We start from the raw sequence: 56,264 nt of genomic DNA, 5'->3' as shown, positions 1-56,264 counted from the left end.
TGCGCTTTCCGGTGGCGCGAACGTTTTTGATGCCAAAGGGAACGTCAACATTGAAACCCCTGAAATGGCAAAAGCCCTGGCGTTTTATAAAGCCCTGGCCGCGACCACCATGCCGGGTTCAAACGACGTCATGGAGATCAAAGATGCCTTCATGAATGGTTCTGCGCCGATGGCGGTTTACTCCACCTACATCCTGCCCGCGGTATTCCAGGATGGAAACCCTGCCAACCTGGGCTTCGTTGTCCCAACAGAAACATCTTCTGCTGTTTACGGCATGGTCACGTCCCTGACGATTACCACCGGTCAAACGGAAGATGAAACTCAGGCGGCTGAAAAATTTGTGACCTGGATGGAGCAGGCTCAAAACGCAACCGACTGGGTCATGATGTCGCCTGGCGCGGCACTGCCGGTTAACAAGCTGGTGGTGGGCACCGATACCTGGAAAAACAACGATGTGATTAAAGCGTTTGGGCAACTGCCTTACGAACTGATTGCGCAGTTCCCGAATGTGCAGGTCTTTGGTGCCGTGGGCGACAAAAACTTCACACGTATGGGCGATGTAACCGGGTCCGGCATTATCAGTTCCATGGTGCATAACGTCACGGTGGGAAAACACGATCTCAGCAACACGCTTAGTGACAGCCAGAAGCGACTGACTGATCTGATTTCACAACGATAGGAGCGCTCTGCGGAAGGAAATTATGAAGACGTTGTTTTCTGGTCGTTCAGATATGCCTTTCGCCATGCTGCTGTTGGCCCCCAGCCTGATTTTGCTGGGGGGCCTGGTGGCCTGGCCAATGATTTCCAATATTGAAATCAGTTTCTTACGTCTGCCGCTTAACCCGCGTATTGATGCGGTGTTCGTTGGGCTCGATAACTACATCCGCATTCTCGGGGATGTTGCGTTCTGGCACTCCCTGTGGATGACATTCTGGTACACCGCGCTGGTGGTGATCGGCAGCACGGGGTTGGGGCTGGCTGTTGCGGTCTTCTTTAACCGTGAGTTTCGTCTGCGGAAAACGGCGCGTTCACTGGTGATTTTGTCCTACGTCACGCCGTCCATTTCGCTGGTGTTTGCCTGGAAATACATGTTCAACAACGGCTACGGCATTGTGAACTACCTGGGCGTTGACCTGCTGCATCTGTATGACCAGGCGCCCCTGTGGTTCGACAATCCTGGCAGCAGTTTTGTACTGGTGGTGCTGTTCGCCATCTGGCGCTACTTCCCGTACGCGTTCATTTCGTTCCTGGCGATTTTGCAGACCATTGATAAGTCGCTGTATGAAGCGGCGGAAATGGACGGCGCGAATGCCTGGCAGCGTTTTCGAATCGTTACGCTGCCCGCGATTATGCCGGTGCTGGCAACGGTGGTGACGCTGCGCACTATCTGGATGTTCTACATGTTTGCGGATGTCTACCTGTTGACGACCAAGGTCGATATTTTGGGCGTCTACCTCTACAAAACGGCATTCGCTTTCAATGATTTGGGTAAAGCTGCGGCGATTTCCGTCGTGCTGTTCGTGATCATCTTCGCGGTGATTCTGCTGACCAGAAAAAGGGTAAACCTCAATGGCAACAAATAAACGCGTACTGAGCCGTATTGGTTTTTATCTGGGGCTGGCGGTGTTTCTGGTCATCACGCTGTTCCCGTTCTTCGTGATGCTAATGACGTCATTTAAGAGTGCGAAAGAGGCGATATCGCTTAACCCGACCATATTGCCGCAGGCGTGGACGCTGCAGCATTACGTCGACATCTTTAACCCGCTGATTTTCCCGTTTGTGGACTATTTCAAAAACAGCATGGTGGTGTCGTTGACCTCCTCCGTGATTGCCGTGCTTCTCGGCACGCTGGGGGCTTACGCTCTATCCAAACTGCGTTTTAAGGGCCGCACGACGATCAATGCGAGTTTTTACACCGTCTACATGTTCTCCGGAATATTGCTGGTGGTGCCGCTGTTCAAAATCATCACTGCCCTTGGGATCTACGACACCGAGCTGGCGCTGATTATCACCATGGTGACCCAAACGTTACCGACAGCGGTGTTCATGCTGCGCAGCTATTTCGACACCATCCCGGACGAAATCGAAGAAGCCGCGATGATGGACGGCCTGAACCGCCTGCAAATCATCTTCCGCATCATCGTACCGCTGGCGATTTCCGGGCTCGTATCGGTGTTTGTCTACTGCTTCATGGTGGCGTGGAACGACTATCTGTTTGCGTCCATTTTCCTGTCCAGCGCCAGCAATTTCACCTTGCCGGTCGGGCTGAACACGCTCTTTAGCACGCCAGATTATATCTGGGGTCGCATGATGGCGGCATCGCTGGTGACGGCGCTTCCGGTGGTCATCATGTACGCCCTGTCTGAACGTTTTATTAAAAGTGGTTTGACCGCCGGTGGCGTGAAGGGCTGAGGCGGCCAATTTTAACAAGGAGTCAGTCATGAAAAAATTAGTTGCGACAGCGCCTCGTGTGGCGGCGCTGGTGGAGTATGAAGATCGTCCGGTTGCGGTTCATGAAGTGAAAATTCGTGCCCGCTTTGGCGCGCCGAAACACGGTACCGAAGTGGTGGATTTCCGTGCGGCAAGCCCGTTTATTGATGAAGATTTCAACGCAGAGTGGCAGATGTTCACGCCGCGTGAAGAGGGGGCCGCGCGCGGTATCGAATTCGGTAAGTTCCAGCTGGGCAACATGATTGTTGGCGACATTATCGAATGCGGTGATGACGTCACTGAATATCAGATCGGCGACAGAGTCTGCTGCTACGGCCCGCTGCAGGAAACGGTCATCGTCAACGCGGTGAACAACTACAAGCTGCGCAAAATGCCGCAGGGGGCGTCCTGGAAAAACGCCGTTTGCTACGATCCCGCGCAGTTCGCCATGAGCGGCGTCCGTGATGCCAACGTCCGCGTGGGCGACTTTGTGGTCGTGGTCGGTCTGGGAGCCATTGGGCAGATTGCGATTCAGCTGGCGAAAAAAGCCGGGGCGTCAGTGGTTATCGGCGTTGATCCAATCGAACATCGCTGCGAGATCGCGCGCCGTCACGGTGCGGATCACTGTCTGAACCCCATCGGCACTGATGTCGGTCTGGAAATCAAAAAACTGACCGGGAAGCAGGGCGCGGACGTGATCATCGAAACCAGCGGGTTTGCGGATGCGCTGCAATCTGCGCTGCGCGGACTGGCCTACGGCGGCACCATCTCCTATGTCGCCTTCGCAAAACCGTTCGCGGAAGGCTTTAACCTTGGCCGCGAAGCGCACTTCAACAACGCGAAGATTGTCTTCTCCCGCGCCTGCAGCGAGCCTAACCCGGACTACCCGCGCTGGAGCCGCAAGCGTATCGAAGAGACCTGCTGGGAATTGCTGATGAACGGTTATCTCAATTGTGACGATCTGATCGACCCGGTTGTGACCTTCACCACCAGCGCTGAAAGCTATATGAAGTATGTCGATCAGCACCCGGAGCTCAGTATCAAAATGGGTGTCACTTTTTAAGCTAAGGAGAGCAAATTATGAAAATCGCAACACAAAACCAAGCCTTTTTCCCGAGCACTATCCTGGAGAAATTCAAGTACATCAAAGCAATGGGTTTTGATGGCTATGAAATTGACGGCAAGCTGCTGGTGGAAAACCTCGCCGATGTGAAAGCGGCTATTAAGGCCACCGGCCTGCCGGTGACGACGGCCTGCGGCGGATACGATGGCTGGATTGGTGACTTTATCGAAGAGCGTCGTCTGAACGGGTTAAAGCAAATCGAACGCATTCTGGAAGCGCTGGCCGAAGTGGGCGGCAAGGGCATTATCGTGCCTGCTGCCTGGGGAATGTTTACCTTCCGTCTGCCGCCAATGACCTCTCCACGCAGCCTCGAAGGCGACCGCAACGCGGTGAGCGCTTCGCTGCGCTGGCTGGATGACGTCGCGGCACGCACCGGGACGACCGTTTATCTGGAGCCGCTGAACCGCTATCAGGATCACATGATCAACACCCTGGCTGACGCGCGTCGCTATATCGAAGAGAACGGCCTGAAGCACGTGCAGATCATCGGCGATTTCTATCATATGAACATCGAAGAAGACTCTCTGACGGACGCGCTGCATCAGCATCGTGATCTGCTGGGACATGTGCACATCGCAGATAACCACCGCTATCAGCCGGGCAGCGGCAGCCTTGATTTTGCCAGCCTGTTCGATCAGCTCCGTGCGGATAATTACCAGGGGTACGTAGTGTATGAGTGCCGCGTACGCGCCGAGGATCCGGCTCAGGCATACCAGGACTCGCTCACTTATCTGCGTGAATGCTAAGGATGACGAGCGTGATGAGTGCTTCTACACCTTCGCCTCTGCGCGTCGCCATTATTGGTGCCGGGCAGGTCGCGGACAAAGTGCATGCCTCGTATTACGCCACGCGCAGTGATGTTCAGATGGTGGCTGTCATGGACAGCCACCCTGAACAGGCTCGGGCGTTTGCGGAACGTCATGGTATTTCCTCGGCATGGCAGGATGTGCGAGAGATGCTCGAGGCGGTTAAGCCGGATGTGGTGAGCGTCTGTTCGCCTAACCGGTTCCACTTCGAGCACGTCATGGCCGCGCTGGAAGCGGGCTGCCACGTAATGTGTGAAAAACCGCCGGCCATGACGCCGCAGGAGGCCGATAGGATGCGCATGGCCGCGCGCAGGGCGGGAAAAGTGCTGGCGTATGATTTTCACCATCGTTTTGCTCTCGATACGCAACTGCTGCGTGAGGCTGTGATGAAGGGGGCGCTGGGGGAAATTTATTACACCACGGCGCAGGCGCTACGACGCTGCGGGGTTCCCGGCTGGGGCGTCTTTACCAACAAAACGCTTCAGGGCGGTGGGCCGCTGATTGATATCGGCATCCATATGCTCGATGCCGCGATGTACGTGCTGGGGTTCCCGGCGGTAAAAAAGGTGACGGCACATAGCTTCCAGAGGCTGGGCAACCGTAAAAGCAGCGGCCAGTTTGGCGAGTGGGATCCCGCGCACTTTACCGTTGAGGATGCCCTGTTTGGCACGATTGAGTTCTGCAACGGTGGCCTCCTGCGTCTGGACACCTCTTTTGCGCTTAACATCCGCGAACAGTCCATCATGAACGTCGCATTCTGCGGTGATAAGGCGGGGGCAACGCTGTTCCCGGCGCACATCTACAACGATGAAGCCGGTACTTTAGTCACCCTCACGCAGCGTGAAGAAGCTGACGACCAGCGGCATATGCGCAGTATGGATGCCTTTGTACGGCATGTGCAGGGTGAGCCCGTCACGATAGCTGATGCGGAGCAGGGGCTGGTTATCCAGCAGCTTGTCGCCGCGCTGTATGAATCAGCAGAAACAGGGGAAAGCGTGACGCTATGCTAAACGTGTCTGTATTAACCGACCCGGGCTTTTGTCCGCACAGTCTGAATAAGTACGCCTCCATCATGGCCTGCGGTAACGGCTACATGGGGATCCGCGCTGCGCACGAAGAAGATTACACCCAGCAAACCCGAGGCATGTATCTTGCGGGTCTCTATCACCAGGCGGGGCGTAACGAGAGCACTGAGCTGATCAATCTGCCGGATATCACCGGTATTGATGTTGAGCTGGATGGCGTCAATTTCACGCTCCTGTCAGGCGAAATTCTTGAGTGGCAGCGCGAGCTGGCGTTTGCCAACGGCGAACTTCGTCGCCGCGTCGTGTGGCGCTCGCCTGACGGGAAACGCTATCGTCTGGAAAGTCGTCGTTTTGTGTCGCTGGATCAGCTGCCGCTTGTGGCCATGCAGCTTGCGATCACCCCGCTTGATGATGCCTCGCAGGTGGTGATGAAAACCGGCATTGATGCAACGCAAACGAACAGCGGCAGACAGCATCTGGATGAAATGTCGGTCAGAGTGTTTGACCAGCAATACATGCAGGGCGTGTATGAAACGCAGGACCGTGCGTCAGAAGTTGTTGTTTCTGCGTTTTGCCAGCTCTCCGCGAAGAGCGACAGCTGTTTCACTGCCAAAAATCGTCGTCTCAGCGTTCATCATTCGCTGAAGATTGCGAAGGGTGACACCGTCACGCTAGAGAAAATCGTCTGGGTGGCACATCGCAGCGATAAAGCACTGTCGCAGGCGTCTTTCGCTCGCAACGCGCTGGCCGATCTTAAGGTCTGTGCGGCAAGAGGCTACGACGCGTTGCTTGAGAGTTCATCGTATGCCTGGGAAGAGGTCTGGCGTGACGCTCGGGTGGAAGTGGACTCTACGGAGTATCAGGATCAGATGGCGCTGGATTACGCCGTCTGGCATTTGACGACCATGACGCCTGCCCATGATGAGCGAAGCAGTATCGCCGCCAAAGGGCTAACGGGCGAGGGGTACAAAGGCCACGTCTTCTGGGATACCGAAATTTTCCTGCTGCCTTTCCATCTTTTCACTCGTCCGCAAGTGGCCCGCAGTCTGCTGCGCTATCGCTGGCTGAACCTGGCCGGGGCCCGGGAAAAAGCCCGCCGCAACGGTTGGCCGGGCGCGCTGTTCCCTTGGGAGAGTGCCGCGAGCGGCAAAGAGGAGACGCCGGAGTTCGCGGCGATCAACATCCGTACGGGCACGCGGCAGAAAGTGGCCTCCGCCCTGGCCGAACATCACATCGTGGCGGACATTGCCTGGGCCGTTGTGGCCTACTGGCAGGCCACGCGCGATGATGCCTTTATGCGTAATGAAGGGCTGACCCTGCTGGTGGAGACGGCAACGTTCTGGATGGGCCGCGCCACGGAGGTCAACGGGCGCCTGGAAATTCATGATGTGATTGGGCCGGACGAATACACCGAGCATGTGAATAACAACGCCTACACCAACTATCTGGCCTGGCACAACGTTGCCTGCGCGCGCCGGTTTATGGCGATGTTTGGGCGTGAGGATGAAGGTTTTACGCAGAATGCCACGCGGTTCCTGACGCGCTTATGGCTGCCGGAGGCCAATTCAGACGGTGTGATCCCGCAGGATGATACCTTCATGGCGAAACCTGCCATTGACCTGAGCCGCTATAAAGTGAAAGCGGGTAAGCAGACCATTCTGCTCGATTATTCCCGCGCGGAAGTGAACGAGATGCAGATCCTTAAGCAGGCTGATGTGGTGATGCTTACCTACCTGTTGCCGGAGCGGTTTACCCCGCAGGAATGTGCCGCCAACCTGGCGTTCTACGAGCCCCGCACGATCCATGACTCTTCGCTGAGCAAGGCCATTCACGGCATTGTGACCGCCCGCTGCGGTGACACCGAGGGTGCCTACGCCTTCTGGCGTGAGGGTGTCGCCATTGACCTTGGGGACGACCCGCACAGCTGCGATGACGGGATTCACGCCGCTGCGACCGGCGCGATCTGGTCCGGCGTCATTCAGGGCTTTGCCGGCATACAGATTGTGGAAGGGGAACTGCACCTTGCGCCGAGGTTGCCAGCCCACTGGCGAAGACTTGCTTTCCCCCTGCGCTGGCGGAACGCAATGCTGCACTTTACCTATGAAAATGAGGTTTTAACCCTTGAAACTTCGGCACCGGTCACGCTGACGCTGTGGGGCAAAACGCTTCACGTATCGGGGCATAAGGTTTGCGCCTATAAGGACTTTCTTACATCTGTAGATGGGACCGCTACCACGGAGATGCGACATGATGCTTAAGGCTGTTGTATTCGATCTGGACGGTGTGATCACCGATACCGCACACCTCCATTTTTTGGCCTGGCTTGCAGTGGCGGAGGAGATCGGCATCGCCTTCGACGACGTGTTTAACGAACAGCTGAAGGGCATTAGCCGCATGGATTCCCTTCAGCGCATCCTGAAGCACGGCGGGAAAGAGGGGATATTAAGCGATGAGCAGTGCATCGCGCTGGCGACGAAAAAAAACGCGCTCTATGTCCAGTCTCTGGCGTCACTGACGGAAGATTCTCTGCTTCCCGGTATTCGCGACGTGCTGGCGGATATCCGTGCGGCGAACGTCAAAATTGGGCTCGCCTCCGTTTCCCTGAATGCCCCTGGCATATTGCGTGCCCTTGGCATTCAGCAGGCTTTTGATTTTTGCGCTGATGCTTCCCTCATTGCCTGTTCGAAGCCAGACCCGGAGATCTTCCTCGCCGCCTGTGCAGGCCTGAATGTGCGTCCTGAAGAGGCCATGGGCATCGAAGATGCACCGGCTGGCGTTGAGGCGATCAACGCGGCGGGAATGCTGTCGGTTGGGATTGGCTCAGGCCTGACCCATGCGGGATTACAACTTCATTCAACGCGGGAACTGACCTGGAAATGCCTGACCGAGTTTTGGGCATCCCGGACGTATTGATAAGGAATTAACAATGGCTCAACTGTCTCTGAAACACATTCAGAAAATCTATGATAACCAGGTCCACGTGGTTAAGGATTTCAATCTCGAAATCGAAGACAAGGAGTTCATCGTCTTCGTCGGGCCTTCGGGCTGCGGTAAATCCACGACGCTGCGTATGATTGCCGGTCTGGAGGAGATCAGCGCGGGGGAACTCGTGATTGACGGGGTTTGCATGAACGACGTGCCCGCCAAGTCACGCGACATCGCCATGGTGTTCCAGAACTATGCGCTTTATCCGCATATGACGGTCTACGACAACATGGCGTTTGGCCTGAAGATGCAAAAAATTGCGCCTGCGGTTATTGAAGAGCGCGTTAACTGGGCGGCACAGATCCTCGGCTTACGGGAGTACCTCAAGCGTAAACCCGGCGCGCTGTCCGGCGGCCAGCGTCAGCGCGTGGCGTTAGGCAGGGCGATCGTGCGCGAAGCAGGCGTTTTCCTGATGGATGAACCGCTCTCCAACCTCGATGCCAAGCTACGCGTGCAGATGCGGGCTGAAATCAGCAAGCTGCACCAGAAGCTGAACACCACGATGATTTACGTGACCCACGATCAGACGGAAGCCATGACGATGGCGACACGCATCGTGATCTTAAAAGACGGCATTATTCAGCAGGTTGGTGCACCGAAGCAGGTCTATAACGAACCGGCAAACATGTTTGTCGCGGGGTTTATTGGATCGCCTGCCATGAATTTCATTCGCGGCGCTATCGACGAGCGCTATTTCGTCACGGAAACGCTGCGTCTGGCGATCCCGGAAGACAAGCTCGCTTCACTGAATGCTGCAGGGTATCAGCGCAAAGCGGTGGTCTTTGGGATCCGCCCGGAAGATATTCTCACGCTTCAGAGCTGCGGTGAAAACATCGCGGCGAAAGTCAGCGTAGCCGAACTGACCGGCGCAGAGTTCATGCTCTACGCCACCGTTGGCGGTCATGAACTGGTTGTTCGCGCGGGAGCAGCGAATGATTATGCCGCAGGGGATAATATCGGCATCCAGTTCGATATGAATAAGTGCCATTTCTTCGACGCTGAAACCGAAGCGGCTATTAGATAAGAAAGGTGTTTGCCGGAAATACCCATTTCCGGTTTTTTTGTTTGTTACTTATAAAGGGAATATTTGATGAGTACTCTACTAAAAAGTGCTGCGCTCGTGCTGTGCGCAGGGGTTGGCTGTGCACATGCAACAGAAACGGCTAAACAGTGGGAATTTAATATTGGCGCGATGTATGAAATAGAAAACGTCGAAGGTCAGGGGGAGGATAAAGACGGCTTATATGAACCTTCCGTGTGGTTTAATGCAACATGGGATGCCTGGACTATTTCGCTGGCGATGTATCAGGAAGGTCCGGTTGATTATAGCAGCATGACCCGCGGCACCTATTTTGATCGCCCGGAATTTGAATTGCGCTATCGCTTTATCGGAACCGATAATTTTACGTTCGGTCTGATCGGCGGCTTCCGTAATTATAGCTATCACTTTAAAGATGAACACGGCGCCAGAGACGGCAGCGCAAACATGCAGCGCTACAAAATTCAGCCTGACTGGGATATTAAATTAACCGACGACTGGCGCTTTGGCGGCTGGTTTGCCATGTATCAGTTTGCTAACGATCTGCAAAAAACAGGTTATTCTGACAGCCGCGTTGAAACCGAAACGGGCTTTACCTGGACCATTAACGAAACCTTTGCCGCTAAAGTGAATTACTATTTAGAGCGCGGTTTCAATATGGACGGTTCACGTAATAACGGCGAGTTCTCCACCCAGGAAATTCGCGCCTATCTGCCTGTTTCATTGGGCCAGACGACCTTAACGCCTTACACCCGACTGGGGCTCGATCGCTGGACTAACTGGGACTGGCAGGACGATCCTGAGCGTGAAGGGCATAATTTCAACCGCCTGGGTATGCAGTACGCCTATGACTTCAACAACGGTTTATCCATGACGCTTGAATACGCCTATGAGTGGGAAAACCATGACGAGGGTGAAAACGACCGCTTCCACTATGCGGGCGTTGGGGTAAATTACGCGTTCTGACCGATAGGTTTCCAGGGGCTCCAAGCCCCTGGTTTTAGCGCAGCGAGGCCGCCAGTAAAAAATGGGTATCAACAAGCACTTTTTGCGGGGCGGGCTTGCCCGCAATACGCCTGAAGAGAAGATCGCAGCTCTCTTCCCCGAGTTTTCGGGTGGGGATATCAAAGCCGCCGGGTGCGGGCGTTAAAATGAGAGACAGCATCGGGTCGCTGTATCCGGCTATCACCACCTGTTCCGGAATCATCAGATTCAGCTCATCCGCCGCGCGATAAAGGCCGAGTAATTTCATGCTGTCGGTAGCAAATACGGCATCAGGCGGCGTGGGTGAAGAGAGCAATTCCAGAGCCGCCTTAAGCGCGCTCTCATGGGTATAACCGCCGTTCATGATCCAGTCCGGGTTCATCGCAATATGGTGCTTTTCCAGACTGGCTTTATAACCCGCCAGGCGATCGATCGAAACATGATAATCAAGCGGCGCATGCAGACAGGCAATTTTCCGGCGACCGTTTTTAATAAAGGTTTCCGTCAGCGTGGCGCTGTCATGGAAATTATCCGTGTCGACGGAATAAATATTCTGATACTCACCTTCCACTTTGCCGATCACCACTACCGGTACGCCATAGGCATCCAGCGTGGTGAAAAAGGATTCATTTGCGGGTGAACTCAGCATAATGATCCCTTTGATCATCTTCTGTTTTATTTTACTCACGCATTTCAGCAGATCGTCTTCACTGCTTTTTGAGGTTTGTAAAATAACATCGAATCCTTCTTCTTCCGCTTTTGCCGTAATAGCATGAAGGACATCGGAGAAAAAAGGATTACCGGCAGTGGTTTTGGTTGATCGGGTCGAAATAACCATAATGGCATCGAAGCCTGAAGAGGTCAGGGCGCGTGCCAGTTTGTTGGGCTGATAATTTAATTCATCAATCGCCTTTAGCACTTTGTCACGCGCTTCGGGAGAAATATTCGTTTGTTTATTCAGAACGCGGGAAACGGTTGATTTCGATACGCCCGCAACCCGTGCGATATCATAGATGGTGGGTGACATACACCTTACTCACTCCGGACTGACTGCAATGTCGTTCATCTTACTGGAGAGAAAACGACAATAGCAATAAATAAGAATTGATAATCAACGATCTGCCCCCATTTATTGTATTCTGAAGCCATGCATTCAAGGCTTCCAGGCAACGAAGGACGGCGATGAAGCGACTTAAAAACGAAATCAATTCACTGGTGAACCGTGGCGTTGACCGTCATCTGCGTCTCGCCGTGACGGGGCTGAGCCGCAGCGGCAAGACGGCGTTTATCACCGCGATGGTAAACCAGCTCCTGAACCTGCACGCCGGGGCGCGTCTGCCGTTGCTTAGCGCGGTGCGCGAAGAGCGCCTGCTGGGCGTGAAGCGCGTCCCACAGCGTGATTTTGGTATTCCACGCTTTACCTATGACGAAGGGCTGGCGCAGCTTTATGGCGATCCGCCCACGTGGCCGACGCCGACGCGAGGAGTCAGTGAAATTCGCCTTGCGCTGCGTTTTCGCTCGAATGAATCTATGATGCGCCACTTCAAAGATACCTCCACGCTGTACCTGGAAATCGTCGATTATCCCGGTGAATGGCTACTCGACTTGCCGATGCTGGCGCAGGATTACATTTGCTGGTCCCGCCAGATGACGGGGTTATTGCAGGGGCAGCGCGCCGGGTGGTCGGCCAAATGGCGACAGCTGTGCGAAGGCTTAGACCCGCTTGCCCCGGCCGATGAAAACCGTCTGGCGGCCATTGCCGAGGCCTGGACGGCGTATCTGCACCAGTGCAAACAGGAAGGGTTGCACTTCATTCAGCCGGGGCGTTTCGTTCTGCCGGGTGATTTAGCGGGCGCCCCTGTGCTTCAGTTCTTCCCGTGGCCGGATGTGGATGGGGTGGGCGAGTCGAAGCTGGCGCAGGCCGACAGGCACACTAACGCCGGGATGCTGCGCGAACGTTACAATTACTACTGTGAAAAAGTGGTCAAGGGATTCTATAAAAACCACTTCTTGCGATTTGACCGCCAGATTGTGCTGGTGGATTGTCTGCAGCCGCTCAACAGCGGGCCGCAGGCATTCAACGATATGCGTCTTGCGCTGACGCAGCTGATGCAAAGTTTCCACTATGGGCAGCGGACGCTGTTTCGCCGTATGTTCTCTCCGGTGATCGACAAACTGCTTTTTGCGGCTACGAAGGCCGATCACGTCACGGTCGACCAGCATGCCAATATGGTATCGCTGCTGCAGCAGCTGGTGCAGGACGCCTGGCAAAACGCCGCCTTCGAAGGGATCGGCATGGATTGCCTTGGGCTCGCCTCCGTGCAGGCGACGCAAAGCGGGCTGATTGACCTTAACGGCGAGAAAATACCGGCATTACGCGGAAACCGGCTCAGCGACGGTGAACCGCTTACCGTGTATCCGGGCGAAGTGCCTGCGCGGCTGCCGGGTCAGGCCTTCTGGCAGAACCAGGGATTCCAGTTTGAAGCCTTCCGCCCGCAGGTCATGAATGTTGATCAGCCGTTACCCCACATCCGTCTGGATGCGGCGCTTGAGTTTTTGATTGGAGATAAATTGCGATGACGGAACCGTTAAAACCGCGCATAGACTTTACCGGAACGCTTGAGCAGGACCCTCAGGAGGCGTTCAAAACCGCGCAGACGTTCAGCGGCACGCAGGCTGATAACTTTGCTCCGGCGCTGACGGAGGAGCCGGGCGTCGAGGAAGGTCCGGCAGAGGCGGTTGTGGAAGCCGCTCTGCGCCCCAAACGCAGCCTGTGGCGTAAGATGGTCACCGCCGGTCTGGCGCTGTTTGGCGTAAGCGTGGTTGGGCAGGGCGTGCAGTGGATGATGAATGCCTGGCAAACTCAGGACTGGGTCGCGCTGGGCGGATGTGCCGCGGGCGCGCTGATTGTGGGGGCGGGCATCGGATCGGTTGCCACCGAGTGGCGTCGGCTCTGGCGATTGCGCCAGCGTGCGCATGAGCGTGATGAAGCGCGGGATCTGCTCCACAGTCACGGCACCGGCAAAGGTCGCGCGTTTTGTGAAAAGCTGGCCAGCCAGGCAGGTATCGATCAGTCGCATCCGGCGCTTCAGCGCTGGTATGCCGCCATCCATGAAACCCAGAATGACCGGGAAGTGGTGACGCTCTATTCCCATATGGTTCAGCCGGTGCTGGATGCCCAGGCGCGTCGCGAGATCGGCCGTTCTGCGGCGGAATCCACCCTGATGATTGCCGTCAGCCCGCTGGCGCTGGTCGATATGGCCTTTATCGCCTGGCGTAACCTGCGACTGATCAACCGTATCGCGAACCTTTACGGCATAGAGCTGGGTTACTACAGTCGGCTCAGACTGTTTAAGCTGGTCCTGCTCAATATCGCGTTTGCCGGGGCGAGTGAACTGGTGCGCGAAGTGGGCATGGACTGGATGTCGCAGGATCTGGCGGCGCGTCTTTCTGCTCGTGCCGCCCAGGGTATTGGCGCGGGATTATTGACGGCGCGTTTGGGGATTAAAGCAATGGAGGTCTGCCGTCCGCTGCCGTGGATCGATGGCGACAAGCCCCGACTGGGGGATTTCAGGCGTGAACTGATCGGCCAGCTCAAAGAGACGCTCAATAAAAAACCTGCTCCGTGAGGTTTTGTTCACTAATCGTGCTGGCTGTCAATATTTGTTGACAGCCATCTTCCGGATCACCGTGTTCTGACATATCATTTTACTGTTATTGGCTTAAAACGGTGAATTTCCCATGCGTCTTGAAGTCTTCTGTGAAGACCGTCTCGGTCTGACCCGCGAATTACTCGATCTTCTTGTTTTACGTAGCATTGATTTACGTGGCATTGAGATCGATCCTGTCGGGCGAATTTACCTCAATTTTGCCGAAATTGAATTTAATACCTTCAGTAGCCTGATGGCGGAAATCCGCCGTATCGATGGCGTTACGGATGTACGCACCATTCCCTGGATGCCCTCTGAGCGTGAGCACCTGGCCCTGAGCGCGCTGCTGGAAGCCATGCCAGAGCCGTTCCTCTCCCTGGATTTGAAAAGCAAAGTTGAGCGCGTTAACCACGCGAGCTGCCAGCTTTTCGCGCAGAGCCAGGAGAAGCTCAGCAATCATAACGCCGCGCAGCTGATCCCCGGCTTTAACTTCCAGCGCTGGCTGGACAGCAATCCGCAGAACACGCTTAGCGAGCATGTGGTGATTAACGGGCAGAATTTCCTGATGGAGATCACGCCGGTCTATCTGAAAGGGGAAGGGAATACCCGCGTACTGACCGGGGCGGTGATCATGCTGCGCTCGACGTTACGCATGGGCCGTCAGCTGCAGAACATTTCCAGCCAGGATGTTGGCGCCTTTAGCCAGATTATTGCCGTCAGCCCGAAAATGCGCCATGTGGTGGATCAGGCGCGCAAGCTCGCAAGCCTGACCGCGCCGCTGCTGATTACCGGGGACACTGGCACCGGGAAAGACCTGCTGGCTCACGCGGTGCATCTGGCGAGCCCGCGTGCGGCCAAGCCTTATCTGGCACTTAACTGCGCCTCTATTCCGGAAGATGCCGTTGAAAGCGAGCTGTTTGGCCACGCGCCGGAAGGCAAAAAAGGGTTCTTCGAGCAGGCTAACGGCGGCTCCGTGCTGCTGGACGAGATCGGGGAAATGTCGCCGCGCATGCAGGCTAAGCTGCTGCGTTTCCTGAACGACGGAACGTTCCGCCGCGTCGGAGAAGATCACGAAGTGCATGTGGACGTGCGCGTCATTTGCGCCACCCAGAAAAACCTGGTTGAGCTGGTGCAAAAGGGGATCTTCCGCGAGGATCTCTATTACCGCCTCAACGTCCTGACGCTGAATATTCCCCCGCTGCGCGATTGTCCGCAGGACATCATGCCGCTCACGGAGCTGTTCGTCGCCCGCTTTGCCGACGAGCAGGGGGTGCCGCGTCCGAAGCTGTCTGCCGATCTCGGCACGGTGCTCATGCGCTACGGCTGGCCGGGCAACATTCGTCAGCTTAAAAACGCCGTCTATCGTGCGCTGACCCAGCTCGAAGGCTATGAGCTGCGTCCGCAGGATATTCTGTTGCCTGATTACGACGCGGGGACGGTGTCTGTCGGCGAAGAGGCGATGGAGGGGTCGCTGGACGATATCACCAGCCGTTTTGAGCGCTCCGTGCTGACGCAGCTGTACCGCAGCTATCCCAGCACCCGTAAACTGGCAAAACGTCTGGGCGTCTCGCACACCGCGATTGCAAATAAGCTGCGCGAGTACGGTTTGAATCATAAGAAAGGTGACGAATAACAAAAAGCCTCTGTAAAGAGGCTTTTTTATTTTACGTTTATTCCTTCGCCAGAGGCGTGGTCACGATTTCTGTTTTTATCTCTCCCTGAATCGACGCAATCCGGCTTTCGACGTCTTTCACCTGCTGCGGGCTGTGGAGCAGGGTATAGGTCAGGTCAAACTGTGCGCTGGCACCGGGCTGCAACTGCTTAACCCGCTTCTGCTCGCGTTCTATTGTGACGGGGTAGGCGTAGCTGGTGCCTGGCTCAATGCCCGTGACGTAGCCCTGCTTCAGCGTGTCGGTATTTTTCCATAAGGTCAGAACGGGCAGTTGACGGGTATCAAACTGGATTGACGCGCCTTTATCTCCGGCTTTATTGACCACCGCTGCGAGCGTTTCGTGGTTATTGTCCGCAAGCGGTTTGATGTTAAAGACCATCTCATCAAAGCCTTTTGTCGGCCCGGCATAGGTTTGCCAGTCGTTAACGCCCGCTTTGGCGTAGTCATTGAACGGGCTCACGCTCACAGCCGGTGCAAGGAAACGAGCGCCTTCTTCGAGGATCGGCGTCCCGAAGTTGCTGTGATAGATGATTTGGTAATCATGAGGGTAATCTGCATGGTTGGTCAGTACATCGTGCAGGCTGAACTGGTTGGTTCCGGGAACGTAGCGCAGTTCGGTCATGGTTTGCAGATCCGATTTTTTAAACGTGCTCTCTTTGATCAAACCCCGAACGCGGATCTCATGCGGAGCGGCATCCGCGATTTCAACCTCGACCTGTGAAACAGGGGTATTACCGGCCCTGCCGTGCAGGGTGTAGATTTGCCCATCCGCAGTGACCGGGTGCCCTGTCCACTCATAGCCACAGCGCACCATCATCTCGTTGAAACCATCCAGCCAGCCGAGACCGTTGCGGCTTTCTAGATTGATATACGCCGGATTTACGACCTCTTTGACGGGAGAGTTCCACCCCAGCCGGGTGCCAAACCCTTCTACGTGCAGAAGGTTCATCCCGCGGGTTGGGCTCAGGGTAATGGTCAGGCCATCTTTGCTGCTAATAATGATGACTTTGCTGCCTTCCTGTTTACCGCCGTGTAAGACTTTTTGCTCAATGCTGAACATTTGATCTTTAACGTTCAGCTCATTACTGGAAATCTTCCAGTTTCCTTTCTCTATGCTGCTTTCAGCGCTTGTCAGCACCCAGGTTTTAGCCGCTGCATGGCCAGAAGTCAGTACCGCAAGGAGCGTAAAAGCGAGTTTGATCTTCATATTTTATCCTTTTTGCTGAAACGATTATTTTCTTTCGTAAGCAAATCTAATGTTTAGGCAGAAAGGGAAATGTGATGAGCTTCACTGGAGATGAAAATAGGGAATTTTAACGATTATTATGCGTTATTGATCACGCTCATGTTACATATCGCCTGTGTAATTGCATGATTAATGTGACATGCAAACATTTATGCTTTAACGATTCAGCTTTGACGTAATAAAAAACCCCGCCGCGGCGAGGTTGAGAATTAGCTGTATCGAATGCTAAGTAGTTATTATGCTTTCAGCACGTCCAGCGCGGCAGTGTAATCCGGCTCGGTGGTGATTTCGTTAACCAGTTCGCTGAAGACAACGGTGTCGTTTTCATCAAGAACCAGTACAGCACGTGCTGCCAGACCTTTCAGTGGGCCTTCCGCGATGCTGACGCCGTATTTCTCAAGGAAATCTGCGCTGCGCAGGGTGGAGAGGGTAATGACGTTGCTCAGGCCTTCGGCACCGCAGAAACGGGACTGGGCAAAAGGCAGGTCAGCGGAAATACACAGCACAACGGTGTTGTCCATTTCAGTCGCCAGCTGGTTGAATTTACGCACGGATGCGGCACAAACGCCGGTATCAATGCTTGGGAAAATGTTCAGTACTTTGCGTTTACCCGCAAACTGAGCCAGTGTGACGTCAGACAGATCTTTAGCCACCAGAGTAAAAGCCTGCGCTTTGCTGCCAGCCTGCGGAATGGAACCTGCAACAGCAACCGGGTTGCCCTGGAAATGAACGAGTTGTGACATAGATATCTTCCTGTTTACATATAGTTAACGTCGTGGCTAGTGTATGCCATCAGCGGATAACACGGCAAACCAAATTTTTCGCCTTTCCGGGCCGCAAGGAGTCAGTGATGAGAAGCGTGAAGGTCTATGAAGAAGCCTGGCCATTGCATACCCCGTTTGTGATCTCCCGCGGCAGCCGAAGTGAAGCCAGCGTGGTGGTGGTTGAAATCGAAGAAGAGGGGATTAAAGGCGTCGGGGAATGTACGCCTTACCCGCGCTACGGAGAAAGTCCTGCGTCGGTGATGGCGCATATCATGACCCTGGTGCCTGACCTGCAAAAAGGGCTCACGCGCGAGGCATTACAGCAGCGTTTACCCGCCGGGGCAGCGCGTAACGCCGTCGACTGTGCGCTCTGGAGCCTTGAGGCCGCTAAGCGGCAGCAATCGCTGGCGTCCTTGCTGAGCGTGGTGCTGCCGGAGTCCGTCGTGACGGCGCAAACGGTCGTGATTGGTGAGCCGGAGCAGATGGCCGCCAGCGCAAAAGCGCTCTATGACGCCGGAGCCACACTGTTAAAAGTGAAGCTCGACGATCGCCTGATCAGCGAGCGGATGGTTGCCATTCGCTCCGCGGTGCCCTCGGCCACGCTAATTGTTGACGCCAACGAGTCGTGGCATCCCGAGGGGCTTGCCGCGCGATGCCAGCTGCTGGCCGATCTGGGCGTGGCGATGCTGGAGCAGCCTCTGCCAGCGAAGGATGATGCGGCGCTGAAGAATTTTATCCATCCGCTGCCCGTCTGCGCGGACGAAAGCTGCCATACCCGCGAGAATTTGAGCGCGCTTAAGGGCCGCTATGAGATGGTCAATATCAAGCTCGACAAGACCGGCGGGCTGACAGAAGCGCTGGCCCTGGCGGCGGAAGCGCAGGCGCAGGGCTTTTCACTGATGCTGGGATGTATGCTCTGCACATCCCGGGCGATCGGCGCGGCGCTGCCGCTGGTCAATCAGGTCCGTTTTGCTGATCTGGACGGCCCAACGTGGCTGGCGGTTGACGTTTCACCGGCGCTTAATTTTACCAGCGGCGTGCTTCATCTTTGAGGCTGCCAGCGCAGAAGCTCCATCATCGCTTTTAGGTATTTTTCGCTGGCTTCGTCGGAGGAAATCGGCGGGAATTCAGCGGTAATGCAGGGCAGGCTCAAATCGGCGCACCAGCTTCCGAAGGACCCGGGGGTCTCATAGCCCACGCTGGTGACGAGCGGCAGGGCGAAAGCCTGCGCCAGCCACGCGCCAAGGTCAGAGTGACGAGGATCTTCAATACAGGCCAGCGGGTCGTGGAAGGAGACAATCCAGGAAGGGTGGATCTTATGGATAAGTTGGCACAGCGCCTGCGTTTCCGGCTCGGAGCCGGGCTTGTCTCCCGTCAGCAGCACCACGTCCCGCTCCTCAGCGGAGCTGTTCCAGCGATAAACCGTTTCACCGGCGCGCCAGTTTGCCGCCGGGAAATTACGGTTCAGGTCGACTCCCCTCGCATTTGCCCGTAATCCAAGCTGACAGCCGTCCGGATTGACGGCAAGAATCACATGGTGACGTCGCAGTGCAGGGGTGAGCGTGCGCAGCGCGCAGGAAAGTGTGACGACGGATGAGTTCTCATCCCCGTGCGTACCGGCAATGATCAAACCGCTGTCGCGATCGGAATCGGGGGCCGGGAACCAGATCAGCGATGCGCCTAAAAATGAGCGGCCATATTGCTCAGCGCCCGGTGGAAAGGCGCCGCGTTCCGCTCGTGGTCGGGTGGTTGCCATACGAAATCCTGATAAAGAAGTCTCTACTGGCAGTGTTGTGCAAAACTCGCTGTTAATCAAATAGTTTCCGTGACGTCTGAGAATTGCCTCAAATCACTATTCCTGACGAAGGTATTTGCATTTCTCTTTGTCGAAACAAATAATTACGCATCTGCTTGTTACCTGAATTCATTAAAGGGGATCTTATGAAGCATCCTGTTTCGCGTCTCTGTGCTGCACTGTACCTGTGCGGACTCTCTACACTTTCGTACGCTGCTGATGTGCCACAGGGCACGGTACTGGCGCAAAAACAGGAGCTGGTCAGGCATATTAAAGACGAACCGGCTTCGCTCGATCCGGCAAAAGCGGTGGGATTACCCGAGATTCAGGTGATTCGCGATCTTTTCGAAGGGCTGGTGAATCAGAACGAGAAGGGGGAACTGACCCCGGGCGTGGCGACGCGCTGGCAGAGCAACGATAACCGTATCTGGACGTTCACACTGCGCGATAACGCGAAATGGTCTGACGGTACGCCCGTCACCGCGCAGGATTTTGTCTACAGCTGGCAGCGTCTGGTCGACCCGAAAACCACCTCTCCATTTGCCTGGTTTGCAGCGCTGGCGGGTATCAACAACGCCCAGGCCATTATTGACGGTAAAGCGGCACCAGATACCCTGGGCGTGACGGCGGTGGATGCCAGAACGTTACGCGTCCAGCTGGACAAACCGCTACCGTGGTTTAGCAACCTGACGGCAAATTTTGCCTTCTATCCGGTGCAAAAAGCGAACGTTGAAAGCGGTAAAGAGTGGACGCGTCCGGGCGCCCTGGTGGGCAATGGCGCATACGTCCTGAACGATCGCGTGGTGAATGAAAAACTGGTTGTCGTTCCGAATACTCATTACTGGGACAATGCGAAAACGGTCCTGCAAAAAGTGACTTTTATACCGATTAATCAGGAATCATCCGCCACCAAACGCTATCTGGCGGGGGATATTGATATTACCGAATCGTTCCCGAAAAACATGTATCAGAAGCTCCTGAAGGACATTCCTGGGCAGGTGTATATGCCGCCTCAACTTGGAACCTATTACTATGCGTTTAACACGCAAAAGGGCCCGACGGCTGATGCCCGGGTTCGTCTTGCGCTGAGCATGACTATCGATCGCCGCATTATGGCGGAAAAGGTACTGGGTACCGGCGAGAAGCCAGCCTGGCATTTCACCCCTGACGTGACGGCGGGTTTCACCCCTGAGCCTTCACCGTTCGAGCAGATGTCGCAGCAGGAGCTGAATGCTCAGGCGAAAACCTTGCTTCAGGCCGCAGGTTACGGTCCTCAGCGTCCGCTGAAGTTGACCCTGTTGTACAACACCTCGGAGAACCACCAGAAAATCGCCATTGCGGTGGCCTCCATGTGGAAGAAAAATCTCGGGGTGGATGTCAAACTGCAAAACCAGGAGTGGAAAACCTATATCGACAGCCGTAATACCGGCAATTTTGATGTGATCCGCGCGTCATGGGTAGGTGATTACAACGAGCCCTCGACCTTCCTGTCCCTGCTGACCTCAACCCACAGCGGCAATATCTCGCGTTTCAATGAACCGGCCTACGATAAAATTATCAACCAGGCCACGCTGGAAACCACCGCGAAAGCGCGTAATACGGACTACAACATGGCGGAGAAAATCCTGATGGAGAAAGCCCCCATCGCGCCAATTTATCAGTACACCAATGGCCGCCTGATTAAGCCCTGGGTGAAAGGCTACCCCATTAATAACCCGGAAGACGTGGCGTATAGCCGGACGATGTATATTGAGAAGCACTGATGTTTAACGAGAACTGGCGCATTCGTGCGCCAGGTCTGCAATACGGGGTACCGCTTCATTCGTTCTGCGCGCCTTGATGCCGGGTCTCTATTATTCTAACAGCGCACTAAACTTCGCCAGCCACTGCGGATGCGCGGGCCAGGCGGGAGCCGTCACCAGGTTGCCGTCTACATGCGCCTGATCGATGCCGATAGTGGCGTAGTGTCCACCCGCGAGGCGTACCTCAGGCGCACAGGCCGGATAGGCGCTACAGGTTCGTCCTTTCAGGATACCTGCGGCAGCAAGCAGCTGCGGGCCGTGGCATACCGCAGCAATCGGCTTACGCGCGGCGTCAAATGCCTGCACCAGCTTTAACACGTCCTCATTTAACCGCAGATACTCGGGCGCTCTCCCGCCGGGGATCAGCAGCGCGTCGTAATCCTGCTCCTTTACGGTGGAAAAATCGGCGTTGACGGTAAACCGGTGACCGGGCTTTTCGCTATAGGTCTGGGCACCGTCAAAGTCATGGATTGCCGTCATGATGTAGTCGCCCTTCGCTTTATCGGGGCAGACCGCATCCACCTGATGACCAATCATCTGCAAAGCCTGAAAAGGCACCATGGTTTCGTAATCTTCGGCGTAATCGCCAACCAGCATCAGGATCTTCTTGCTCATCATTCCTCACCTTTTTCAATAAAGATGATTAAGATATAGCCTGGCATGGCTGAATTGCCGGAAATAAAAAAGCCCGTCAGAGCACGGGCAACATAAGCAAGTGAATAAGTGATTCGTTATCAACGTTGTTGGAGGATAACGCCGCGTATTTTACGCGGCCGCGAGAGAAGCAGATACCTGACATATTCGGTAGGTGAAACAAGCGATTAAACGTGCGTTACGGCGCATCGAAGGTTGGGTAAAGACTATTTTCAAAAAACTCTACGAGATACCAGATCTCACCGCTAAAAATAAACCAGAAGCCAAATATAATAAGGAGTAAAATAATTAAGGTGAGTATTATTTCTGTTCTTCCCATTGTAGCTTTACCCACCTGAAGCTCATTGATTCGAGGTGGGCATTGTAGCGGGGCTTTCCTGGATACTCCAGTTTCATGCCGCAAGGACCTTATTGCGTCCGTCATTTTTAGCGCGATACAGCGCATCGTCCACACGCTTAAACAGCTCATCAATACTCTCCCCCTGATCGTGCCGCGCCACGCCAATACTGACGGTAAATCGCGGTAATCCCGGGATAGTAATACGGGCAACGGCTGCACGGACTGACTCGGCAATCTGCAACGCGGTATCAAGAGAGGTATGCGGCAGCAGGATGACGAACTCTTCACCTCCCCAGCGGAACACCATGTCACCCTCCCGACTACAGGCTTCCAGCGTTCGGGAAAGGGTGATAAGCACCTCATCGCCTTTCAGGTGGCCGAACAGGTCATTAATGTTTTTGAAATGGTCGGTATCCACCAGCAGCAGGCTAAATTGCTGCTGCGCAGGAAGTTTATTCAGGTTGCTTTGATCGGTAATTGCGTAGAACTGTCGGCGGTTGAGTAGCCCTGTCATGGAGTCACGTAACGCCGCATGTTCCAGCTCCTGCTCCAGCCTTTTTTGCTCGGTGATGTCGTGGATGATGCATAGCATCAGCTTGTCACCGTAGATCTCAATGGGCCCGGCATACGTTTGAACGTGGCGGGTGGATCCATCGGCAAGGCGGTGAACAAAATTGAGCGGCTTGTGTCCGCCGGGCAGTGCGGCAATCGCAGTCATAATGGGCATCACATCACGCCCCAGGGTGTTGATTTCCCAGGTATGCTTACTGCACATGTCATCGTGCGAATAACCATAAAAATTGAGCGCGGCCAGGTTAGCATCGACGATTTGACCATCGCGGGCAGGATCGATTAGCAGCATCGGCGCGCTGTTGGTCAGAAAAAAGCGCGCATAAAAACCCTGTTTTTTCCGCCGGTAGGTGGCGGAACGGCTGGCCTTCAATCCTGAGAGTATCTGTGGGGCGATCCCCTCGAAAACAATCACATTTCCCCAGGGGGCGTAGTGGGCGAGCGAAAGACGACAGCTTAACGCCGTATCCTGTCCCTCCCGGCTTATTGTCCAGATTTCAACGATCTCCTGCTCTGTTTTCAGTTCAGGGACATACATCGACAGGAGGGTTTGCGCACTGGCAGAGTAGATCCCTTTGCGCAGGTCATTGAGTGTTTTATCTCCCATGACCTGCGTTGCGGCCACATTCGCAAAAATGATCTGTTCCGACACGGGTGAAATGAGCCACACGGGTGTTTTAATTACATTCAACGCATCAAAACAAGGTTGTGACATAGGCATTTCCTGTTCATCGGCACAGTGTGCCTGATATTCATGACAGAATTGACTCGCATGTACTCTTTGGAAACATACTCTACAAAATCCTGTCAGGCATGGCTTTTTTGCGAAATAAATGTGGGGTCCGTTTGAATTTTATTAATGGGTATAATTTGCCTGTCGGAGTTTATCTGCAGAAGCAGCCATGGCACCTGGTCGGCAGGTAAGGGGCGGGAGAAAAGATACCCCTGAAGATAGTCGCAGCCGAGACGGGTGAGGACCGCCTGCTGTTCTTCCGTTTCGATCCCTTCTGCCACCACATTCATCTCCATGGTCCGGGCAATGCTGATGATGGTTTCAACCAGCTTATAGCTTTTTTCATTTTCCAGCATCGAGGTTACAAAGCTTCTGTCGATCTTGAGTTCTTTAGCCGGAAGCACGCTGAGCATCAGCAGGTTGGAATAGCCCGTACCAAAATCATCGATCGAGACCGTGATCCCCGCCTGATTAAACGCATTGAGCAACTCAATGCTGCGGTCAAGATTTTTAAGCGCAGTGCTCTCCGTTACCTCAAGGATCAGCCGGGACGGAGACAGGTTATATTTTTCCAGCATCGACGAAATGATAGGGAAAATGTCCGGCTGCTCGAACTGGACGGGGGAGAGGTTGAGCGACAAGGTCCACTGGCTGAACCCTTGTTCAGTCCAGAAATGAAGCTGTCGGCATGCCGCTTCAATGGCCCAGTTACCTACCGGAATAATTAAGCCGGTTTGTTCCAGCGAAGGGATAAACAGATTAGGCAGCACAACCCCTTGCTCAGGATGTCGCCAGCGCAGAAGGGCTTCAAAACCGTGAATGGTTTTCTCACCCGCATGCCAGGTTGGCTGGTACCACAGTTCAAACTGATCGCGTTCAAGCGCCTGAGAGAGCTCCTGCAGGAAACCGGGTTTCGCCGGGATCGCTGTTGACATCTCGGCCCGGTAAATCACCCAGCCGTTGCGGCCATCTTCTTTAACGCGATGCAAAGCTGCATCCGCCTTGAGCTTCAGCTCGTGCAGCGTTTCGCCATCCTGAGGATAGAGGCTGACGCCCGCGCTGATCGTCGTGCTCAACGTATGTCCACAGATAGACAGAGGGCGTCGTACATCCTCCAGCAACGAGGTGAGCAGGGCGTTGAGCTTGTCGTCATCACATTCCGGCACCAGCAGGATAAAAGCATCCCCTCCCAGCCTTGCCAGGGTCATCTCGCGCGTGAGTCGGGCCGTGATGCGCTGTGCGACGGTGATCAATAGCTCATCACCGACGCTGTGCCCCCACGTATCGTTAACGCGTTTGAAGTGATCGACATTCAGGAAAATAACCGCAAAAGGCTTCTTGCTTAGCAGCGCGCTGCGCAGACAATCCTGCATGCGGAGATCCATCTGGTGGCGGTTTGCGAGCCCGGTGAGCGCGTCAAAACGCGCCTGTAGCTCAAGCTGACGATTGAGCTGCTGCAGATTATCCGTCAGCCGACTGGTGCGCCGGTGGGAATCGATAAGTGAAATGATTAACATCACGCCGAGCAGGCAGAGCGTGGTGACCGAAACCCAGATGGATAACCCTAGCTCCCCAATCCCACCGGGCAGGGTATGCGCCATTTCCTGAAACTGCGCGGCGCTCATGCCGGTATAATGCATCGCACAGATGGCAGCAGCCATGACGAAGGCCGCGATAATGCGATTGATAAAGACGCCTTTATGTTTATCCCGCAGACGGAAAGCCAGCCACAGCGCCGTACCGGAGGCAACAACGGCAATACCCACGGACACCCCCACAATGCGGCGATCCCAGATGATGCTGCCATCCAGCATCAGGGCCGCCATACCGATGTAGTGCATAGACACCACGCCAGCGCTCAGGATCGCCGTAGCAAAGATCAGTCGAAAGGGAGACAGTTTTTGGCCCGCGACGGCAATATTAAGTGCCGTGGTCGATGCAACCACCGCGACGCCCAGTGATGCAAGGGTTAACCAGAGGTCGTAGCTCATCATCATGGGCATTTGCATCGACAGCATGCCGATAAAGTGCATCGACCAAATGCCAATGCCAAGCGTGACCCCACCGGCAATGCGCCAGAACAGGGCAGCCTTTCGGCTGGAAAGGGGGATCTTTCCGGCGCTGTCCAGCGCCACAAAGGAGGCGATAAACGCCACCAGATAAGAGATAGCGATTAACACAGGGTCCCACGATATATTGAGCATTATGCAATCCCACGCCTGAGAGGGTTACCGGTTTCGCCTGCCGGGTACATCTTTATCGGGCAACGAACATGCGCATTAAAACCATATTAGTTATTTATCGTGAAAAATGACCAGTCATATTAATACTCTAAAACTTATTAAGAATATAAAATATATTCTCTTTGTTAATGTATTAAGCATTGCTAAACCAAAACGAATAACTGTAGCAAAGCTCCTTAAATATGAGGGCGATCGTATCGTCTCACCGCGGGCGATACTATCGCTTAACATGGCTGGAGACCAGTATGACAGCATCCTACGCAGAACATTTTCACTAATACGCTCTTTTTATCTGACTTAAGGCAAATCTCAGGATGCTAACGGCGAAACCAAAAACAAGCGTCGTTTGCGATGAAAAACTTCTGGGCCAATGCTATAAGTCTAAGTGCCGACCAAAATATAAAACGTGGGTATTATCATGCTAAAGAATATTAGTGTCAGGACCTTTATTATCGGGTTCCTGTTATCTCTTTTTTTGGTAAATGCGGGTGTCGTTGTTCTATTTTCCAGCAGTCCAGCTCTCTTTATTTCGCTTAATGTCATCAATTTCGTTGCGCTATTTTTACTCTGGGTCTATATGACAAAGTTTCTTGTAACGCCAATCAATACGGTGAAGAGAAGTATTGAAGAGGTGACCGCAGGAAACCTTGGTGTATCTATCCCTGAATTTGGCAATAACTGTGCGGGCCGGCTCATCCCGGGGATAAACAGCCTTTCCGGCAATATTGCGACGCTGGTGCGTGAGATCAGGGCGTCATCTCAGACCGCCATGACCTTGTCGGATCAACTCTCGGCACGTAGCGCTCAGCTATCGGTGAAAACCGAGCAGCAGTCTGCGTCTTTGGTGCAAACTGCAGCCAGCATGGAGCAAATGGCCGCGAGCACCAAAAACAATGCCGATAACACCCGCCTGGCGAGCGAGCAGGCAAATGTGGCGACGTTACAGGCGCGTAAGGGGGGCGAGCTGATGGGGCAGGTCGCCAGCAATATGCAGTCCATTACCGAATGCGCGCAGCAGATGACGGAGATTATCTCGCTGATTGACGGCATTGCGTTCCAGACCAATATCCTGGCGCTCAATGCGGCCGTTGAGGCGGCAAGGGCCGGAGATCATGGAAAGGGTTTTTCTGTGGTCGCGGAAGAGGTCAGAAACCTGGCACACCGCAGCGCAGAGGCCGCGAAGAATATCAAAACGCTGATTGACGTCACCAGCAGTAACGTCACGCAGGGAGCCAGCGTTGTGTCACAGGCAGAGAAAAACATGCATGAAATCGTGACGGGTTCGGGGAATGTCAGCCGCTTAATGGACGACATTTCCGCGTCAACCTCAGAGCAGGAGAAAGGCATTTCTCAGATTACGCTGGCGCTATCAGAGCTGGAGCGGGTTACGCAAAGTAACGTGGCAATGGCAGAAGAACTCAACGGCTCCTCTGATGTACTGCGCAATCAGGTGATTGAGCTGCAGGCCCGAACGCGTAATTTCAGGCTCGATCCGGGTTCCTCTTCCTCATTACCTGGCGGCTCGCCATCCTTTCTTCAGCGGCCCGAGCACTCAATGTGACAGAACCTCAAAGCCTGGCATGCCAGGCTTTTTTACGCCTCTGTCCAATTCCTGAGCGATATCAGCGCGATGGGATACATAGTTGTTGCTTAACCCTTGATGACAGCTAGACTGACACCGAAAGAGCTAAAAAGGTGGAGGTGCTGTGGAAAGCATTAAAGGATCAGAACTTAACGTTCCAGATGCAGTTTTTGCGTGGGTGCTGGATGGTCGCGGCGGTGCCCGCCCGCTGGAAGACAATGATGTGATCGATAGTGCGCATCCCTGCTGGCTACATCTGAACTATACCCACCCGGACAGCGCTGACTGGCTGGCATCGACCCCGCTTTTGCCTAACAACGTGCGCGATGCGCTGGCGGGGGAAAGCCTGCGTCCGCGCGTGAGCCGAATGGGCGACGGTACGCTGATCACTTTGCGATGCATCAACGGCAGTACGGATGAGCGTCCTGATCAGCTGGTTGCGATGCGTGTCTATATGGACGATGGGCTGATTGTCTCCACCCGGCAGCGTAAAGTCCTCGCGCTGGATGACATCGTCAACGATCTGAAAGAGGGCACCGGACCGGTCGACTGCGGCAGCTGGCTTGTGGACGTCTGTGACGCGCTTACCGATCACGCGAGCGAGTTTATTGAAGAGCTGCACGACAAAATCATCGACCTGGAAGATAACCTGCTCGATCAGCAGATCCCGCCGCGCGGTTTTCTGGCCCTGTTGCGTAAGCAGTTGATTGTGATGCGTCGCTATATGACGCCGCAGCGCGACGTGTACGCGCGTCTGGCCAGCGAGCGGCTCGCCTGGATGAATGACGATCAGCGACGCAGAATGCAGGATATCGCCGACAGGCTGGGGCGCGGGCTGGATGAAATTGATTCCTGTATTGCCAGAACGGCGGTGATGGCGGACGAAATCGCGCAGGTGATGCAGGAGTCGCTGGCGAGAAGAACCTATACGATGTCCCTGATGGCGATGGTCTTTTTACCCAGCACGTTTCTTACCGGGCTGTTTGGCGTGAACCTGGGCGGAATTCCGGGGGGCGCTTATCGCTACGGCTTTACCGCGTTTTGCGTCATGTTAGTTGTTTTGATTGGTGGTGTTGCATGGTGGTTGCATCGTAGTAAATGGCTGTAAATTTACGCTTTTTTCATCTTTTTCGGGGATCAAAACGCTCTTTTAATTGAGCGAAGTCAATAAACATCTACCCCGTAAGGTGCAATATGACTCCCGCAGGTGAATGCAACGTCAAGCGATGGGCGTTGCGCTCCATATTGTCTTACTTCCTTTTTTGAATTACTGCATAGCACAATTGATTCGTACGACGCCGACTTCATAGTCGGCTTTTTTTTGCCTCCTGATTCTCAGCGTCTACCCTAAAAGGGACGACAGCAAATTCTGGAGGGAATGATGAGCATCCTGAACGCTCTGCTACTGCAACAATCGCGTCAATCCGATCCTATCCCCAGCGATCCGGTGCCAATGCCCGATCCCATCCCGCGCCCGCAGCCGATGCCCGACCCGCCGCCAGACGAAGAACCGATTAAATTGTCGCATCGGACCGCGAGATCTGCGAGGATACGCGCCATCTGACCGCAAAGATGACCACGAGAGACTATTGTGACCGCTTTTTCTACCCTGAATGTTTTGCCTGCCGCCCAACTCGATAACCTCAACGAGTTGGGATACCTCACGATGACGCCTGTTCAGGCAGCCGCGTTGCCCGCTATTCTCGAGGGCCGTGACGTGCGCGTGCAGGCGAAAACGGGCAGCGGGAAGACGGCGGCATTTGGCCTTGGTCTGTTGCAGCACATTGATGCGGCGCTTTTTCAGACCCAGTCTCTGGTGCTGTGCCCGACTCGCGAGCTGGCAGACCAGGTTGCGGGTGAACTGCGTCGACTGGCGCGTTTCCTGCCCAACACCAAGATTTTAACTCTGTGCGGGGGGCAGCCGTTCGGCGCGCAGCGTGACTCACTCCAGCATGCGCCGCACATCATTGTCGCCACACCCGGACGCCTGCTGGATCACCTCCAGAAAGGCACCGTCTCGCTGGATGCGTTACAAACGCTGGTGATGGATGAGGCAGACAGGATGCTGGATATGGGCTTCAGCGATGCGATTGACGAGGTGATTCGTTTCGCACCGGCCGACCGCCAGACGCTGCTGTTCTCGGCAACCTGGCCAGACGCTATCGCCGCCATCAGCGGGCGCGTGCAAAAAAATCCACTCACCATTGAAATCGACAGCGTAGATGCGCTGCCCGCCATTGAGCAGCAGTTCTTTGAAACCTCGCAGCAGGGGAAAATCCCGCTCCTGCAAAAATTGCTGAGCCAGCATCAGCCTGCGTCCTGCGTGGTGTTCTGTAATACCAAAAAAGACTGTCAGTCGGTCTGTGATACCCTCAATGCCGCCGGACAGAGCGCATTGTCGTTGCACGGCGATCTGGAACAGCGCGATCGCGATCAGACGCTGGTCCGTTTCGCTAACGGCAGCGCCCGTGTTCTTGTTGCAACCGACGTCGCCGCGCGCGGTCTGGACATTAAATCCCTTGAGCTGGTCGTGAACTATGAACTGGCGTGGGATCCCGAAGTGCATGTGCACCGTATTGGCCGTACCGCACGTGCAGGGAACAGCGGTCTGGCGATCAGCCTTTGTGCACCGGAAGAGGCGCAGCGCGCTAATATTTTGTCTGAGATGCTGCAGATTAAGCTGAACTGGATGAATGCCCCTGCTGGCGTAAGCCTGGTGCCGCTGGAAGCCGAAATGGCGACGCTGTGCATTGATGGCGGTAAAAAAGCCAAGATGCGTCCAGGTGACGTATTAGGCGCGCTGACCGGGGATGTGGGTCTGGACGGAGCGGATATCGGTAAGATTGCTGTCCATCCCGCGCATGTCTATGTGGCGGTTCGCCAGGCGGTGGCCCATAAAGCATGGAAGCAGCTGCAAAACGGGAAAATTAAGGGTAAAACCTGTCGTGTACGCCTGCTGAAATAAAGAATGAAGCGTCTCAGATGGTGTTTCTGAGACGCTAATCGCTTACTTCACTTCAAGCACGTTCAGACGTAACTCTTCTAACTGATTGTCATCTTCTTCCGGCTGCCAGCCAGCAGGCTGCATGGGGATATCTTCCCGGTCAAACGCCAGGTCACCGCCATTCACCACGTCTGAGTCATGGTTGATGCCTTTAAAGTCGAACAGCTCCACATCCGCGAGATGAGAAGGGACGACGTTCTGCATCGCGCTGAACATGGTTTCGATACGACCCGGATAACGTTTATCCCAGTCGCGCAGCATGTCGCCAATTACCTGACGCTGCAGGTTCGGCTGAGAGCCGCAGAGGTTACATGGAATGATCGGGAACCCTTTCGCCTGAGAAAAACGCTCAATGTCTTTTTCACGGCAGTATGCAAGCGGGCGAATCACAATGTGTTTACCGTCATCGCTCATCAGTTTAGGCGGCATGCCTTTCATCTTGCCGCCGTAGAACATGTTGAGGAACAGCGTTTGCAGGATATCGTCGCGGTGATGGCCCAGCGCAATTTTGGTCGCGCCCAGCTCCGTCGCGGTACGATACAGAATGCCGCGGCGCAGACGAGAGCAGAGTGAACAGGTGGTTTTCCCTTCCGGGATTTTCTCTTTCACAATGCCGTAGGTATTTTCTTCTACGATTTTGTACTCAACGCCCAGCTTCTCGAGGTATTCCGGCAGGATATGCTCCGGAAAGCCCGGCTGTTTCTGGTCAAGGTTGACTGCCACCAGGGAAAATTTCACCGGTGCACTTTGCTGAAGATTGCGCAGGATCTCCAGCATGGTGTAGCTGTCTTTACCCCCTGACAGGCAAACCATGATGCGATCGCCTTCTTCAATCATGTTGAAGTCTGCAATGGCTTCGCCCACGTTACGGCGCAGTCGCTTTTGCAGTTTGTTCAGGTTGTATTGCTCTTTCTTTGTATTTGATTGATTTTCTTGCATTTATTACTACCTTCGGAGCCAGTAGGGGCATAATAGGGGCAAAAATTTTTCAGCGTGCCAGCTTATCGTTAAGCATCAGCACCTGTTCGCCATTCAATTCTTCAATCCACGCACCGTAGACTTCATAAACCATTTGCGCGTTTTCATGCCCCATCTGGCTGGCTATGAAAGACGGGTTAGCGCCGGCAGATAAAAGCCAGCAGGCAAAAGTATGCCGCGTATGGTACGGATTCCGGCGGCGAATACCAGCACGTTTTACAGCTGCGTTAAATCTGGAGCCGATACTCGATAAAGAGTAGTAGGCCTTCTGTATGCCCTTGCGCATCCTGGGCATGAAAACAAACCGCAGGTTCTGATATTCCATCGCACCATACTCTCGGTGATGAAACACAATCTCGGTTTTGGGCTGTAACGAAGTCAGTGTACGCTGTGCCTTCAAGGCCTCTAGTGCTGGCTCTAATAGCGTGATAACTCGATCACCTGCATCGGTTTTGGGTGGGACGAACATTCCTAGCGCATTAAGGTTGCGCTGTATATGAGCCGTACCTTTTTCCCAGTCGATATCTTCCCAGGCAAGAGCTGCAAGCTCTCCATGACGGACACCAGTATAAACTGCGAACGTCCACATATTGAGGCTTTGGCCACGCTCGGATTTCGCAAGCAAACTAAACTCCTGCTTCGTTAAAGGATCCGGTTTTACTTTCCCTTTGTGTAGTTTCTTGATCCCTTCAAAGGGTTTGCCACTGATAAAGCCAGATTTGTGTGCAAACCGAAGAAGGGAGCACAGAAGCGATATATAGTTGTTCACGGTACGCACAGTACGTCCCTGTTTGTTACTTCTGGGATTTGCCAGGTAAAGTGTCTCACCGTTCAACAGCTCCTTCCTGTATTTCAGAATGTCGCTGTGGCGTATAGTTGAAACAGGCGTATCTCCGTTGATGATGTGCATTAACGTACCGAGTTGTGAGCGCGTCTTACGCATGGTATTCGCGCTAATTTCGGTTTCTTTAATGCTCGTCCACAGTTCACACAGCTCTGAAAAGGTTTGAACTGAAACAGTGGTTACGGTTTTTTTTGCTCTGGACGATGAAGGAAAGCGCTGGTGGTAATCAAACTCTCCAAGGTTGATCTCACTAACGATCACAGATCGAAGATTTCCGGCTTTTTTGATGTTCGCCGGAGTGTTAATCCAACCTTTGAGAATTTCGCGGCAACGCTTTCCCCGGTACATAAACCAGATACAAATCTTATTGTTTCTGATTTCGACACCTGTAGGCAAAGCTGCCATCTTACGCATCCCTTATTAACTGATTAATTCTCGGATAGTTGTACCAGGTTGTGCCACGCAAGGTTTTTTCTCCGGAAGGAGAAACCCGTTTAAAATGGACACCTTCCACCCAACAGCCCTGGCGATACTTCTCAATCTGTCGTTCGGTCAGGCCTGTTTTTTCTGTGAGCCTGGCGCCAACAACCCATTCTTCGTTAAAAATTACCTGCGACATGGTTCACCTCAGGTAACCGGCATGAGTATAGATATGCCGGTCTTCAGTCGTTGATATTTCAGTTTCAGTTTGCCTGGCCGGGCAGGGAACGCAGTCGGCGCATGCCGGTCATTGCGGTGGCCACGTAGCTTGCCTTGCAGTTGACCACTTCAACCCAGACCTTCACGCCTTCCACTCTCACCGTATAGGTCTCTTTCATCTTGCTGCGCCCATAGTCGCCGTATCTTTGCTGGTGGGCTGCGAGTGCGATTTCACATGCCTGGCGAGCTAAAGGGGATTGCTTACTGCCTCGATTAATCAGTCGCATTTCTTCTCCTTGAGGGAGGGTTTCCCCTCCCGATCTCGTTAGTCCACGTATTCCGGTTTCATATCCGCCAGGGTGATGCTGAACTGACCATGCAGTTCGTCGCCCAGATGGCGTTTCGACGATGCAAGAACGCGCTCTACTTCTGCGAACCGCGCAGCTGCATCGGGCTCATCTGAAGGTGGCAAGGAATTGATGGCTGCTTCGACTTTGTTCCGTGCATCAACCAGGTAATAACGCTTCACGGCCTTGTTTTTCAGCTCAGTGAACAGGGCAGAACCCAGCGTTGCTTTCACGGTTTCAATATCTGCGCGCAGAGCTTTAGCGCTATCCACATCCTGAGCCGCCTCGATGCGATCACGGAAATCATCAGCAAGTGCATCGATGTTTTGAGCTGATTCCTGAGCCGTTTGAGTCGTAGTGACGTTGTCACCTGAAATGTCTGCAAGGCTTACGTGCTGCGCCGGTGCTGGGTTTACCTCTCGTTCTTCACGGCGATCATCCAGTTCATCCGGGGTGTAGACGCCCAGAATCACATCCGGGCAGAACAGTCTCGCCCAACGTTTGACGGCCAGATATGCCAGCTGCTGGCGAGGGTCATCAGCCCACAGGGTAGAGTTTCTGGTGCGGGCCTGAGCCAGCAGTAAATCAAGTTCCCTCGGCTGCTCTTCGCCTTTCAGGGTTGCGCGGATAATGATGCCGATCCCGGCTTCGTCAGCCAGGGTCCAGCCCGGAACGCGGTACTCGCCTTTGTCGCCTTTACGGATATTGAATTTTCCAACTACCTTTTCCCATGGCCCGTACCATTCATATTCAAAGCGGCTGGCCAGCACGCCGCTGCGTGAAATTACGGCATTAACCAGCTGCGCTTCATACCCGAGCACACCGTTAATCAGGTGCGTTTTCTGCGCCACGGCAAAGGGATTCATCTGCCACTGTGCTGCTTGCATCGCTACAGCCATGCAGTCGGCTTGATTACCCTGAAGGTGTTTAGGAACGGTCGCGGTGCCCTGGGCCATAATCTGCGCGAACGTGCTGATGGCGTTCAGATACTGGGAATCGAACAAAGCCACGTTGGAGTTAATAACGGTGTTCTGGTCAGCAACGGTAACGTTTGTGTTATGCATAAATCCCCCTTAAGCCTGAGCGCGCAGCGCTTCGAGGCGGCGCAGGTCGAAGTCGTTCAGTTCATCGGTGTAATCGGTAGTGATCGGCGCTGGCCATTCACCCGTGTCGAATCCGGTTGCGATGGCGCGCATTGTTTTGCGGTACTCGAGCATGCCCAGTTCCAGCAGTTCGGTTGACGCCTCGATGATGGCGATCCAGTGGTAGTTCTCGTCTTTGTTGACGAAAATCCAGAAGAACTGGTCCAGGGCCGCGGTCTCGCAATACATTGCCGCGCTGAGGTGGTAGTCCCGGTCAATGATTTCCCGGTGCAGCCTGGCCCGCAGGCTTTCCTGCTTCACATTCCACATGCTGATGGTTTTCAGGTCCGCACCGATGCGCACGCCGTCCAGTTCAATCTCCAGGTCAGGGCGTACACGCACTTCTAATCCGGTTTCGTCGTCGAAACCGAAATAGCTCACTTCAACGGCGCGGCTTGGATGTGTCAGCAGCATGCCCGCGGTCGGGTGCGCCAGTAGTGCGGACTGAATTGCCCGCGCTGTGGCCAGCTGCTGGCGGGTAACCAGAATCTTTTCGCCAGGGTTGTCGCGCCAGGCATCCAGCAGTTCGTCGGCGAATATGGCGTCGGGCTTAACCGACTTAACCGCCTGGATCATGTCTGCTTTGCTGCCGGAGACTTTCAGCGGCGTCGGTTTCTGCGCTTCCTGTGCGACCAGATCAGGATTGATGATCGCTAATTGCTCGAGTAGCGCATCACGGCTGCCGCTGGTTTTAACCGGCGTCTGCAGAGTGGCGTTGTACTCTTTAATGCATGCCTTCATTGCCGTTGCTGTCTGCTTCTGGCCTTCTTCAATACGCTGGTACTCAGCAGGGAGAGCCATATAGCTTTGAGCCGTTTCTTCCAGGCTCGCGCCAAGCGGCACTGGGGCGGGAAGGGATGCGTTATGTTCTTCAAGCAACGCTTTAATCTCGTCAGCGCTCAGCAGTGCCGGCAGGCTGGCGTTGTACGCGTCGATGAACTCACGCAGAGTTGCGGTGGTCGTAAACGCATCTTCAGGGATCTCAGGTTCGATGCTGAACTCTGCTTCGAGGTTTTCCGGCTGCAATGCAAGGGCGTGCACCAGGTTTCCCATGTCCAGCACTTTGGATGCTGTGCGCGGGATAGTTTTAGCCACATGGCGCGCGTTGAAGTACATCAGGCTGACGCGGGCATCCTTTACCTGGGTTGAGCTAATACCGTTTGCTGCGTGATAAACATCATTCGGCAGACCTTCGTAGCGGCCAGGCTCGAAGTAGGCCGGGTATTCGATTACGGGCTTTGACTGCTGCTCTTCCGGCGCTATGGAATCTGTCTGCGTATTAGCTGCATCAGCGCCTTCGCCCGGTGGTACCGAACCAACATCTTCGTCTTTCTCTGACTTAGCCGTTTCCATCTGCACATCGCTGGTGGTCTCCGCTGCGTTTTCCGTTTTTTCGACTTCATTTGAGGTGGTATTGATGCCCGGGGCGGTATTTCCAACCATCAGACCATCGATGGAGAACACTCCACTGCCGAGATTTTCAACCTGCGGTTGTTCAACAGGTGCTTCGGTCTCAACAGCCGGAGTAGACAGCGGCAGCAACTCCACAGCAGAGTTAAACTCAGCCGTCATGGTTTTATTCACAAACTCAAGATGAGCCGCTGGCGTGTGATGAATGTTTTCTGGTGCGATGCGGATCAGATTGAAGATTGCCGCACGGTTCACCGCCAGTACGCCGGGCTGATTACGCAGGATGGCGCTCCATGATTTCCATGGTTCTTCTTTCTTCGCCACGATTTCTTTGGCGCGACGTAAAACGCTTGAGGGGATTTCAAAGTGATGGAAATCCATAGGCAGCAGGGCACAGGCGATCTCAAGATCGAGAGTGTCCAGAGTGTGGTGCGCGCCTTCGCCGCGATCCGTCACATAGCCACCGTCTGCATTGGTACCAGAATCAATACGCTGAACATTACTGATGCGATTTTTGGTTGCCCATTCGCGAACGAGAATGCCGCGGTCAATATAATCAGTCGCCGCCCAGATTCGGGTAAAACGGAGAACCAAAGCGAGTTCGTGGCGCTTCTCCTGGCTGAACACCTTGCGAATGGCGTCGGTATAGCGCCAAAGGTCTTTGGTATCGTAACCCTTCACCTCTTCGCAGTTTTCTGCCGCCAGCAGCAGGTTCTGGACATAGCTGTTGTCAGTGTCCATCTCCAGCGCGCTGATAGCTTCGTACTCTTCGCGGGTTAAGTGGTGGCGCAGTTCATTGGCGGTGAACTGGGCGAGTAGCTGCTTCCGGAACGGCATACGCACGACTGGATAACGAGTGGTTTCGTCATCATTCTCGTCAATCTGAAGACCGTTTTCAGGTTCTGGATCCTGACCGGTTGTAACATCGATGTCGTTAGTGCTTTCTGATTTGAGAAGAGAAAGCTTTCCGCTTCTCCACTCTTCAACTAACTGATTGCGGTCGCCAGCATCTGCTCTCGCCCAGTCAGCCATGAATGCAGCGATAATTTCAGTTTCGTGCGCTTCATCTGGCGCGAATACCTGCTTAATCGCCTGAACCAGTTTCCACTCAGCGTTCAGGCTGAGTTCGGCAACTTCAGGGATGTCGCTCTTCGCCAGCAGCAGGTTCTGGAGATAGGTGTTGCCTTCATCCAGTGACATTTCGCTGGCAGCGAGCTGCTGCTCTTTAGTGATGTGTGACTGGTATTTGTCGCTGGTCAGGTGGACGGCAAAACGAACCGCTGGAGTGCGGTTTTCAAGCGGGATACTCTCGACGATAGTTTCGACTTTAACGGTCGGTTCCGGTGCGGCAATGTTGTCAACGGCTTCAGTAGACTCAGCGCCAGCCTTTGGTAGCCAGGTGCGTCCATCGTCCTGGAGTTCGTAGCGTTTGCACCAGGTGTAATCCACGGTGCTTTCTTCAGGCAGATCGTTGTAAACAGGGAAATCGGTGCGAACCGGTTTTGAGTAATCCTTACCGCGGCCGGTTTCAATACCTGCATCTTCCAGCTCGACATCGAGCTGCAGGTTGGCGCGGGCTTCAGATTTCGCAGTGAACCAAATCACTGCGTCTTCTTTGCCAGATTTCTGCGTAGCCTTAACTACATAGAAAAATTCCATGTGAGATCCTCTTTTTGGATGTAAGATCCCCGGGCCAGAGATAGCGCCCATTGGGTGAACTTTGGTTTTTTAAGTAGTTTTCCGGTGTAACTTTGGTCGGGAGCACCGGACGTACGGGCCGCCTTGTGCGGCTTTTACGTTAGCTTTCGTGGGCCATCTGGTCGTACGAAGCACAACGTTCAGAGCAGTATTCTTTTTCTTTGCGCGCCAGCTGTGCGCCGTTGCGATAGAGAAGGGTACTTTTGACTACTTCCTCCGGTTCAACCGGCTTGCCGCAGTACCCGCATTTCGTTGAGTTACACATCTGGATTCCCCTTTTGCGCCAGCAGGTAGCACAGGCGGCGAAGAATCACCTCGAAGAAGTTCAGCTTTACAGCCTGCTGTCGTCCTGGTTTGCGTGCGAAATCAATCATTCTCACCCTCGTTTGCCTTATCGCCGGCCAGCGGAACGTTTAAACCTGATGCGCGTTAATCTCTCCACCTCATCCGACTATTCGTATGCCGTCGGCGGCTACTTCGTGGGCGTCCTGCCTTAGTGGTTCGTAGTGCGTCTTGGTGAAAGAGATTAAATCACTGGTTTATAGTTGTGTCAATCAATGGTTTTGATGATCGTAAATCGTCGGTTTATATTTAGGGTTTTTGTGAGGTAGCTGACGAAGTGCAGGCAAAAAAACTGACTCTATGGACGGGCACAATAGGTTCGGCATGGAGCTAGACGACAGAGTTGATTAGTGAGGATATAAAAAACCCGGCGCGACGGCCGGGTGATAGGGCAATTAATTGATATCCATTATGTATAGTTTACTTATGGCGCCTTTTCTAGCTACTGCCTTGGCGGTAACTGTAACACTGGCTGAAGAATCGTTGGGTGCATGCATAAATGCCTGTAGTGCTATGATGTATGGATTATCTCTTTTCATCACTGCCGGGTCACTGATTTCTGCAGTAATTCTTCTGGCTTGCTCGTCACCCAGGAAAACAATTTTCGCTGTTTTTTTTACACCGTCAAATTCGGTAATCAAAACTTGGTATTCTCTGAGGGGAATAACTTCATCATCCTCAAGCCTATCAATTATCTCTTTATCTGCTTCATTTATGACAAGAGGAGAAATTCCTTCTCCTGCTTTTATGCTGATTGTTGAGCAGGTATTTCCGATAGGGCTAACGGCTTGACGAACAGATGGACGCAACTCAGTCGCCATCTTATCGATCACATTAAGCAATCCTTGAATGGTGTCTTTATCTTTGTTTCCCAAGGCCTCAATTGCCTTGTCCAAGGAATCTTTTAAGTGTTTCATTTCCTCTTTTTTCTGAGCGTTACGAGAAAAAATGTACTGTATGAGCAAAGGAAGTATAGCGCCGGCTAACCCAGAGAACAATTGTTGTTGAGATACGAAACTTGTAACAGCATCTATCGAAAAACAATTACAGCGAGGATCTCTGGCATACACCTTCACCTCTTGAAGATCGGATCTTTTGTAATACTTTTGAGTTACGGCAAAATTACCTGCTGTAGATAAAATCTTCGCAAAACCCTGAAAAGATTCACCAAGAATATTTAATTCAACTTCGTGATTTTCAGCGTCTTTACCATCAAATCGGAGGGTAATCGTATTGTCTCGAATATGATCCATCTGATAATCCTGTCAAATAATTTGCTAAGCTTCCTGTGCTAAGACATGCTGATGCCCATTACCCGCTGAATAGATTCTTCACTGATCCTGTGACCGAATCCGCCCCTTCAAGTAGCGTTCATAAAGCTCATCAAGCTCTTTCAGGCGAATAGCAAATATGCGGAGCATGTTTTTCTGCTCTTCTTCGGGCAACTGACGGTAAAGCTCCAGTAGGCGCTGCTCATCCGGCTTGAGCCCATCTTTTTCTCCAACGTCTTCACCGAGTAGCCAGGCGACAGAAATGCCAACAGCGTCGGCAATAGCCAGCGCCGACTTTTTACTAATAACACCTTTTTTGAACCAGCCGTTAACGGCCTGAGGGGTGACTCCGGCTATACGTGCCATGTCTGCTTTGGTGACGCCACGATCGGTGATCTCAGAAAGTCGTTGTACCAAAACTTGGTTGGGTTCTTCTTTTCTCATAGGGTCATTGTAAATATTTGGTTTATACGCACAATAAATCATGAATTTGCATAGATTGTAAATCTATGGTTTACTTCTGCTATCAATAAGCAGGAGAAGCATATGTCCGCACTCGATAAAGCAATTAAAGCAGCTGGATCAGCCAGAAAGCTCAGTCTCGCACTTGGCGTGACGAGTATGTCTGTTAGTCATTGGAAAAATCGTGATCATGGGGTCGTCCCGTCCACTCACATTCTGCCTATCTTCAAGATGACAGGTGTAACCCCCCACGAACTACGCCCAGATCTCTATCCAAATCCCACTGATGGTTTACCTAAACAGGAGCCTTAACAATGCAAACTGTTTCATTTCAAAAGAGTAGCAGAGCTTCTTCTAACCCACTGATATTCACGTGTCATCAAAGCGAATCGACAGCCCAGGATATAGATCATCGTGATATCTGCTCAGCGGTCAGAGCTTGGGCAGCGGTAGAGGGGCGCATAGCCGTCGCTCTTCAGATCCAAGAAGCTGCGGATGAACTTCAACTTGAAGGTGTGGATTTCTCAGGCCAGGCCGATGTCTGGAACGTGAAGCTGTTCCGCTGGCTAGACAACAAAGAAGACTCCGCATCCTACCGTAGAAACGTCGAGCAGCTGGTGCCCGCGATCATGTCCGTATTACCGCTTCGATACCGCGACCGTGTCGTAAAGAACGACTCGTTTGCTTACCGAATGGCTCGGCTGGAAAAAGAGGTGAGTGAGGCGAAGCAAGCTTTGATGCTCGATGCACCGAAGAAGGAAAAGCTGAAGGAGTTAGGCGAGGGGATTTTCGAAATGTTCAGAGTCGATCCTGACCTTACGGCACCGCTGCTGGCGATGGTCACAACCATGCTGGGGGTAATGTGAAGACTTCAGAAAAGGCGAAAGCCGCGGTGCTCGAACACCAACGGCTTTCAGGTGCAAAAACGGAGTGTAATTGCGGAGCTAAGTATGTCAAACACAGCTGAAATTATCAATTTCCCCCACAGAACCGAACAACCGGGAGGTCGTATGGCCGACCTGTCGAATGGATATACCAAGGTCGCTAACGAGATCCAGCTGCTTAAGCCACGCCTGAGATTGTCAGGCCGGGAGTGGCAGTGTTTTGAAGCGGTGATCTGGCTTACCTACGGCTGGAACAAGAAACAGGACCGCGTTACGAACACGGTGATCGCTGAGCTGACAGGTTTGAGTGATTCGCATGTTTCTGATGCGCTCAAATCGCTCGCTGAACGCAAAATTATCTTCAGTCAGAAGCAGGGCGTGATGAAAACGGTTGGTATAAATACTGACCTTTCTGCCTGGATTTTAGACAAACCGAAAACGGGAAAAGTCTTCCCGAAATCGGGAAAAGTGTTACCGAAAACGGGAAAAACCTTCCCGGAAACGGTAGACACCCAAGACTATAACAAGAACAATATTAAAATATCCTCGTCTCGGAATTCTGACGAATCCCGAAACCAGAAAACTCAAAAATTTCTCTCTCGCCATCCTGAAGCTGCAGACGGGATATACACCCCGGCAGGTAAATCATGGGGATCCGCTGACGACCTCAAGGCCGCCCGCTGGATTTACGACAGGCTTCTCACCGTCAACGCATCGCTATCCGAACCAAACTGGGCTGAATGGGCAAACACCATCAGGCTGATGCGTTTCCAGGACAAGCGCACTCACTACGAAATTTGTGACTTGTTCCAGTGGGCCAACCGGGACGAGTTCTGGAAAGACAACATCCTGAGCCCTTCAAGTCTGCGAAAGCAGTGGGATCAGCTCACTACCAAACGGCTACGCTCTACCGGAACGGCAAAGCCATCTCGGGGTGGTATTGACCTGCATAACACCGACTGGATTGACGGGGTGCTGGAATGAAAAACATAGCCGAGAGCATTCGCAATTTTGACCGGGAACAGGCCCGGCGTGTGGCACATGAAATGCCCGAACAGTTCAGCGAACGTGAGCACACACAGCAGGTGGCGCAGATTATCAACGGGCTGTTCGTACAGCTGGCGGCCGCGTTCCCGGCAAGCCTGGCTAATCGCAGCCAGGAAGACGTGAACGAGATCCGCCGTCAGTGGGTGCTGGCCTTCAAAGAAAACGGGATCACCACCCTGGAACAGGTTGAAGCGGGCATGCGAATGGTGCGTCGCCAGGAGCGCCCATTCTTACCGTCGCCAGGCCAGTTCATCAAGTGGTGCAGGGAAGGGCGCTGCGTGCTGGGGATCACCACCGCTGACGTCATGGTTGAGTACTGGAAGTGGCGTAAGCTGGTGTTCCGGTACCCGAGCAGCGAGCAGTATCCGTGGCCTAAGCCTGTTTACTACCACATTTGCCTCGAACTGCGGCGCCGCGGAACTGATGGCCAGTTAAGTCTGAAAGAGCTCGAGAATGTGGCTGGCGATATTCTTGATATGTGGGAAAAACGCGTAATGGCTGGGAAACCGATCCCACCCGTACGGCGCGCGTTAGCAGCACCAGTGACGCCAAAAGGGCCTACGCCTGCTGAATTGCTTAAAGCAAAATATGAGCGCATGAAAGCATGAGGGGGAGGGTAAGCGATGCTTTGGCGGTATAATTGCAAAGTGGAAATGATAATCGCCCAGATCATCGAATTAGTGACCGCTCTGAGCTAATTAGACTAAGGATGTTGTGGCGGGTGAGGGTGACCATTTTGCATGTGTGAGGATTGACACAGGAAAAATTTTAACACTGATTTAAAGGTTCAGACTATCTGCATATTGAGTATGCCAAAGGACATAGTGCGTGTTTATAGCATATAATTGGCAAATTATATTGGCTAACTGATATTTTAGATTTTCTTAGTTAAATACTATGGATGTCTCATGCATGAATTAAAATTTAAAAAAGGATTTTTTGGATGTGTAAGTCTATGGGATTGACGGTGATTAACGACTCGATTACTATATAACTCAAAATTAAACAGCATTAAGGATATTGCGATGTCAAAAATCATGGCAGTGAGAATTGATGAGCAGCTTATACAGCTCATACCACATAAAGCGGAGCTTTATGGCCCACTATTTGAAATAGATAGTATCAGTTTATTATTGGGGACAAACGGCTCGGGTAAAACAAGGATGCTGCATTCACTGGCAAATGCTGTTGTTTCATCTCAAGATGATTCTTTTCAATTTTATTTTCAAGGCACGCCAAATGGTAACTATGAACCCACTGCGCCTTATAATAATGAACTTTGTGCAATTTACTATACAGCGTTGCCTTATAAAAGAAAGCTTACTAAAAGAAAAGGTGTAATTGATGCATCTCCTAATACCAGAAAATCTACTGATATAAATAGTCTTCAAAAGTATGGTGTTATTTCTGAGGCATTAGGAGTTAACACCGAACTAGTAGCGGTTTTGAGGTATTCCAAAAAGGTTTTTAGAACTATCCTTATTCCTGCAATTAGATCTCATGGCAGGGTAAACTCTGATAAATTGAAGGAGCTTACATACAAATACGAGGATTTATCAAGGAATTCTCAAGATAATGATTATCTAATAATAGACCAAAAAAGAGAAGTTTCTTTAAATAATATTGAGGTTGTATTAGAGAGTTTAATCCGTAAACGGTGTGGAAGATATTCAACACTACTGCATCTTGCTTCCCTAGAATATATCCATGGCAAGTTAGGGGGAGGGGTTTCAAGATCTGTTGCGTTAGATTTTCTTAGCCATTTGGGGATTATTGATGATGATTCAAATTTTTCTGCTTTAGACGAATTAAAAAGAGTAGTTTATCTTTCAGATAATTTTATCTCTGAATGCTGTGAGTCTATAAACTATGAAGCTGATGATCATTCTATTAAATTCAGAATTAACAACATAAATTTTTCAAATAAGATAAATAATCTTGATACTTCGATTCAGATTGAATGGTCTAATCAAAGCTCAGGTATTCAAGCATTAGTGGAACAGTTTTCTTTAATCGAAAAATCAATAAAGCAAGCCGTCGATAAGAATTACAAATCTATTTTGTTATTAATCGATGAAGGGGATGCATACTTGCATTTAGACTGGCAGAGAAAATATATATCTATGCTTAATAAATTCTTGGGAGGGGTCAAATCAAGTTGTGATTTAAATAATTTGCAACTTATCATAGCTACTCACTCACCGCTGCTGGCTGCCGATATTCCGGGGGACTTTGTCACAAGCCTTGATTCGAATAAGTTTTCAAATACATTTGCTGCACCACTTGATGAAGTAATAGCAACCGCCTTCTCTTCTAATTCTATTGGTGAGTTTGCGGCCACCAACATTAATAAAATATATAAGCGAGCCTTAAATGGGAATGCTACTGAATATGACCTAAATTTGATTGATTCTATTGGGGATGTTGCCGTAAAAAAAGCCCTCAAAAGGAGTCTCGGCAATGGTAATTAACATTTCAGATGTTTGGGAAAATGCCTGCACTCAACACTATGATTATTTAAACTCACTAATCGACCGAGGTATAGGCAGTTTAGGAAACTCATTTTTAGATGTGGTCATCAAGGATTTCATTCAAACAAATAGAAGTGTAATAGTTGAGGGGGCGCCTTCAGATTTAGCTGGTTGTATATTAGATTATGAAAAAAGATTTGGAAGAGATATTCTACATTTTTGTGTTTTGCAAAAGTTAACCAAAATTTTTGATTATGCAAGCTTTTCAGCGAAATCAGATAAATCATGGACAGCTTATGAGCTTTGTGAACTGGCAAAATATAACATATGTTGTTATTGTCATATGGTGAGCACTGAAACTAGCCTACCAGATAAACATAGCAAAGGTTATAGACCTCCTATTGATCATTATTATACAAAATCAGATTATCCGTTTCTTGCGTTGACCTTGTCAAACTTCATTCCGTGTTGCGAAAAATGCAATGGAAGCCAAATGAAACACTCCATTGATTTTGCGAAGGTTCCTCATCTGAATCCACTTGTTGATATCGAGTCAATCGAATTTGAGCTCCGCCCTGCTGAAGTTGATGAAGAACTAGTAGCACTTGCACTTTCATTGCAACTACGTCCGGAAAATTATTTGTTATCTGTTGATGCGAAACATAACTTTAGCTTATCCAATATGTCAATTTCAACTTTTCAATTAAAAAATCGTTATAAACATTATGCTTCCCAGGCATTTTATCTGGCTAGGAAAATAAAAAGTTTTGTTGCTCGTAAATCTACTTATGCAAGTGAACTTGAATTTAATATCGAGTTGGCTGATCTTTTGGAATTCGAGCCGGAAGAATACAAAAATATTCAATATGGTAAGGCAAGATTATGTATTGCAAAACAGTATGGTGCAATTGTAGATTAGTTTGCAAAAAAAAATATCACTTGAATTGATTGTGGTTTTGATTGTTGTTATATGGTGTTGTGCTTCGCAATCAGTAAATAGCTGGTTGCGTTTGTTTCATTTTTTAAAAAAAAGTCAATATGCTTTTTTAATTCTTCGATAATGTGAATGCTATAGCTACTTTAACTTAAACTAGATGTCTGCTCTATATGTGTCAATAATAAATTAATATCCATTGTGGTAAGTTACTACTATTTTTCCTACTTGCCCCCCAAGGAATGGTAAAGGTAAGTTCTCATGGGGTTATATACTAGTCGATGGTGCGGTAAGTGTATTAGAGTGTGAGCTACTGACTCGTTTATGCAAAGATTCTTATCTTTATACGCTGACTATCAAGCGCTATCAACGATGCACTTACCGTTTTTGTAGGTGATAAAAATTAGTTTAAGATACCCTTCAGGAAACGCGGTAGGGCGCCGACGAGTGGTTTTATTGATCGCGTGAATTTTATAGGGGTAGTTTCGAAGCGTCTCGTTGTTAGCGTTTTTTTAACTGCTCCCGATAACGATTAACTGCGTCAATATGTAGCTCTGGGGGAAATAGTGAGTAGTTCCGATATCCTGCAATCCAAAACCCGGCTCGGCGATGTACGACCATGGAGCGGGTTGATGCCGGTATGCGCATGGTGCGCCGTCAGGAGCGTCCATTCCTGCCGTCGCCAGGCCAGTTCATCAAGTGGTGCAGGGAAGGGCGCTGCGCGCTGGGGATCACCACCTCTGACGTCATGGCTGAGTACTGGAAGTGGCGTAAGCTGGTATTTCGGTACCCGAGCAGTGAGCAGTATCCGTGGCCAAAGCCGATTTTTTACCACATCTGCATTGAGCTGCGGCGCCGCGGAACTGATGGTCAGTTGTGTCAGAAAGAGCTCGAGCATGAAGCTGGAGAAATTCTGGCTATGTGGGAAAAGCGGGTGCTGGCCGGGAAGCCGATTCCGCCCATTCGGCGGGCGTTGGCGGCTCCGGTATCGCCGAAGGGGCTGACACCGGCAGAGCTTTTGAAAGCTAAATATCAGCGGATGAAAGCCGATGGCAGGGCATAGTGAGGAAATGGTTTGTTATGAGCGAGGAACGAAACTTGTACAGACTTTGTACTTCAGCTTTTGATCCTGCGCCGTAGTGATGTTTTGAACAAATTATACATTCCATAAGTAGCGCTGTAGAATTTAGATAGTTATATTACATCTACCTTCCTTATGAGGATAATTGTCATGGATGCAAGTTTAAGAAATGTTTATGAGCATATGATTGCTTTAGGTGCTGGTTCTCTTTCTCACGCAAACTACCTAGCGCATTTTGTTGACTGGACTAATTCAATGTGGTCCCAGCTAGGAGTTTTACAGGCCGCTCACGCTTGTGAAATTTTCCTTAAGGCTCGCCTTGCGCAAGAACATCCCCTGCTGATTTTTGAGTCATTACCAAAATCAACTGCGGATTGTGTAAATAAAACCACAGGGCTTTTAGATTTCGAGAGTTTACTACAAAAAGGACAAACAATTACATATTCTGAATTACCTGAGAAAGTTTGGGCAGCTACCGGTGTAAAAATAAAAAACCTAGAATTGTACAACGCGTTTGGCAAGCTAAGAAATTCGATCCAACACTTTGCTGCACCAAATGAAGATGTATCCCTTCAAACTTCACAGTTCATATATGATGTCATAGATCCATTTATAAACTCACAGTGGGGGATGTGTGCCATGGATTATTGTGATGACTCTGAAGGCTATGAATATTTAATTCCTGTATTGGCGGGGCGAGGAGTTAATTTTATTGTTTCCCAAAACATATCCGGTGGGTTGAGTGAACTTTCTACTCTAATCCAGGATGGAACCGATTCGTATGTAAGAAAAATGATGCGTATGGGAAAAAGTGCAGGTTTGATGTAAAGTAGAGATAATTAGTTGTGAATTAAATATTATCAATTATGCTCTTTGGTTATGGACAATGAAAACACAAAAAGAAAACCATGTTAGAGATTTAGTTGCTGTAATGTTTGAAAAAGAATTGCAAAATATTATAAATAACATTAGTGCGAACTCTGACTCTCTTCATATATTCGGTGAATATGCTGAGTACATGTATAGAAATGATTATTTTATTGAGGGGGAACACATCAGAACCGCAAATGAACTCATTCTCCCCTTACTATTGAAAAATTATAACCCCAATACTGTCTTGAAAGAGAAATATAGTTATGAGGATTATTTACCTATATGTGAGTTCTTAAGAAATTTCTTGACGTTAAGGGATGCAATATTCTATTCATATGCTGACAACAAAGCTGTAACATGGGATATTGATGAAAACCACATAAAAGTAATTATAAATGATGATTCAATATTAAGGCAATATGCTTCGGAGATGATGGTTTTTTCCCTCAACTCACAAAATTTACCTTATGACGAAATAGAGGCTGACCCTGTAAAACTCCTTAAAGGTACTGCACATTTCGATTTTGATGACATGAACGTAGTAAAAGCATTCTCGACGATTGAATCTATTATTGACTGGAAAATTAAATATTATTTCTCTTACATACCAGAAAGTAGTGACGTAATGTTGGATGGATATAAATACTCTTTATTTATCGATGTTTATAAAAAAATATTAACTTTAGCGTTATATGAACGTTATTTTTCTAAAGCGAACAATCTTTCGGGGGTTATAACCTATAGAGAAGATGAGTTGTTGGGGCAAGCTATGCAACAGCATCCAGAAGAAAATGTAAACACGCTCAAGAAATTATTTAGAGATATTGCTGAGTCATCAAGGTCTACTTTCAACTATATTCCAATAGAAAATAAATTTATGCTTTATCCAACTTGCTTTTCTCTTGTTGATGGTATTTCGAATATGTTGAGGTATTTCGCTAAGACTAATCCAAATAGTTTTTCAAGAAATGTTTCTGAAATAATGGGGAAAGGGTTGGTTGACAAGATTAAATTAAAATTCGAACAATATCCTAACCACAGATTATATAGCAATGTAAAACTTGATCATTTTGACCCAAAACTACCAGACATTGATTTGTTAGTGATATCATATGAGCCGTCTCTTGGGTTTCACGTTTTCATTGGAGAAGTAAAAAATAATTTACCTGCAGTATGGGGTAAAGATTATCTCAAAGCAGCTGGAGAAAAAGGTTTTATCACAAAAGCTATATCTCAAATAGAAACCATAAAAAGTTTTCTGAGTACAGACAGCGGATTGATGTTTATTTATAATCTTGCCATTAAAGCTTTCCCTAACTTAGAATTAGGCCTACTCTTTCCTTATGGAGTATGTATCATTGTCGATACACTAATAGTTTCATCTCAAAGTGTAGGGATGTTTTTCCCAGATAATAAAATCCCAATCATGGACGGGGATATTTTATGCCATATCATTGATGAAAGTGATGGCGACACTAATTACATATTATTCCACATTAAAGGACATAGTGACTTTATTAATAATTGTACCAGTCGTAAAACTAAGGTAATCACCATAGCGGATTACACTATAGAATATGATATTATTACATTAAATAAAATGTTAGCTCTAAGTAAAAATGAATTTGTGTCGGTTGGTGCTATTGAAAAGATAGAAAAAGAATCTTTAGATTCTGGATATACTATGGCAGGTGCGCTGAGGCATTTAGGAAACAAAGACTATTACATGGACAACGAAGATATGCCGCAAAATATGTCTCTATTTGTTATTCATTGAGGACATCTTCTGGCCTTGAAAAGCCAAATACTCCGCTTTTAGCACATAGCTGAAACCCTATCGAGAATCAGAAAAGTTAAAAAATCTGACTTTAGATCATTTTGCAGCATTCTGGTTCTTATATGGTGATTGTGTACATGCTTGAAAAAGGTCTGAGGGCGGAAATTATCAAGCATTACGCTGGAGCCAGCTCATCACTGGCCACCAGCCTGAAGGGGCTTCAGTTATTGTGTTCTGATGAAAGCAGTCCTTGAAAGGGTCATTTGCGTCTGACAGTCGACCATTTTCTTAACTTCTGAATCAGTTCCCTGCATTGAAACTTTGCCACACATAGCATCCTTTGTTTTGATCCACTGGCGCTGAGAAGGCAGTAACTCTTTTTTCTTCGCCGATGTTAATGTGCTCCAGGCGGTATTTAAATCAGAGTCGGCATTCGCAAAGGCCATTCGGGACTGATCAAGGCTCCCAGTGTTTTGCTGTTGGACCTGCTGTTCTGCATTTTCTTGTGCCTGCAGCTGTGTCTGTCTCTCGATTTGCTGCTCTGCCTCGTACTGGGCCTGCTGCTGTGCCCTGAGTTGAGCCTGCTGTTGCGCTTCAATTTGGCTCTGCTGGGCATCCTTAGCCTGTTGGATCTTCTGCTGTTCAACGATAGGGTTGATGATTGAAAGCGATGTAAGTGCAGCGGCACCCACAGATATCGGATTATCAGAGGAGGCTTTTACGAAAACGTTTTTCTGATCGTCTGTAGCCTGTGCTGTGTAGGAAATGCGTTTTGAAAAGCTGTTTGCGTTGTTATCTAAAGACAGGCTTTCCATTTGCTTATCGAGATTACGGTTAAAGTTTTTTCTGTAAGCATCAGAAAGTTGAGCGTACTCATGCGCAGGTAGGGTCATTGTCACAGTACCTTCACACGTTTTCATTGTGCTACCCGTGTCACTTGAGGTTGTGGAGATTTCAGAGATGACCAGTTTTATCTTGTCCAAGGCGCTTCGTTTGGTCTGATTTGTGACGTCAGGATATTTGTCGACCTGTTCAGAGAGTCCTTCATAAGCAGATTTTTTTAATAAATCCATGAGCGCTGACTGGGTCATTTCAGAAGAACAACCGATCACGTCTTTTTTGTCATCACAGCCTGTAATGGCAACGGCGAGTATGAGTGCTGCATATTTTAATCTCATAAGTTCCCTTTATATTAAGGATTGGCTTTTATGAGGCGGTATGTAATCAGTCCGGATGGCCAAAGCAAACAGCACTGAACACTGAACGCGTCACAAGCAAGGACCAGAGTAGTATCGGCTATTGCTGTAAAATCTTTAATTCAAATGATGGGAACATTATGCAACGGGGACTTGAACGATAATCTCACAGCGCGAATCTACAAGGCAGGTTCTCGCTGGAGAGAGTGGTCATGACATGTTGCTTGTGAGTCATGATACATATCCAAATGTTCATTCATACTTCCGCTTTAAAACACTCAAACTACAGAAACTCCAAGTCTTCACGCTAGAAGTTACCTCTTGCTTGTTTTGGGGGGACACATTCTCCGTGCGATACATTGTGATCTCATAAAACGTTGCAAAATCCGTGAGATACGTTTATAAATATACTGTATATGTATACAGTAATTCATTGCGGAGGTACAAATGAAAATCGAGTTAACCATTGATCGCATGAAGAAACTTCCTGATGGAGCTATACCTACGCTCGAGTCAGAACTGCTCAAAAGACTCAGCAAGCAGTTTGATGATTGCCAGCTTACGATTAAGCGTGCCGGCAATGATGGGTTGACTGTTTTCGTAGGTAACAAGAAAGAGGTCGAACATATCCTGCAGGAGACCTGGGAAAGCGCGGACGAGTGGTTTTTTTAATCGCGTGAATTTCACTGGAGCAGTTTCAAAGAGTATCGCTGTTTGCGTTCCCCTGGCTGTTCCCGATTACTGTTTACCGCGTCAATAAGTCGCTCTGGGGGAAATAGTGTGTAGTGCAGATGCCTTTAATGCAGATGATCAATGGTACGATGTGGTCAGAAGGGCCGATAAAGCAGTTATCTATAGCTTCCCGGCGGAAGGGAGATATCTGGTTTATCGAGTAAATGGAATAGTTTCATTACGACCGTTACTCGAAGAGGAAGAAATATTCACTCTCAATGGGTTTATGCAATTTGCAAAACGACTGGGGTACCGAGTAACTCCACCGTCTGATATTATTCTTTCATAGGCCTGAACAACCTATACCTGATGCGCCACGGAGAGAACCATGGCGCTAGAATTACAACTTATCAAACACCACTCAGGAATACTGATCCCGGCAACGCCCGAGACCAGCGATATCCTGCAATCCAAAACCCGGCTCGGCGATGTTCTTGTTGCCGAGTTCAGGCGGCTACGAAACCCGGCATTCCATCGACGCTTTTTCGCGCTTCTCAATCTCGGTTTTGAATACTGGGAACCAACCGGCGGGGCTATCTCTAGCAACGAGCGGAAGCTGATTACTGGCTACGCCAAGTTCCTGGCTTCGTATGCCGGGAATGAGGGCGCGCTTATCGATGCTGCCGAGCAGTATCTTGAGCAGGTTGCTTACCGGCGCGTCACGAATGGCATTAGCCTGTGCAAATCCTTCGATGCTTACCGCTCATGGGTAATCGTTGAGGCAGGGCACTTTGATGCCATTCAGCTACCAGACGGAACACTCAAAAAGCATCCTCGTAGCATCTCATTCGCTAACATGGACGAACTCGAATTTCAGCAGCTCTATAAAGCTGCGCTCGATGTCCTCTGGCGCTGGGTCCTGTCCCGTTCATTCCGCAGTCGTGATGAGGCCGAAAACGTCGCCGCTCAACTGCTTGGCTTTGCGGGGTGATGGGGATGAAACATAGCTGGTTCCATCATACCGATTGCACAACCCAGCAGGCCGAAGAGCTCATGGCGGAATACCAGCGCCGCGGTGTAATGGTAGAGCGCAGCCTGAACTCCGATTATCTCACCTGGACCGTCAGCGCCCGGCTGCCTGAAGGCAATAAACCGCCGCGTATAAATCGCCGGTGGCAAAACCGGATATGGGGGTGAGCATGGCTATTTATCGCAGCAAAAAATGGCTCGCCGCCGTGGGGCAGATCGAGCGTTGTGTTCTTTGTGGAGCATGGGGAACGCAGGTGGCACACCGGAACGAAGGAAAAGGCATGGGATTAAAAACTGATGACTGTGCGACAGCTGCGCTCTGCGTTTGCTGTCATGACAGCATTGATAACGGGAATAAGCTGAACAGGGAAGAGCGCCGGCATCTTATGGACCGTGCGATTGTTCTGACAGTGATTGAAGTTGCCCGCCGCGGGCTGGTGGTGCCCGCATGAAAATTTACGAAATTACGCCGATTGGCAAGCCCCGAATGACTCAGCGTGACCGATGGCATAAACGGCCAGCAACAGCAGCGTACTGGGCATACAAAGAACAGGTCAGGCTGTTGGGCATCCGCCTGCCAGAGTCCGGATATCACGTCACGTTCGTCATCCCCATGCCAAAGAACTGGAGCAAGACAAAGCGGGCGCAATATGTCGGCCAGCCTCATCAACAAAAGCCGGACAAAGACAACCTGGAAAAAGCTTTGCTGGACGCAGTGTTTGACGAGGATAGCCATGTCTGGGACGGACGGGTTACCAAAATCTGGGGAGAAACAGGGCAGATCATTATCGAGGAGGCCAGATGAAGCCAGAAACGCTTGAGATACTCCGGGCGCGCTGGCAGCGCCTTCGCATTTACCGCTACCGGGGATCGGTGCTGGTGGATTACCGCATTCTTCGTAATTTTGTTCGTATCTATCATTCAGCAGGAGCAGCCTAATGAACCTCGAAAACACCGTGAAATACCACTTCGCCAAGTCGACGCTTATTAGCGACTCTCCGCGCGCTACGGCGTCAGACTCATTAAGCGGAACGGATATCATGGCCGCTATGGGCATGACGCAGGAACGCGCCGCCATGGGATACAGTGCCTTCCTCGGCAAGATGGGCATCAGTTACAACGATCGGGCAAGGGCTATTGAGTTGCTGGCTGAGTACGCGTTAACCAAATGCGATAAGGTTGCCGCGCTGCGCAAGCTGGACGATGCGGTTAAGCCACTGGTAATGCGCCAACTGGCCGCCTTCGCTTTTGAGGATTATTCTCGCAGCGCCGCCAGCGTGAAACAGTGCGATGGCTGCAAAGGGGCAGGGTTTATTGACGCTGAGGTTTTCAGCATGAAGTCCCACACTCCGGCAAAAGAGAAGAAATTCGTGAAGATGTCGCTGAGTATGGGTGTCGAAGATATTCGACCTTCTGAGTATGAGGTTCGGAGGCAGGTCAGGGAGGTAGCGCGCGTTCTATGCCCTCAGTGTAAGGGTAAGAAGGTTGTAAGTTGCGCCTGTAAAGATTGCCATGGACGCGGGAAAGCCGTTAATCAGGTTCTTACTGAACAGCAGGGTGTGCCGGTTCTGGCTGACTGTAAGCGCTGCAGCGGGCGGGGGTATGAACGAATTCCATCAACTGAGGCTTACGCCGCGGTGTGTCAGATAACGGATGCAATCAGCCTCGATACCTGGAAGAAGTCTGTTAAGCCCTTCTACGACCAGCTCATCACCAAGTTTGATATCGAAGAGGCGTGGGCTGATACGCAGCTGAAGCAGATAACAAAATAGGGCGTGAATTTATCGTGAACTATTTACTTTTCCCTAATCTGTGGTAATTTTGCTCTAACGATGGGTTATTGCCTTCGTTTAAAGCCCTGCGGTTAACCCCGCGGGGCTTTTTGCTACTGGCGATTTATGAATTATTGAAGAGCTAGCGCTGTAACGGAAAAAATAAGCGATGCCTCGCCAGCTGCGAGCCTTTTAGTATCCATGGAAGAAGAAGCGAATCTTCAAGCCGACAAATTTCAAAACTGGCCAGACATAATGCTGGATTAAATATAGGACTGGTGGAACAACCAATGTCGCACCAGTTGCGCAGAGTGCGTATACCACCGAGTCCTTTGCGATTAATGAGTAATTTAGGTTAAGTGTTTCAAGATTAATTGCATTGGCTGTACTCGAACCTACAAATCCAGAGCCAAAAACAACCAGAAACACGTAAAGTGATACTGTTATGAGCCTTAAAATTAACCGAATGTATTTCACGATGAACACCTGCTGATTGATGTCATCGTTTTACACAAATGCCATCTTTTTAGCTAGCTTCTAGGTCGCTTGGTTCTAAATAATATCCTGTTCATTGCCTTACCCTCACATTGCCAGCCTGTCGCTGGCTTTTTCATTTGAGGCTCCTAGAACCATCATCGACACGCCTTCTTGTTAAATCGTCCCGACGGACAGACCCTTTTCAAACACACAGCACCCGCTAACTACGCGAGGTGAGAGTATGTATCGCATGGACAAACTAACCACCGGTGCTGCTTACGGCGCTTCAGTCGGTAGCATCCTAAACGGCATGCTCAATGCCTACAGCCCCGAGCAGTGGAATGCTATCGGCGTGCTGGTGGGCATAATCATTGCCGTACTGACATATCTGACGAATCTATATTTCAAGATCCGCGAAGATAATCATCGCAACAGGAGCCGAGATGAACCCGACACTCAGGAATAAGCTGGTGGGTGCCATTGTTAGCGGATCCGGAGCAATCACCATTGCCACCGTGATGCTGGGCAATGCGGATGGACTTGAAGGTCGGAGATATTACCCCTATCAGGATGTCGTCGGCGTCTGGACTGTTTGCGATGGGCACACCGGTGCCGATATTCGCCGCGGCCACCGCTACACTGACAAAGAATGCGACAGCCTAGTGAAGGCAGATCTGCGAAAGGTGGCAAACGCCATCGACCCGCTGATAAAGGTTCGCATCCCTGAGCCCACGCGCGCCGCGCTTTACTCTTTCACTTACAACGTTGGATCTGGAGCTTTCGCCAGCTCAACTCTGCTGAAGAGGCTGAACTCCGGCGATGTGCCTGGTGCCTGCAAAGAACTGCAGCGCTGGACGTATGCCGGTGGCAAACAGTGGAAGGGTTTAATCACCCGGCGCGAGATTGAACGTGAAGTCTGCGAGTGGGGCCAGAAATGAGCCGATTAACCGCAATCATCTGCGCTGTCGTTATATGTCTGCTGCTTTCAATGGTTTGGGCGATTAACCACTATCGCGACAACGCCATCACTTATAAAGACCAGCTCGATATAGCCGCCGAGAAGCTCAGCCTGGCGAACGCCACCATCAAAGATATGCAGACCCGCCAGCGTGACGCAGCTGTACTGGATGCTAAATACACGAAGGAATTAGCCGATGCGAAATCTCAGCTTGAAGATCTGCAGCGTTGCGTTAGCACTGGTAAGTGTGGGCTGCACGTCAACGCCAGATGTCCCGCGAACGGAACGGCCGGCGCCAGCGGCATGGGCGATGCTTCCGGCCCCCGACTTACTGACTCCGCTGAACGGGATTATTTCACCCTCAGACAGCGAATCGTCAAAGTAACGAAGCAGATCGGTTATCTTCAAGAATATATAAAAAATCAGTGTCTTAAGTAACCGATCGGCAGAGAAGAGTTTTTTATCTCACTTAAGCTTTAACCTTAATAACTCACGCATTTCTTTTTTTGCACGAGCAACAAATTCATCCTCAGTTTCGTTTTGGCGAGTAGGCCCAATTTTAGAATCGAGTTCATCAAGGAAAGAATCTTGAGTAACGATCTTTTCGGCTTGCTCAGAAAACTTAACAATATCCTTGTTGCTCCTATTGTTGAACGCGCCGCTAAGCGTTATCCCAGTGGCGATCTTAGTGACAAGTGCGGTGGATTTAGAGATAGTGCTTGTAAGTGAAGCAATTCCAGTACCTGTACTACTTGCTTTCGCTACTACATCTTTTAGCTTTACCATGTTATGCATCCTTGCGTTGTTGGAAATATTCTCTGAAGAGGGAGGTAAAGCTCTCGACAATCGCATCTATTATCTTTTCTTTTTGTTGATCGCTGAGCCCGTCCCACAAACTCATAAAAAAACCAAACAGTTTAATAAGCAAATTTAGCATTAAAAATCCCCTTTTTTATCAGCTTTTTCAGTAAACTATATCAAATTATGACCATGTGCAAACGATTCAAACAGTGTCGCTAACTAACAATCGTCTTAGATAGACAAAACATAATCCCATTCAGAAGATTGAGAGGTTCTCAATAGCCAACATCTACCAAATCACACTAACCACCCAAATAGGCGAAACCTTCACGGGCAAGATGTCACGACGTCAGCCTGAGATGGTTAACGGCTTTGTGCCGCTGACTACCGAGACGGGAGAGTGGCTTAAATTCGCTTCCGTCGATTTGAAACACGTGCGTTTCAAGCCAGTATCATCTGAGGGTGATTACGAGGGAAGAACATCATGAAAGCGAGTGTAGATGTTATCAGCTTCGCCCTCTATATAAGAGTGCACTTGGCGCCCTTACGTGAAGTGTTTGATGAGTTCCAGCGAAAGGTGAGTGAGCTTAGTCCACGAATCACAGCAAAGGACACGCTACGAATCCTACTTCTCGGAATGACCTTCGGTTACCTTAAGGTCAATTCAAGCTTGGATGATAAGCTCATTCAGATAAACTTAGAGGATAAGAGG

The 56,264-nt window shown here is 51.0% G+C and carries 60 protein-coding genes and 2 pseudogenes (1 of these 62 running past the window's edge); 41 read left to right on the top strand and 21 right to left on the bottom strand.

Annotated elements, in window-relative coordinates:
* The 10 genes from N037_RS15910 to N037_RS15865 all read left to right on the top strand — a co-directional run.
* Positions 1–679: the 3' portion of an ABC transporter substrate-binding protein gene (locus N037_RS15910; RefSeq protein ID WP_032642137.1), read on the top strand. The gene continues 614 nt to the left of window position 1, outside the view; 679 of the gene's 1,293 nt are visible here — the last part of the coding sequence; its start codon lies beyond the left edge, outside the window; its stop codon occupies positions 677–679.
* Between the two features lie 22 nt (positions 680–701).
* Positions 702–1,583 carry a carbohydrate ABC transporter permease gene (locus tag N037_RS15905; RefSeq protein ID WP_023335921.1) on the top strand — a complete coding sequence of 294 codons (882 nt, stop codon included), beginning with the start codon at positions 702–704 and terminating at the stop codon, positions 1,581–1,583.
* Positions 1,570–2,412, top strand: coding sequence for a carbohydrate ABC transporter permease (locus N037_RS15900; RefSeq protein WP_032642135.1), 843 nt, complete (start codon positions 1,570–1,572; stop codon positions 2,410–2,412). The genes N037_RS15905 and N037_RS15900 overlap by 14 nt, the downstream gene beginning before the upstream one ends.
* 28 nt (positions 2,413–2,440) lie before the next feature.
* The gene (locus N037_RS15895) at positions 2,441–3,493 is read left to right on the top strand and encodes a zinc-dependent alcohol dehydrogenase (protein ID WP_023335919.1); all 1,053 of its coding nucleotides are present in this window, start codon (positions 2,441–2,443) and stop codon (positions 3,491–3,493) included.
* 17 nt (positions 3,494–3,510) lie between these two features.
* A complete protein-coding gene (locus N037_RS15890) occupies positions 3,511–4,299 on the top strand; it encodes a sugar phosphate isomerase/epimerase family protein (RefSeq protein ID WP_032642133.1) in 789 nt (262 codons plus the stop codon).
* An 11-nt stretch (positions 4,300–4,310) separates the two neighbouring features.
* Positions 4,311–5,369, top strand: coding sequence for a Gfo/Idh/MocA family protein (locus N037_RS15885; RefSeq protein ID WP_156369737.1), 1,059 nt, complete (start codon positions 4,311–4,313; stop codon positions 5,367–5,369).
* Positions 5,363–7,642, top strand: coding sequence for a glycoside hydrolase family 65 protein (locus tag N037_RS15880; protein ID WP_032642131.1), 2,280 nt, complete (start codon positions 5,363–5,365; stop codon positions 7,640–7,642). Before N037_RS15885 ends, N037_RS15880 begins: the two co-directional genes overlap by 7 nt.
* Positions 7,632–8,297, top strand: a complete 666-nt coding sequence (gene pgmB, locus N037_RS15875; RefSeq protein ID WP_032642129.1) for a beta-phosphoglucomutase — start codon at positions 7,632–7,634, stop codon at positions 8,295–8,297. The genes N037_RS15880 and pgmB overlap by 11 nt, the downstream gene beginning before the upstream one ends.
* A gap of 13 nt (positions 8,298–8,310) precedes the next feature.
* A complete protein-coding gene (locus N037_RS15870) occupies positions 8,311–9,393 on the top strand; it encodes an ABC transporter ATP-binding protein (RefSeq protein ID WP_023335914.1) in 1,083 nt (360 codons plus the stop codon).
* Between the two features lie 66 nt (positions 9,394–9,459).
* Positions 9,460–10,374, top strand: a complete 915-nt coding sequence (locus tag N037_RS15865) for an OmpG family monomeric porin (RefSeq protein ID WP_032642127.1) — start codon at positions 9,460–9,462, stop codon at positions 10,372–10,374.
* Positions 10,375–10,408: 34 nt separating this feature from the next.
* Here the strand turns inward: N037_RS15865 and N037_RS15860 are convergent, their stop codons facing one another.
* Complete coding sequence (locus N037_RS15860; protein WP_032642125.1) at positions 10,409–11,419, bottom strand: LacI family DNA-binding transcriptional regulator; 1,011 nt, start codon at positions 11,417–11,419, stop codon at positions 10,409–10,411.
* Between the two features lie 155 nt (positions 11,420–11,574).
* Here N037_RS15860 and N037_RS15855 point away from each other — a divergent pair, with 155 nt between their 5' ends.
* From N037_RS15855 to tyrR, 3 genes are all read left to right on the top strand, one after another.
* Entirely contained in the window at positions 11,575–12,972 is a 1,398-nt protein-coding gene (locus tag N037_RS15855; protein WP_032642123.1) for a YcjX family protein, read from the top strand.
* Positions 12,969–14,021, top strand: a complete 1,053-nt coding sequence (locus N037_RS15850) for a YcjF family protein (protein WP_032642121.1) — start codon at positions 12,969–12,971, stop codon at positions 14,019–14,021. Before N037_RS15855 ends, N037_RS15850 begins: the two co-directional genes overlap by 4 nt.
* 112 nt (positions 14,022–14,133) lie before the next feature.
* Complete coding sequence (tyrR, locus tag N037_RS15845) at positions 14,134–15,675, top strand: transcriptional regulator TyrR (RefSeq protein ID WP_032642118.1); 1,542 nt, start codon at positions 14,134–14,136, stop codon at positions 15,673–15,675.
* Between the two features lie 37 nt (positions 15,676–15,712).
* Here the strand turns inward: tyrR and N037_RS15840 are convergent, their stop codons facing one another.
* A complete protein-coding gene (locus tag N037_RS15840; RefSeq protein ID WP_032642116.1) occupies positions 15,713–16,921 on the bottom strand; it encodes an aldose 1-epimerase family protein in 1,209 nt (402 codons plus the stop codon).
* 275 nt (positions 16,922–17,196) lie between these two features.
* Positions 17,197–17,703 (bottom strand): thiol peroxidase, encoded by a 507-nt coding sequence (gene tpx / locus N037_RS15835; RefSeq protein WP_023335907.1) that lies wholly within the window; start codon positions 17,701–17,703, stop codon positions 17,197–17,199.
* Between the two features lie 107 nt (positions 17,704–17,810).
* Between tpx and ycjG the strand changes: the two genes are divergently transcribed.
* Entirely contained in the window at positions 17,811–18,776 is a 966-nt protein-coding gene (gene ycjG / locus N037_RS15830; protein WP_032642114.1) for an L-Ala-D/L-Glu epimerase, read from the top strand.
* On the opposite strand, the gene mpaA is transcribed toward ycjG, so the two are convergent.
* Positions 18,767–19,480, bottom strand: a complete 714-nt coding sequence (mpaA, locus tag N037_RS15825; protein WP_032642112.1) for a murein tripeptide amidase MpaA — start codon at positions 19,478–19,480, stop codon at positions 18,767–18,769. The genes ycjG and mpaA overlap by 10 nt on opposite strands.
* Before the next feature lie 185 nt (positions 19,481–19,665).
* On the opposite strand from mpaA, the gene N037_RS15820 reads away from it, so the two are divergent.
* The gene (locus N037_RS15820; protein WP_032642109.1) at positions 19,666–21,282 is read left to right on the top strand and encodes a peptide ABC transporter substrate-binding protein; all 1,617 of its coding nucleotides are present in this window, start codon (positions 19,666–19,668) and stop codon (positions 21,280–21,282) included.
* 90 nt (positions 21,283–21,372) lie between these two features.
* On the opposite strand, the gene N037_RS15815 is transcribed toward N037_RS15820, so the two are convergent.
* From N037_RS15815 to N037_RS15805, 4 genes are all read right to left on the bottom strand, one after another.
* Positions 21,373–21,936: a DJ-1/PfpI family protein gene (locus N037_RS15815; RefSeq protein ID WP_072163993.1), complete on the bottom strand. Its 564-nt coding sequence runs from the start codon at positions 21,934–21,936 to the stop codon at positions 21,373–21,375.
* A 217-nt stretch (positions 21,937–22,153) separates the two neighbouring features.
* Positions 22,154–22,294, bottom strand: coding sequence for an Ecr family regulatory small membrane protein (locus N037_RS24910; protein WP_032642423.1), 141 nt, complete (start codon positions 22,292–22,294; stop codon positions 22,154–22,156).
* A 73-nt stretch (positions 22,295–22,367) separates the two neighbouring features.
* Positions 22,368–23,600, bottom strand: a complete 1,233-nt coding sequence (locus N037_RS15810; RefSeq protein WP_023335902.1) for a sensor domain-containing diguanylate cyclase — start codon at positions 23,598–23,600, stop codon at positions 22,368–22,370.
* 92 nt (positions 23,601–23,692) lie between these two features.
* Positions 23,693–25,822, bottom strand: a complete 2,130-nt coding sequence (locus N037_RS15805) for a putative bifunctional diguanylate cyclase/phosphodiesterase (RefSeq protein ID WP_032642105.1) — start codon at positions 25,820–25,822, stop codon at positions 23,693–23,695.
* Between the two features lie 457 nt (positions 25,823–26,279).
* On the opposite strand from N037_RS15805, the gene N037_RS15800 reads away from it, so the two are divergent.
* The 4 genes from N037_RS15800 (at position 26,280) to dbpA (ending at position 30,408) form a co-directional block, all read left to right on the top strand.
* Positions 26,280–27,422, top strand: a complete 1,143-nt coding sequence (locus N037_RS15800; protein ID WP_082440900.1) for a methyl-accepting chemotaxis protein — start codon at positions 26,280–26,282, stop codon at positions 27,420–27,422.
* A 145-nt stretch (positions 27,423–27,567) separates the two neighbouring features.
* Positions 27,568–28,551: a zinc transporter ZntB gene (gene zntB / locus N037_RS15795; RefSeq protein ID WP_023335899.1), complete on the top strand. Its 984-nt coding sequence runs from the start codon at positions 27,568–27,570 to the stop codon at positions 28,549–28,551.
* A 273-nt stretch (positions 28,552–28,824) separates the two neighbouring features.
* Complete coding sequence (ynaL, locus tag N037_RS25265; protein WP_071787463.1) at positions 28,825–29,007, top strand: proline-rich small protein YnaL; 183 nt, start codon at positions 28,825–28,827, stop codon at positions 29,005–29,007.
* 27 nt (positions 29,008–29,034) lie between these two features.
* Entirely contained in the window at positions 29,035–30,408 is a 1,374-nt protein-coding gene (gene dbpA, locus N037_RS15790) for an ATP-dependent RNA helicase DbpA (protein WP_023335898.1), read from the top strand.
* 42 nt (positions 30,409–30,450) lie between these two features.
* On the opposite strand, the gene ttcA is transcribed toward dbpA, so the two are convergent.
* From ttcA to N037_RS15740, 10 genes and pseudogenes are all read right to left on the bottom strand, one after another.
* Positions 30,451–31,386, bottom strand: a complete 936-nt coding sequence (ttcA, locus tag N037_RS15785; RefSeq protein WP_032642101.1) for a tRNA 2-thiocytidine(32) synthetase TtcA — start codon at positions 31,384–31,386, stop codon at positions 30,451–30,453.
* A gap of 49 nt (positions 31,387–31,435) precedes the next feature.
* Complete coding sequence (locus N037_RS15780) at positions 31,436–32,674, bottom strand: site-specific integrase (protein ID WP_032642100.1); 1,239 nt, start codon at positions 32,672–32,674, stop codon at positions 31,436–31,438.
* A gap of 1 nt (position 32,675) precedes the next feature.
* The gene (gene xisR / locus N037_RS15775; protein WP_014884030.1) at positions 32,676–32,888 is read right to left on the bottom strand and encodes an excisionase family protein; all 213 of its coding nucleotides are present in this window, start codon (positions 32,886–32,888) and stop codon (positions 32,676–32,678) included.
* A gap of 64 nt (positions 32,889–32,952) precedes the next feature.
* Positions 32,953–33,195, bottom strand: coding sequence for a DUF4060 family protein (locus tag N037_RS15770; protein WP_020882485.1), 243 nt, complete (start codon positions 33,193–33,195; stop codon positions 32,953–32,955).
* A gap of 38 nt (positions 33,196–33,233) precedes the next feature.
* On the bottom strand, positions 33,234–34,319 hold the full coding sequence (locus N037_RS15765) for a RecT family recombinase (protein ID WP_032642098.1): 1,086 nt from the start codon (positions 34,317–34,319) through the stop codon (positions 33,234–33,236).
* A gap of 9 nt (positions 34,320–34,328) precedes the next feature.
* Complete coding sequence (locus N037_RS15760) at positions 34,329–37,466, bottom strand: RecE family exodeoxyribonuclease (RefSeq protein ID WP_032642095.1); 3,138 nt, start codon at positions 37,464–37,466, stop codon at positions 34,329–34,331.
* 139 nt (positions 37,467–37,605) lie between these two features.
* On the bottom strand, positions 37,606–37,770 hold the full coding sequence (locus N037_RS25100) for a YdaE family protein (protein ID WP_032642092.1): 165 nt from the start codon (positions 37,768–37,770) through the stop codon (positions 37,606–37,608).
* A pseudogene (locus N037_RS25260) lies at positions 37,763–37,918 on the bottom strand (hypothetical protein); the annotation flags it as partial. The gene N037_RS25100 and the pseudogene N037_RS25260, both read right to left, overlap by 8 nt.
* 324 nt (positions 37,919–38,242) lie before the next feature.
* Positions 38,243–39,100 (bottom strand): DUF7946 domain-containing protein, encoded by an 858-nt coding sequence (locus N037_RS15745; RefSeq protein ID WP_032642088.1) that lies wholly within the window; start codon positions 39,098–39,100, stop codon positions 38,243–38,245.
* 78 nt (positions 39,101–39,178) lie between these two features.
* Positions 39,179–39,562, bottom strand: a complete 384-nt coding sequence (locus N037_RS15740) for a helix-turn-helix domain-containing protein (protein ID WP_032642421.1) — start codon at positions 39,560–39,562, stop codon at positions 39,179–39,181.
* 102 nt (positions 39,563–39,664) lie between these two features.
* Here N037_RS15740 and N037_RS15735 point away from each other — a divergent pair, with 102 nt between their 5' ends.
* The 9 genes and pseudogenes from N037_RS15735 (at position 39,665) to N037_RS15695 (ending at position 48,647) form a co-directional block, all read left to right on the top strand.
* On the top strand, positions 39,665–39,892 hold the full coding sequence (locus N037_RS15735) for a transcriptional regulator (RefSeq protein WP_032642086.1): 228 nt from the start codon (positions 39,665–39,667) through the stop codon (positions 39,890–39,892).
* 2 nt (positions 39,893–39,894) lie between these two features.
* On the top strand, positions 39,895–40,446 hold the full coding sequence (locus N037_RS15730) for a toxin YdaT family protein (RefSeq protein WP_032642084.1): 552 nt from the start codon (positions 39,895–39,897) through the stop codon (positions 40,444–40,446).
* An 84-nt stretch (positions 40,447–40,530) separates the two neighbouring features.
* On the top strand, positions 40,531–41,448 hold the full coding sequence (locus N037_RS15725; RefSeq protein ID WP_032642081.1) for a replication protein: 918 nt from the start codon (positions 40,531–40,533) through the stop codon (positions 41,446–41,448).
* A complete protein-coding gene (locus N037_RS15720) occupies positions 41,445–42,119 on the top strand; it encodes a replication protein P (protein ID WP_032642079.1) in 675 nt (224 codons plus the stop codon). Before N037_RS15725 ends, N037_RS15720 begins: the two co-directional genes overlap by 4 nt.
* A gap of 417 nt (positions 42,120–42,536) precedes the next feature.
* Positions 42,537–43,982: an AAA family ATPase gene (locus tag N037_RS15715; protein WP_032642077.1), complete on the top strand. Its 1,446-nt coding sequence runs from the start codon at positions 42,537–42,539 to the stop codon at positions 43,980–43,982.
* Positions 43,972–44,901, top strand: a complete 930-nt coding sequence (locus tag N037_RS24905) for a hypothetical protein (RefSeq protein ID WP_156369736.1) — start codon at positions 43,972–43,974, stop codon at positions 44,899–44,901. The genes N037_RS15715 and N037_RS24905 overlap by 11 nt, the downstream gene beginning before the upstream one ends.
* A gap of 628 nt (positions 44,902–45,529) precedes the next feature.
* A pseudogene (locus N037_RS15705) lies at positions 45,530–45,979 on the top strand (replication protein P); the annotation flags it as partial.
* Between the two features lie 168 nt (positions 45,980–46,147).
* The gene (locus N037_RS15700; RefSeq protein ID WP_032642073.1) at positions 46,148–46,825 is read left to right on the top strand and encodes a hypothetical protein; all 678 of its coding nucleotides are present in this window, start codon (positions 46,148–46,150) and stop codon (positions 46,823–46,825) included.
* Between the two features lie 58 nt (positions 46,826–46,883).
* Positions 46,884–48,647, top strand: a complete 1,764-nt coding sequence (locus N037_RS15695) for a hypothetical protein (protein ID WP_156369735.1) — start codon at positions 46,884–46,886, stop codon at positions 48,645–48,647.
* A gap of 224 nt (positions 48,648–48,871) precedes the next feature.
* Here N037_RS15695 and N037_RS15690 read toward each other — a convergent pair whose 3' ends face one another.
* Entirely contained in the window at positions 48,872–49,825 is a 954-nt protein-coding gene (locus tag N037_RS15690) for a hypothetical protein (protein ID WP_032642068.1), read from the bottom strand.
* A 465-nt stretch (positions 49,826–50,290) separates the two neighbouring features.
* On the opposite strand from N037_RS15690, the gene N037_RS15685 reads away from it, so the two are divergent.
* The 11 genes from N037_RS15685 to N037_RS15640 all read left to right on the top strand — a co-directional run bounded on the left by N037_RS15685 (position 50,291) and on the right by N037_RS15640 (position 55,189).
* Positions 50,291–50,515, top strand: coding sequence for a DinI-like family protein (locus N037_RS15685; protein WP_032642066.1), 225 nt, complete (start codon positions 50,291–50,293; stop codon positions 50,513–50,515).
* A gap of 106 nt (positions 50,516–50,621) precedes the next feature.
* Positions 50,622–50,864 (top strand): hypothetical protein, encoded by a 243-nt coding sequence (locus N037_RS25415; protein WP_224065701.1) that lies wholly within the window; start codon positions 50,622–50,624, stop codon positions 50,862–50,864.
* A 39-nt stretch (positions 50,865–50,903) separates the two neighbouring features.
* Positions 50,904–51,506 (top strand): DUF1367 family protein, encoded by a 603-nt coding sequence (locus tag N037_RS15680; RefSeq protein WP_032642063.1) that lies wholly within the window; start codon positions 50,904–50,906, stop codon positions 51,504–51,506.
* Positions 51,506–51,712, top strand: a complete 207-nt coding sequence (locus tag N037_RS15675) for a hypothetical protein (protein WP_032642060.1) — start codon at positions 51,506–51,508, stop codon at positions 51,710–51,712. Before N037_RS15680 ends, N037_RS15675 begins: the two co-directional genes overlap by 1 nt.
* A 2-nt stretch (positions 51,713–51,714) precedes the next feature.
* Positions 51,715–51,996: a DUF1364 family protein gene (locus N037_RS15670; RefSeq protein WP_032642058.1), complete on the top strand. Its 282-nt coding sequence runs from the start codon at positions 51,715–51,717 to the stop codon at positions 51,994–51,996.
* A complete protein-coding gene (locus N037_RS15665) occupies positions 51,993–52,349 on the top strand; it encodes a RusA family crossover junction endodeoxyribonuclease (RefSeq protein ID WP_032642055.1) in 357 nt (118 codons plus the stop codon). The genes N037_RS15670 and N037_RS15665 overlap by 4 nt, the downstream gene beginning before the upstream one ends.
* On the top strand, positions 52,346–52,483 hold the full coding sequence (locus tag N037_RS24900) for a YlcG family protein (protein WP_000801961.1): 138 nt from the start codon (positions 52,346–52,348) through the stop codon (positions 52,481–52,483). Before N037_RS15665 ends, N037_RS24900 begins: the two co-directional genes overlap by 4 nt.
* Positions 52,483–53,316 (top strand): antitermination protein, encoded by an 834-nt coding sequence (locus N037_RS15655; RefSeq protein ID WP_032642052.1) that lies wholly within the window; start codon positions 52,483–52,485, stop codon positions 53,314–53,316. Before N037_RS24900 ends, N037_RS15655 begins: the two co-directional genes overlap by 1 nt.
* A 718-nt stretch (positions 53,317–54,034) precedes the next feature.
* Positions 54,035–54,259 carry a class II holin family protein gene (locus N037_RS15650; RefSeq protein ID WP_032642050.1) on the top strand — a complete coding sequence of 75 codons (225 nt, stop codon included), beginning with the start codon at positions 54,035–54,037 and terminating at the stop codon, positions 54,257–54,259.
* Positions 54,237–54,731 carry a lysozyme gene (locus N037_RS15645; protein ID WP_032642048.1) on the top strand — a complete coding sequence of 165 codons (495 nt, stop codon included), beginning with the start codon at positions 54,237–54,239 and terminating at the stop codon, positions 54,729–54,731. The genes N037_RS15650 and N037_RS15645 overlap by 23 nt, the downstream gene beginning before the upstream one ends.
* On the top strand, positions 54,728–55,189 hold the full coding sequence (locus tag N037_RS15640) for a lysis protein (RefSeq protein WP_032642046.1): 462 nt from the start codon (positions 54,728–54,730) through the stop codon (positions 55,187–55,189). The genes N037_RS15645 and N037_RS15640 overlap by 4 nt, the downstream gene beginning before the upstream one ends.
* 27 nt (positions 55,190–55,216) lie before the next feature.
* Here the strand turns inward: N037_RS15640 and N037_RS15635 are convergent, their stop codons facing one another.
* Both N037_RS15635 and N037_RS25090 read right to left on the bottom strand, forming a co-directional pair.
* Entirely contained in the window at positions 55,217–55,537 is a 321-nt protein-coding gene (locus tag N037_RS15635; RefSeq protein ID WP_032642044.1) for a hypothetical protein, read from the bottom strand.
* 1 nt (position 55,538) lies between these two features.
* On the bottom strand, positions 55,539–55,688 hold the full coding sequence (locus tag N037_RS25090; protein WP_020690979.1) for a hypothetical protein: 150 nt from the start codon (positions 55,686–55,688) through the stop codon (positions 55,539–55,541).
* A 142-nt stretch (positions 55,689–55,830) separates the two neighbouring features.
* Between N037_RS25090 and N037_RS25250 the strand changes: the two genes are divergently transcribed.
* Positions 55,831–56,040 carry a hypothetical protein gene (locus N037_RS25250; protein WP_032642041.1) on the top strand — a complete coding sequence of 70 codons (210 nt, stop codon included), beginning with the start codon at positions 55,831–55,833 and terminating at the stop codon, positions 56,038–56,040.
* A partial coding sequence (locus N037_RS25245; RefSeq protein WP_072163992.1) for a hypothetical protein occupies positions 56,037–56,264 on the top strand: 228 nt, incomplete at its 3' end. The genes N037_RS25250 and N037_RS25245, both read left to right, overlap by 4 nt.

This window comes from Enterobacter sp. EGD-HP1 (assembly GCF_000733275.2).
Classification (GTDB): domain Bacteria; phylum Pseudomonadota; class Gammaproteobacteria; order Enterobacterales; family Enterobacteriaceae; genus Enterobacter.
The sequence above is the reverse complement of the archived record's forward strand: the minus strand, read 5'-3'. Positions and strand labels throughout refer to the sequence as shown.

What these genes read in the sequence shown, in the direction of transcription:
- N037_RS15905 (WP_023335921.1), top strand. Translation starts at nt 702, where the DNA reads ATGAAGACGTTGTTTTCTGGTCGTTCAGATATGCCTTTCGCCATGCTG.
- N037_RS15900 (WP_032642135.1), top strand. Translation starts at nt 1,570, where the DNA reads ATGGCAACAAATAAACGCGTACTGAGCCGTATTGGTTTTTATCTGGGG.
- N037_RS15895 (WP_023335919.1), top strand. Translation starts at nt 2,441, where the DNA reads ATGAAAAAATTAGTTGCGACAGCGCCTCGTGTGGCGGCGCTGGTGGAG.
- N037_RS15890 (WP_032642133.1), top strand. Translation starts at nt 3,511, where the DNA reads ATGAAAATCGCAACACAAAACCAAGCCTTTTTCCCGAGCACTATCCTG.
- N037_RS15880 (WP_032642131.1), top strand. Translation starts at nt 5,363, where the DNA reads ATGCTAAACGTGTCTGTATTAACCGACCCGGGCTTTTGTCCGCACAGT.
- pgmB (WP_032642129.1), top strand. Translation starts at nt 7,632, where the DNA reads ATGATGCTTAAGGCTGTTGTATTCGATCTGGACGGTGTGATCACCGAT.
- N037_RS15870 (WP_023335914.1), top strand. Translation starts at nt 8,311, where the DNA reads ATGGCTCAACTGTCTCTGAAACACATTCAGAAAATCTATGATAACCAG.
- N037_RS15865 (WP_032642127.1), top strand. Translation starts at nt 9,460, where the DNA reads ATGAGTACTCTACTAAAAAGTGCTGCGCTCGTGCTGTGCGCAGGGGTT.
- N037_RS15860 (WP_032642125.1), bottom strand. Translation starts at nt 11,419, where the DNA reads ATGTCACCCACCATCTATGATATCGCACGGGTTGCGGGCGTATCGAAA.
- N037_RS15855 (WP_032642123.1), top strand. Translation starts at nt 11,575, where the DNA reads ATGAAGCGACTTAAAAACGAAATCAATTCACTGGTGAACCGTGGCGTT.
- N037_RS15850 (WP_032642121.1), top strand. Translation starts at nt 12,969, where the DNA reads ATGACGGAACCGTTAAAACCGCGCATAGACTTTACCGGAACGCTTGAG.
- tyrR (WP_032642118.1), top strand. Translation starts at nt 14,134, where the DNA reads ATGCGTCTTGAAGTCTTCTGTGAAGACCGTCTCGGTCTGACCCGCGAA.
- N037_RS15840 (WP_032642116.1), bottom strand. Translation starts at nt 16,921, where the DNA reads ATGAAGATCAAACTCGCTTTTACGCTCCTTGCGGTACTGACTTCTGGC.
- tpx (WP_023335907.1), bottom strand. Translation starts at nt 17,703, where the DNA reads ATGTCACAACTCGTTCATTTCCAGGGCAACCCGGTTGCTGTTGCAGGT.
- ycjG (WP_032642114.1), top strand. Translation starts at nt 17,811, where the DNA reads ATGAGAAGCGTGAAGGTCTATGAAGAAGCCTGGCCATTGCATACCCCG.
- mpaA (WP_032642112.1), bottom strand. Translation starts at nt 19,480, where the DNA reads ATGGCAACCACCCGACCACGAGCGGAACGCGGCGCCTTTCCACCGGGC.
- N037_RS15820 (WP_032642109.1), top strand. Translation starts at nt 19,666, where the DNA reads ATGAAGCATCCTGTTTCGCGTCTCTGTGCTGCACTGTACCTGTGCGGA.
- N037_RS15815 (WP_072163993.1), bottom strand. Translation starts at nt 21,936, where the DNA reads ATGAGCAAGAAGATCCTGATGCTGGTTGGCGATTACGCCGAAGATTAC.
- N037_RS24910 (WP_032642423.1), bottom strand. Translation starts at nt 22,294, where the DNA reads ATGGGAAGAACAGAAATAATACTCACCTTAATTATTTTACTCCTTATT.
- N037_RS15810 (WP_023335902.1), bottom strand. Translation starts at nt 23,600, where the DNA reads ATGTCACAACCTTGTTTTGATGCGTTGAATGTAATTAAAACACCCGTG.
- N037_RS15805 (WP_032642105.1), bottom strand. Translation starts at nt 25,822, where the DNA reads ATGCTCAATATATCGTGGGACCCTGTGTTAATCGCTATCTCTTATCTG.
- N037_RS15800 (WP_082440900.1), top strand. Translation starts at nt 26,280, where the DNA reads ATGCTAAAGAATATTAGTGTCAGGACCTTTATTATCGGGTTCCTGTTA.
- ynaL (WP_071787463.1), top strand. Translation starts at nt 28,825, where the DNA reads ATGAGCATCCTGAACGCTCTGCTACTGCAACAATCGCGTCAATCCGAT.
- ttcA (WP_032642101.1), bottom strand. Translation starts at nt 31,386, where the DNA reads ATGCAAGAAAATCAATCAAATACAAAGAAAGAGCAATACAACCTGAAC.
- N037_RS15780 (WP_032642100.1), bottom strand. Translation starts at nt 32,674, where the DNA reads ATGGCAGCTTTGCCTACAGGTGTCGAAATCAGAAACAATAAGATTTGT.
- xisR (WP_014884030.1), bottom strand. Translation starts at nt 32,888, where the DNA reads ATGTCGCAGGTAATTTTTAACGAAGAATGGGTTGTTGGCGCCAGGCTC.
- N037_RS15770 (WP_020882485.1), bottom strand. Translation starts at nt 33,195, where the DNA reads ATGCGACTGATTAATCGAGGCAGTAAGCAATCCCCTTTAGCTCGCCAG.
- N037_RS15765 (WP_032642098.1), bottom strand. Translation starts at nt 34,319, where the DNA reads ATGCATAACACAAACGTTACCGTTGCTGACCAGAACACCGTTATTAAC.
- N037_RS15760 (WP_032642095.1), bottom strand. Translation starts at nt 37,466, where the DNA reads ATGGAATTTTTCTATGTAGTTAAGGCTACGCAGAAATCTGGCAAAGAA.
- N037_RS25100 (WP_032642092.1), bottom strand. Translation starts at nt 37,770, where the DNA reads ATGTGTAACTCAACGAAATGCGGGTACTGCGGCAAGCCGGTTGAACCG.
- N037_RS15745 (WP_032642088.1), bottom strand. Translation starts at nt 39,100, where the DNA reads ATGGATCATATTCGAGACAATACGATTACCCTCCGATTTGATGGTAAA.
- N037_RS15740 (WP_032642421.1), bottom strand. Translation starts at nt 39,562, where the DNA reads ATGAGAAAAGAAGAACCCAACCAAGTTTTGGTACAACGACTTTCTGAG.
- N037_RS15735 (WP_032642086.1), top strand. Translation starts at nt 39,665, where the DNA reads ATGTCCGCACTCGATAAAGCAATTAAAGCAGCTGGATCAGCCAGAAAG.
- N037_RS15730 (WP_032642084.1), top strand. Translation starts at nt 39,895, where the DNA reads ATGCAAACTGTTTCATTTCAAAAGAGTAGCAGAGCTTCTTCTAACCCA.
- N037_RS15725 (WP_032642081.1), top strand. Translation starts at nt 40,531, where the DNA reads ATGTCAAACACAGCTGAAATTATCAATTTCCCCCACAGAACCGAACAA.
- N037_RS15720 (WP_032642079.1), top strand. Translation starts at nt 41,445, where the DNA reads ATGAAAAACATAGCCGAGAGCATTCGCAATTTTGACCGGGAACAGGCC.
- N037_RS15715 (WP_032642077.1), top strand. Translation starts at nt 42,537, where the DNA reads ATGTCAAAAATCATGGCAGTGAGAATTGATGAGCAGCTTATACAGCTC.
- N037_RS24905 (WP_156369736.1), top strand. Translation starts at nt 43,972, where the DNA reads ATGGTAATTAACATTTCAGATGTTTGGGAAAATGCCTGCACTCAACAC.
- N037_RS15700 (WP_032642073.1), top strand. Translation starts at nt 46,148, where the DNA reads ATGGATGCAAGTTTAAGAAATGTTTATGAGCATATGATTGCTTTAGGT.
- N037_RS15695 (WP_156369735.1), top strand. Translation starts at nt 46,884, where the DNA reads ATGAAAACACAAAAAGAAAACCATGTTAGAGATTTAGTTGCTGTAATG.
- N037_RS15690 (WP_032642068.1), bottom strand. Translation starts at nt 49,825, where the DNA reads ATGAGATTAAAATATGCAGCACTCATACTCGCCGTTGCCATTACAGGC.
- N037_RS15685 (WP_032642066.1), top strand. Translation starts at nt 50,291, where the DNA reads ATGAAAATCGAGTTAACCATTGATCGCATGAAGAAACTTCCTGATGGA.
- N037_RS15680 (WP_032642063.1), top strand. Translation starts at nt 50,904, where the DNA reads ATGGCGCTAGAATTACAACTTATCAAACACCACTCAGGAATACTGATC.
- N037_RS15675 (WP_032642060.1), top strand. Translation starts at nt 51,506, where the DNA reads ATGGGGATGAAACATAGCTGGTTCCATCATACCGATTGCACAACCCAG.
- N037_RS15670 (WP_032642058.1), top strand. Translation starts at nt 51,715, where the DNA reads ATGGCTATTTATCGCAGCAAAAAATGGCTCGCCGCCGTGGGGCAGATC.
- N037_RS15665 (WP_032642055.1), top strand. Translation starts at nt 51,993, where the DNA reads ATGAAAATTTACGAAATTACGCCGATTGGCAAGCCCCGAATGACTCAG.
- N037_RS24900 (WP_000801961.1), top strand. Translation starts at nt 52,346, where the DNA reads ATGAAGCCAGAAACGCTTGAGATACTCCGGGCGCGCTGGCAGCGCCTT.
- N037_RS15655 (WP_032642052.1), top strand. Translation starts at nt 52,483, where the DNA reads ATGAACCTCGAAAACACCGTGAAATACCACTTCGCCAAGTCGACGCTT.
- N037_RS15650 (WP_032642050.1), top strand. Translation starts at nt 54,035, where the DNA reads ATGTATCGCATGGACAAACTAACCACCGGTGCTGCTTACGGCGCTTCA.
- N037_RS15645 (WP_032642048.1), top strand. Translation starts at nt 54,237, where the DNA reads ATGAACCCGACACTCAGGAATAAGCTGGTGGGTGCCATTGTTAGCGGA.
- N037_RS15640 (WP_032642046.1), top strand. Translation starts at nt 54,728, where the DNA reads ATGAGCCGATTAACCGCAATCATCTGCGCTGTCGTTATATGTCTGCTG.
- N037_RS15635 (WP_032642044.1), bottom strand. Translation starts at nt 55,537, where the DNA reads ATGGTAAAGCTAAAAGATGTAGTAGCGAAAGCAAGTAGTACAGGTACT.
- N037_RS25090 (WP_020690979.1), bottom strand. Translation starts at nt 55,688, where the DNA reads ATGCTAAATTTGCTTATTAAACTGTTTGGTTTTTTTATGAGTTTGTGG.